This window comes from Winogradskyella wichelsiae (genome assembly GCF_013403925.1).
Lineage (GTDB): Bacteria > Bacteroidota > Bacteroidia > Flavobacteriales > Flavobacteriaceae > Winogradskyella > Winogradskyella wichelsiae.
Genome location: NZ_JABFDJ010000001.1, coordinates 1 through 57,671 on the forward strand (window position 1 = coordinate 1; position 57,671 = coordinate 57,671).

At 31.5% G+C, this 57,671-nt stretch carries 58 protein-coding genes (1 of these 58 running past the window's edge); 31 read left to right on the plus strand and 27 right to left on the minus strand.

Annotated elements, in window-relative coordinates; translation table 11 throughout:
- Positions 1–354 precede the first annotated feature (354 nt).
- Positions 355–816 carry a UPF0158 family protein gene (locus tag HM985_RS00005; protein ID WP_179374267.1) on the plus strand — a complete coding sequence of 154 codons (462 nt, stop codon included), beginning with the start codon at positions 355–357 and terminating at the stop codon, positions 814–816.
- A gap of 561 nt (positions 817–1,377) precedes the next feature.
- Here the strand turns inward: HM985_RS00005 and HM985_RS00010 are convergent.
- Complete coding sequence (locus HM985_RS00010; protein ID WP_115813118.1) at positions 1,378–1,599, minus strand: helix-turn-helix domain-containing protein; 222 nt, start codon at positions 1,597–1,599, stop codon at positions 1,378–1,380.
- Between the two features lie 154 nt (positions 1,600–1,753).
- Here HM985_RS00010 and HM985_RS00015 point away from each other — a divergent pair, with 154 nt between their 5' ends.
- The 7 genes from HM985_RS00015 (at position 1,754) to HM985_RS00045 (ending at position 7,008) form a co-directional block, all read left to right on the plus strand.
- The gene (locus HM985_RS00015; protein WP_179374268.1) at positions 1,754–2,452 is read left to right on the plus strand and encodes a HEPN domain-containing protein; all 699 of its coding nucleotides are present in this window, start codon (positions 1,754–1,756) and stop codon (positions 2,450–2,452) included.
- Entirely contained in the window at positions 2,418–2,921 is a 504-nt protein-coding gene (locus HM985_RS00020; RefSeq protein WP_179374269.1) for a hypothetical protein, read from the plus strand. Before HM985_RS00015 ends, HM985_RS00020 begins: the two co-directional genes overlap by 35 nt.
- Positions 2,918–3,262 carry a hypothetical protein gene (locus tag HM985_RS00025; protein ID WP_173589613.1) on the plus strand — a complete coding sequence of 115 codons (345 nt, stop codon included), beginning with the start codon at positions 2,918–2,920 and terminating at the stop codon, positions 3,260–3,262. Before HM985_RS00020 ends, HM985_RS00025 begins: the two co-directional genes overlap by 4 nt.
- A gap of 86 nt (positions 3,263–3,348) precedes the next feature.
- Positions 3,349–3,513, plus strand: coding sequence for a hypothetical protein (locus tag HM985_RS17180; protein WP_246284830.1), 165 nt, complete (start codon positions 3,349–3,351; stop codon positions 3,511–3,513).
- Positions 3,514–4,376: 863 nt separating this feature from the next.
- Positions 4,377–5,225: a universal stress protein gene (locus tag HM985_RS00035; RefSeq protein WP_179374270.1), complete on the plus strand. Its 849-nt coding sequence runs from the start codon at positions 4,377–4,379 to the stop codon at positions 5,223–5,225.
- A gap of 50 nt (positions 5,226–5,275) precedes the next feature.
- Positions 5,276–6,103 carry a universal stress protein gene (locus tag HM985_RS00040; protein WP_179374271.1) on the plus strand — a complete coding sequence of 276 codons (828 nt, stop codon included), beginning with the start codon at positions 5,276–5,278 and terminating at the stop codon, positions 6,101–6,103.
- A gap of 68 nt (positions 6,104–6,171) precedes the next feature.
- Positions 6,172–7,008: a universal stress protein gene (locus HM985_RS00045; protein ID WP_179374272.1), complete on the plus strand. Its 837-nt coding sequence runs from the start codon at positions 6,172–6,174 to the stop codon at positions 7,006–7,008.
- 74 nt (positions 7,009–7,082) lie between these two features.
- Here HM985_RS00045 and HM985_RS00050 read toward each other — a convergent pair whose 3' ends face one another.
- Complete coding sequence (locus HM985_RS00050; protein WP_179374273.1) at positions 7,083–7,511, minus strand: FKBP-type peptidyl-prolyl cis-trans isomerase; 429 nt, start codon at positions 7,509–7,511, stop codon at positions 7,083–7,085.
- 234 nt (positions 7,512–7,745) lie between these two features.
- On the opposite strand from HM985_RS00050, the gene msrB reads away from it, so the two are divergent.
- The 4 genes from msrB (at position 7,746) to HM985_RS00070 (ending at position 10,400) form a co-directional block, all read left to right on the plus strand.
- Positions 7,746–8,198, plus strand: a complete 453-nt coding sequence (gene msrB, locus HM985_RS00055; RefSeq protein WP_179374274.1) for a peptide-methionine (R)-S-oxide reductase MsrB — start codon at positions 7,746–7,748, stop codon at positions 8,196–8,198.
- Complete coding sequence (gene msrA, locus HM985_RS00060) at positions 8,198–8,737, plus strand: peptide-methionine (S)-S-oxide reductase MsrA (RefSeq protein WP_179374275.1); 540 nt, start codon at positions 8,198–8,200, stop codon at positions 8,735–8,737. Before msrB ends, msrA begins: the two co-directional genes overlap by 1 nt.
- Before the next feature lie 172 nt (positions 8,738–8,909).
- On the plus strand, positions 8,910–9,431 hold the full coding sequence (locus tag HM985_RS00065; RefSeq protein ID WP_179374276.1) for a peptide-methionine (S)-S-oxide reductase: 522 nt from the start codon (positions 8,910–8,912) through the stop codon (positions 9,429–9,431).
- A 12-nt stretch (positions 9,432–9,443) separates the two neighbouring features.
- Positions 9,444–10,400, plus strand: coding sequence for an aldo/keto reductase (locus HM985_RS00070; RefSeq protein WP_179374277.1), 957 nt, complete (start codon positions 9,444–9,446; stop codon positions 10,398–10,400).
- Between the two features lie 22 nt (positions 10,401–10,422).
- Here the strand turns inward: HM985_RS00070 and HM985_RS00075 are convergent, their stop codons facing one another.
- The 7 genes from HM985_RS00075 to HM985_RS00105 form a co-directional block, all read right to left on the minus strand.
- The gene (locus HM985_RS00075) at positions 10,423–11,406 is read right to left on the minus strand and encodes a DNA topoisomerase IB (RefSeq protein ID WP_179374278.1); all 984 of its coding nucleotides are present in this window, start codon (positions 11,404–11,406) and stop codon (positions 10,423–10,425) included.
- 119 nt (positions 11,407–11,525) lie between these two features.
- Entirely contained in the window at positions 11,526–12,914 is a 1,389-nt protein-coding gene (locus HM985_RS00080) for a TolC family protein (protein ID WP_246284839.1), read from the minus strand.
- A gap of 230 nt (positions 12,915–13,144) precedes the next feature.
- Positions 13,145–13,816: an ABC transporter ATP-binding protein gene (locus tag HM985_RS00085; protein ID WP_179374280.1), complete on the minus strand. Its 672-nt coding sequence runs from the start codon at positions 13,814–13,816 to the stop codon at positions 13,145–13,147.
- A gap of 18 nt (positions 13,817–13,834) precedes the next feature.
- Positions 13,835–16,186 (minus strand): ABC transporter permease, encoded by a 2,352-nt coding sequence (locus HM985_RS00090; RefSeq protein WP_179374281.1) that lies wholly within the window; start codon positions 16,184–16,186, stop codon positions 13,835–13,837.
- A gap of 198 nt (positions 16,187–16,384) precedes the next feature.
- Positions 16,385–18,802, minus strand: coding sequence for an FtsX-like permease family protein (locus HM985_RS00095; protein WP_179374282.1), 2,418 nt, complete (start codon positions 18,800–18,802; stop codon positions 16,385–16,387).
- A 161-nt stretch (positions 18,803–18,963) separates the two neighbouring features.
- Positions 18,964–19,641, minus strand: a complete 678-nt coding sequence (locus HM985_RS00100; protein ID WP_179374283.1) for an ABC transporter ATP-binding protein — start codon at positions 19,639–19,641, stop codon at positions 18,964–18,966.
- A gap of 92 nt (positions 19,642–19,733) precedes the next feature.
- Positions 19,734–20,984, minus strand: a complete 1,251-nt coding sequence (locus HM985_RS00105) for an efflux RND transporter periplasmic adaptor subunit (protein ID WP_179374284.1) — start codon at positions 20,982–20,984, stop codon at positions 19,734–19,736.
- A 207-nt stretch (positions 20,985–21,191) separates the two neighbouring features.
- On the opposite strand from HM985_RS00105, the gene HM985_RS00110 reads away from it, so the two are divergent.
- Both HM985_RS00110 and HM985_RS00115 read left to right on the plus strand, forming a co-directional pair.
- Entirely contained in the window at positions 21,192–22,544 is a 1,353-nt protein-coding gene (locus tag HM985_RS00110; RefSeq protein ID WP_179374285.1) for a sigma-54-dependent transcriptional regulator, read from the plus strand.
- Entirely contained in the window at positions 22,534–23,877 is a 1,344-nt protein-coding gene (locus HM985_RS00115; protein WP_179374286.1) for a sensor histidine kinase, read from the plus strand. Before HM985_RS00110 ends, HM985_RS00115 begins: the two co-directional genes overlap by 11 nt.
- On the opposite strand, the gene HM985_RS00120 is transcribed toward HM985_RS00115, so the two are convergent.
- The 3 genes from HM985_RS00120 to HM985_RS00130 all read right to left on the minus strand — a co-directional run bounded on the left by HM985_RS00120 (position 23,874) and on the right by HM985_RS00130 (position 27,157).
- Positions 23,874–26,273 carry a protein-disulfide reductase DsbD family protein gene (locus HM985_RS00120; protein ID WP_179374287.1) on the minus strand — a complete coding sequence of 800 codons (2,400 nt, stop codon included), beginning with the start codon at positions 26,271–26,273 and terminating at the stop codon, positions 23,874–23,876. The two genes, HM985_RS00115 and HM985_RS00120, sit on opposite strands and share 4 nt — an antisense overlap.
- A 148-nt stretch (positions 26,274–26,421) precedes the next feature.
- Positions 26,422–26,823: a rhodanese-like domain-containing protein gene (locus HM985_RS00125; protein ID WP_179374288.1), complete on the minus strand. Its 402-nt coding sequence runs from the start codon at positions 26,821–26,823 to the stop codon at positions 26,422–26,424.
- Between the two features lie 16 nt (positions 26,824–26,839).
- On the minus strand, positions 26,840–27,157 hold the full coding sequence (locus tag HM985_RS00130; RefSeq protein ID WP_179374289.1) for a rhodanese-like domain-containing protein: 318 nt from the start codon (positions 27,155–27,157) through the stop codon (positions 26,840–26,842).
- 318 nt (positions 27,158–27,475) lie between these two features.
- Here HM985_RS00130 and HM985_RS00135 point away from each other — a divergent pair, with 318 nt between their 5' ends.
- The 11 genes from HM985_RS00135 (at position 27,476) to HM985_RS00185 (ending at position 38,091) form a co-directional block, all read left to right on the plus strand.
- A complete protein-coding gene (locus HM985_RS00135) occupies positions 27,476–27,934 on the plus strand; it encodes a MarR family winged helix-turn-helix transcriptional regulator (protein ID WP_179374290.1) in 459 nt (152 codons plus the stop codon).
- 2 nt (positions 27,935–27,936) lie between these two features.
- Entirely contained in the window at positions 27,937–28,506 is a 570-nt protein-coding gene (locus tag HM985_RS00140) for a YceI family protein (protein WP_179374291.1), read from the plus strand.
- A 278-nt stretch (positions 28,507–28,784) separates the two neighbouring features.
- Positions 28,785–30,185: an anthranilate synthase component I family protein gene (locus tag HM985_RS00145; protein ID WP_179374292.1), complete on the plus strand. Its 1,401-nt coding sequence runs from the start codon at positions 28,785–28,787 to the stop codon at positions 30,183–30,185.
- A gap of 1 nt (position 30,186) precedes the next feature.
- Positions 30,187–30,753: an anthranilate synthase component II gene (locus tag HM985_RS00150; RefSeq protein WP_179374293.1), complete on the plus strand. Its 567-nt coding sequence runs from the start codon at positions 30,187–30,189 to the stop codon at positions 30,751–30,753.
- Positions 30,754–30,838: 85 nt separating this feature from the next.
- Positions 30,839–31,834, plus strand: a complete 996-nt coding sequence (gene trpD / locus HM985_RS00155) for an anthranilate phosphoribosyltransferase (RefSeq protein ID WP_179374294.1) — start codon at positions 30,839–30,841, stop codon at positions 31,832–31,834.
- 328 nt (positions 31,835–32,162) lie between these two features.
- The gene (trpC, locus tag HM985_RS00160; protein ID WP_179374295.1) at positions 32,163–32,948 is read left to right on the plus strand and encodes an indole-3-glycerol phosphate synthase TrpC; all 786 of its coding nucleotides are present in this window, start codon (positions 32,163–32,165) and stop codon (positions 32,946–32,948) included.
- A gap of 127 nt (positions 32,949–33,075) precedes the next feature.
- Complete coding sequence (locus HM985_RS00165; RefSeq protein WP_179374296.1) at positions 33,076–33,726, plus strand: phosphoribosylanthranilate isomerase; 651 nt, start codon at positions 33,076–33,078, stop codon at positions 33,724–33,726.
- Positions 33,727–34,115: 389 nt separating this feature from the next.
- A complete protein-coding gene (gene trpB, locus HM985_RS00170) occupies positions 34,116–35,297 on the plus strand; it encodes a tryptophan synthase subunit beta (RefSeq protein ID WP_179374297.1) in 1,182 nt (393 codons plus the stop codon).
- Between the two features lie 232 nt (positions 35,298–35,529).
- Positions 35,530–36,213, plus strand: coding sequence for a cell division ATP-binding protein FtsE (locus HM985_RS00175; RefSeq protein ID WP_179314624.1), 684 nt, complete (start codon positions 35,530–35,532; stop codon positions 36,211–36,213).
- Between the two features lie 61 nt (positions 36,214–36,274).
- On the plus strand, positions 36,275–37,156 hold the full coding sequence (locus HM985_RS00180) for a glycosyltransferase family 2 protein (protein WP_179374298.1): 882 nt from the start codon (positions 36,275–36,277) through the stop codon (positions 37,154–37,156).
- On the plus strand, positions 37,153–38,091 hold the full coding sequence (locus tag HM985_RS00185) for a glycosyltransferase family 2 protein (RefSeq protein WP_179374299.1): 939 nt from the start codon (positions 37,153–37,155) through the stop codon (positions 38,089–38,091). The genes HM985_RS00180 and HM985_RS00185 overlap by 4 nt, the downstream gene beginning before the upstream one ends.
- Here HM985_RS00185 and HM985_RS00190 read toward each other — a convergent pair.
- On the minus strand, positions 38,077–38,487 hold the full coding sequence (locus HM985_RS00190) for a sugar 3,4-ketoisomerase (RefSeq protein WP_173588909.1): 411 nt from the start codon (positions 38,485–38,487) through the stop codon (positions 38,077–38,079). The two genes, HM985_RS00185 and HM985_RS00190, sit on opposite strands and share 15 nt — an antisense overlap.
- Complete coding sequence (locus HM985_RS00195) at positions 38,480–39,574, minus strand: glycosyltransferase (protein WP_179374300.1); 1,095 nt, start codon at positions 39,572–39,574, stop codon at positions 38,480–38,482. The genes HM985_RS00190 and HM985_RS00195 overlap by 8 nt, the downstream gene beginning before the upstream one ends.
- 36 nt (positions 39,575–39,610) lie before the next feature.
- Between HM985_RS00195 and HM985_RS00200 the strand changes: the two genes are divergently transcribed.
- Positions 39,611–40,756, plus strand: a complete 1,146-nt coding sequence (locus tag HM985_RS00200) for a glycosyltransferase family protein (protein ID WP_179374301.1) — start codon at positions 39,611–39,613, stop codon at positions 40,754–40,756.
- A gap of 3 nt (positions 40,757–40,759) precedes the next feature.
- Here the strand turns inward: HM985_RS00200 and HM985_RS00205 are convergent, their stop codons facing one another.
- The 7 genes from HM985_RS00205 to typA all read right to left on the minus strand — a co-directional run bounded on the left by HM985_RS00205 (position 40,760) and on the right by typA (position 49,734).
- Positions 40,760–42,043 carry an O-antigen translocase gene (locus tag HM985_RS00205; RefSeq protein WP_179374302.1) on the minus strand — a complete coding sequence of 428 codons (1,284 nt, stop codon included), beginning with the start codon at positions 42,041–42,043 and terminating at the stop codon, positions 40,760–40,762.
- Positions 42,044–42,053: 10 nt separating this feature from the next.
- The gene (locus HM985_RS00210) at positions 42,054–43,364 is read right to left on the minus strand and encodes an O-antigen translocase (RefSeq protein WP_179374303.1); all 1,311 of its coding nucleotides are present in this window, start codon (positions 43,362–43,364) and stop codon (positions 42,054–42,056) included.
- Positions 43,365–44,465: a DegT/DnrJ/EryC1/StrS family aminotransferase gene (locus tag HM985_RS00215; RefSeq protein WP_179374304.1), complete on the minus strand. Its 1,101-nt coding sequence runs from the start codon at positions 44,463–44,465 to the stop codon at positions 43,365–43,367.
- A complete protein-coding gene (locus tag HM985_RS00220; RefSeq protein WP_179374305.1) occupies positions 44,462–45,439 on the minus strand; it encodes a GNAT family N-acetyltransferase in 978 nt (325 codons plus the stop codon). The genes HM985_RS00215 and HM985_RS00220 overlap by 4 nt, the downstream gene beginning before the upstream one ends.
- Before the next feature lie 15 nt (positions 45,440–45,454).
- Positions 45,455–46,363, minus strand: coding sequence for a hypothetical protein (locus tag HM985_RS00225; RefSeq protein ID WP_179374306.1), 909 nt, complete (start codon positions 46,361–46,363; stop codon positions 45,455–45,457).
- Positions 46,364–46,365: 2 nt separating this feature from the next.
- Positions 46,366–47,811 carry an MBOAT family O-acyltransferase gene (locus HM985_RS00230; RefSeq protein ID WP_179374307.1) on the minus strand — a complete coding sequence of 482 codons (1,446 nt, stop codon included), beginning with the start codon at positions 47,809–47,811 and terminating at the stop codon, positions 46,366–46,368.
- Positions 47,812–47,937: 126 nt separating this feature from the next.
- Positions 47,938–49,734: a translational GTPase TypA gene (typA, locus tag HM985_RS00235; protein WP_179374308.1), complete on the minus strand. Its 1,797-nt coding sequence runs from the start codon at positions 49,732–49,734 to the stop codon at positions 47,938–47,940.
- Between the two features lie 682 nt (positions 49,735–50,416).
- Here typA and kdsA point away from each other — a divergent pair.
- The 3 genes from kdsA to HM985_RS00250 all read left to right on the plus strand — a co-directional run bounded on the left by kdsA (position 50,417) and on the right by HM985_RS00250 (position 52,623).
- Positions 50,417–51,235 (plus strand): 3-deoxy-8-phosphooctulonate synthase, encoded by an 819-nt coding sequence (gene kdsA / locus HM985_RS00240; RefSeq protein ID WP_179374926.1) that lies wholly within the window; start codon positions 50,417–50,419, stop codon positions 51,233–51,235.
- A gap of 65 nt (positions 51,236–51,300) precedes the next feature.
- Positions 51,301–52,155 (plus strand): hypothetical protein, encoded by an 855-nt coding sequence (locus HM985_RS00245; RefSeq protein ID WP_179374309.1) that lies wholly within the window; start codon positions 51,301–51,303, stop codon positions 52,153–52,155.
- 3 nt (positions 52,156–52,158) lie between these two features.
- Positions 52,159–52,623, plus strand: coding sequence for a GNAT family N-acetyltransferase (locus HM985_RS00250; protein ID WP_179374310.1), 465 nt, complete (start codon positions 52,159–52,161; stop codon positions 52,621–52,623).
- 2 nt (positions 52,624–52,625) lie between these two features.
- On the opposite strand, the gene HM985_RS00255 is transcribed toward HM985_RS00250, so the two are convergent.
- Complete coding sequence (locus HM985_RS00255; protein ID WP_179374311.1) at positions 52,626–53,234, minus strand: DUF1684 domain-containing protein; 609 nt, start codon at positions 53,232–53,234, stop codon at positions 52,626–52,628.
- Positions 53,235–53,348: 114 nt separating this feature from the next.
- On the opposite strand from HM985_RS00255, the gene HM985_RS00260 reads away from it, so the two are divergent.
- Positions 53,349–54,323, plus strand: coding sequence for a YpdA family putative bacillithiol disulfide reductase (locus HM985_RS00260; RefSeq protein WP_179374312.1), 975 nt, complete (start codon positions 53,349–53,351; stop codon positions 54,321–54,323).
- A 2-nt stretch (positions 54,324–54,325) separates the two neighbouring features.
- Here HM985_RS00260 and HM985_RS00265 read toward each other — a convergent pair whose 3' ends face one another.
- A complete protein-coding gene (locus tag HM985_RS00265) occupies positions 54,326–54,772 on the minus strand; it encodes an Lrp/AsnC family transcriptional regulator (RefSeq protein WP_179374313.1) in 447 nt (148 codons plus the stop codon).
- A 117-nt stretch (positions 54,773–54,889) separates the two neighbouring features.
- Here HM985_RS00265 and HM985_RS00270 point away from each other — a divergent pair, with 117 nt between their 5' ends.
- The gene (locus HM985_RS00270) at positions 54,890–55,285 is read left to right on the plus strand and encodes a hypothetical protein (protein WP_179374314.1); all 396 of its coding nucleotides are present in this window, start codon (positions 54,890–54,892) and stop codon (positions 55,283–55,285) included.
- Between the two features lie 10 nt (positions 55,286–55,295).
- On the opposite strand, the gene HM985_RS00275 is transcribed toward HM985_RS00270, so the two are convergent.
- From HM985_RS00275 to HM985_RS00290, 4 genes are all read right to left on the minus strand, one after another.
- Positions 55,296–55,904 carry a DEAD/DEAH box helicase gene (locus HM985_RS00275; protein WP_179374315.1) on the minus strand — a complete coding sequence of 203 codons (609 nt, stop codon included), beginning with the start codon at positions 55,902–55,904 and terminating at the stop codon, positions 55,296–55,298.
- A gap of 60 nt (positions 55,905–55,964) precedes the next feature.
- Positions 55,965–56,504: a sigma-70 family RNA polymerase sigma factor gene (locus HM985_RS00280; protein WP_179374316.1), complete on the minus strand. Its 540-nt coding sequence runs from the start codon at positions 56,502–56,504 to the stop codon at positions 55,965–55,967.
- Between the two features lie 245 nt (positions 56,505–56,749).
- Positions 56,750–57,217 (minus strand): OsmC family protein, encoded by a 468-nt coding sequence (locus HM985_RS00285; protein ID WP_179314640.1) that lies wholly within the window; start codon positions 57,215–57,217, stop codon positions 56,750–56,752.
- An 86-nt stretch (positions 57,218–57,303) separates the two neighbouring features.
- Positions 57,304–57,671, minus strand: partial view of a methylmalonyl-CoA mutase family protein gene (locus HM985_RS00290; protein WP_179314641.1) — the 3' end only. 3,118 nt of this gene lie beyond the right edge of the window; 368 of the gene's 3,486 nt are visible here — the last part of the coding sequence; its start codon lies off the right edge, out of view; it ends in the stop codon at positions 57,304–57,306.

Consider the following 57,671-nt stretch of genomic DNA (forward strand, 5'->3'; position numbering starts at 1 on the left):
TTAACCTTATTCCTCTCTTTTGTTCTTTCTAATTATATAGCTTAAATTTAGTGTTTTTATTAAAATGCTAACTTAAGCCGTGTATAATTAATTGCTTTGTTCTTACCTACTTGCGAATATTCCTGCGGAATATTCACGGGTTCGTAAAAGTTTGCTAAATTAGTTGCTGAACCACGCAACTAACCATACACAAGACCGTTGTATGCAATAATGACCCGTCCTGAATAAAGGCTACATAATTTTAAACATTATGTACAAAAATAACAAAGTAATTAGACGGTATTCAGAACAGATTTCCGTATTTAACAACAGCGAATTAAAACTAATTGAAAAGTATCAGAGAAGAGCAATCTAATGAAAAAAAGACAGTCAGAAATAATAAAGGAAATAGCACAAGAATTGGATTGCGGATTTGACTGTTATTACAATTCTAAAACTTACGAAATTGTTGCAATTCCGAATTTTTCACAATTTTCGGACGAGGATGAATTTAAAGAGGCTTTTAGTGACAGTTTAGAAAAAGTGGAAAAACATAAAACGGATTTTATAAAATTTGAGACATTAGAAACCTTTGAGTCGTTTAAAATTATGGAACTTTTTGTTGAGCAGTTATCTGACCAAAATCTAAAATCACAATTGGAAAATATTTTAGAAAATAAAAAGCCATTTCAGAATTTTAAGCATAAAATTGACCATTCTGAATATAGACAAAGGTGGTTTGAATTTAAGAAAAGTGAGTTGGAAAAAATAGTAGAAAATCAATTAGAGAGCGGAAAAGCCTGCGCACAGCAAAGTGCTCAGCCAAAAAACAAATAAAACCTATTAATTTTCACTAGCGTACTTCTGCTGCATCAAATATTAATTCTGATTTTGCGATAGTAAAAGCCTGTTTTCAGTAATTTATTACACATTGCAATTAATGTTGATTTTTATTCTTTCCTTTGGCTTCGATTAGCTCATAAAGATGTCTCCAAGCTTTATTGAATTTTCAAGCATCAAAACAGCACTTAAATAATATATTTCTCAACTTAATTTAATTTTAATCTGTAGTCATATTTCAAGACAAGAAAGTTGTTACTAAACTTACCTGTGGTCGTTATAATGAGGTCTTATATGGAATATTCTTTTTAAATTTTATCAGACTAAAGAGGACTACTGCCAACATTTGTTTTATTGACTAAAGTAAGTTTAATAAAATATTACTCTCGTTTTTAACTTAGGTGTAAATATTACTCTCATTATGTTATGAACGAGTGAATAGAAGTAATTTGAGAAACTTATTAATCAAACTAGAAAAAAATAAAGTGCTTCACTTATATCATTAGCCAACCATATAATGAACATAGCAAATAGATTTAGCTCACAATGATCTTTTGATCAACATTCTTTAGGAAGTTTAAGGTCTTTATAAACCTCCTTCAATAATTCACCAGGATCCACATCAATAGCTAAAGCAATTAAATAAAGTTCTTCAGCTCGCAACTTAGTTGATTTATTAGAACTCAGTTGGGAAAGCCTAGCCTGACTTATACGAGTACGCCTTGAAACCAAGGCTCTATTAACTGATTTTTTTGTAAGATACAAACCTAAGGATGTCATAAATAATTTCGAATTTATATATATAAATATACTTTGAATATAGAAAAAGATAGAATTACTAAAGTTTAATTTTGAATTTAAATAGTTTTTATATGGATTTGTTTAGATATTCTAAAGATTAATTAATAAAGTTACTATTCAAAAGAAATAAGGTATGAATAATGAAATACATATTAAACACATCATAGACAAACTAAAATCTCTTTTAGAAATTAAGTATGTATACAAATCAAAAGACGAAGGAGGAAAATATCTCAAACATTTATTAATCATAATACTGCAAGGAAATTGTTCTTCCTTAACCAAAGAATTATCAGCGATGGTTGCTAAAATATTTCAAGAGGAAACAGAATTCTTATACCGAATATTTTCTTTTGAATATGCCCATCACCAGTTAAAAGAAGAAAACTTATTTTTTGTTCATGGCTCCTCATGGGAAAAACAAATCTTCTATAATCTAAATTCAGAATTAGATAGTTTTCATGAGTATTATGCAACAGGAAAAACGTTAGATCAGATACAATCGATTTACGAAAAAGAACGTTGTAAAATAGCTGCGTTTATGGATGGTGTTAAGTTTTTTGTCGAAAAAAGTAATCTTCCTCAAGCGGCTTTTATGCTCCACCAATATATAGAATTGTGGTTTCGCTATGCTGCCCTTATTTTAATGGGTAAAGAACGAAAAAGTCATAGTATCAAAGAGCTTCAAACATATCTAAAAATATTTTCAGCTGAACTTGGTAATCTTTTCAATACGGAAATAGAAGAAGAGAAACACCTTTTAAAATTATTGGATGATGCCTATATCACTACACGTTATGAAAACAATTACCATATTAACAATGAACAATGAACAAATTCATAGAATAATAGAGAAAGCTACTAAAATTGAATTAATAGCCACGTTGTTATTTAAAAATAAGTTGGACGATTGTGTAAAGCACGAATTAAATCCAAACGATGTTAGTATTCCGAAAAAAGAATCTTCTCAGCCAAATGATACAGAATTGTCTAAGTTTATTAATTCACTTTCTATAAATGACTTTTCAACCCTAAAACCCTACCCTCATAAAAAAGGGCTATATACTATCGATGTACTAACTGAAGGTTATTTGGACACATCCTTCATGATTTCAAATCTACTAAAGGTATGTATCACAGCTATGGATACAGACCACTGCTCTACACGATCCATTCCCAATCCAGAGCATAATATCAAAGAAGTTTTAGGATATATATTAGACATGATACCCCATAATGAAATGGAAGTTTTGGATGGCATTAAGGATATAGTTTTAAACCCGAAAAGGAACAGCTTATGAAAGAAAAAAAGAAATTAAAGGCAATAAAGAAGCACATTAAAAATTTCCCTGGAGTAAGTTTAGATCCACATGGCAATAGAACAAGAAAGACCATAAGTTTTGAGGTCTCTGACCATGAGGACATAACCAGCAGTATTTCTGCACTTTTAGAATTGTGCTATTATGCACTAGATGGCAATGGGGTTTTCGTATCTCCTAAACATAGCAATAAGACGCCAACAAATAGCGTAACCAAGGTACTAGAGATGGTTATTGATCTCTTGCCTCACGACCAAATGTTCTGTTTGGATAAGATCACTGAAATCCTTTCCGCACAGGAACTCAAAAAACCGAAACCTTAAATACGACGATATGAAACAAAAAAGAAAAGACCTTGAAAAGCTGATAAGATCAGCTAAATATAAATTAATAACATTAGAACCTTCTAATGTACAAACGGGTAAGTTTAAAGTCTCTCTTTTTACAGTTCGACGGCTATCTCGATTTATTTATTACCATTGAATCGTTAATTAATGTCTGTATAATGGCCAGTCATGTCAATAACTCTAATGGAACTGAAGATGATGGATTGGATATTCGTAAGACCTTATAATTAGCCAATAAATTACTCCCTTTTGATGAAGGTGAGTTTTTAGATAATGTGAATGTTTTGTTGAAAGATAACAGATCAAATGACTAATATATTTTCAAAGAATACTAAATATCAATTCATTGAACAACCTTCAATACATTATAATAAACATATTTTAAGTTTTCTAAATTATTACCTTTTAATGGCTTTAACATTACCAAACTTGATTAGGTTCCTATCGTTCAATTTTATTTATTTAATTCATTAAACTGTAAGGATATGTACATCGATATTCAAAAATCTTCGAGTATCTCTTCTACCCGTAATTATACTTTTTAATAATTATTTAAAGTATCTTATAATGCACGCTTTTATTTGATGTCATAGAAAATAATTATGTGGCTCTTATACCAAATAATAAAATTAGCTCCGAATTATTATAATTTATAATGCAGACATAAACTTAAGTGTTAAATTTTGTTAAATCGAGACCAATTCGGTGACCAATAAAATCAGATCCTTTTGAAAGCATTATAAACACTGAAAAGTACAATTTATGGTCGTTGTCTCCGACTCCACCATTAAAACCCTTTATATCTGAAAAGACATAAGGGGTTTATTTTTTTAGGTTAAAACCTGATTCTTCCACATCTACTTCTTTAGTTTCCTCCATATTATTTGCATTTCAAATTACAGTAAAATCATTTATATTTTTTTAAGTTTAAACTATGATTAGCTAACATTGTATCTGCTCTAAACGTTTAATAATTACTACTCCATTGAATAACAACACAAAGCGTTTCATTTATTTTTCTACTGACATATATCATAAATTAAAATAAATTTATTTTGTAAATTTAAATTCACAAATAAAAGCTAAGATCATGTTATCTATCCTTTTACCAACAGACTTCTCCAAAAACTCTATTAATGCTATTAAATATGCTTTAGAATTTTTTAAGTATCAAAAAGTAGAATTCTTTTTGATGCATGCTTATGGCAATGAGTTTTATGATCATGATGAGTTAGTATCTCGAGAGGTTTTTGAAGCTGTATTAAAAAAGGTAAACACAAAATCTCAAAATAATTTAGACAAGCTTTTAAATGAATTAAAGGTAATTGCACCAAACCCTAGATATATTTTCCAAACTATTTCTGCTAATAATACACTTGTTGAAGAAGCTAACACCATAGCTGATGATAAGAATATAGATCTGATTGTCATGGGTACGCAAGGAAAATCTAATACACGTAATATTATATTTGGAAGTCAGACTTTTCAGGTTTTAAAATATGTACAATGTCCGGTTTTAGCCATTCCTGCAAATTACACAAATACGCAACCTGAAAAAGTAATGTTTCCTACAAATTATCTTATTCCTTATAAACGACGTGAATTAAAATTGTTGTCTATTTTAGCGAAATCCTATAGAAGTAAAATAGATGTTGTTTATATTACAACGAGTTCTAAATTATCTATAAGACAAGAAGATAATAAAGCGTTTATAAAAGACACATTATCACCCAATAAAATAAACTTTAAAATTGAAAACAGCAATAAAATTGCAGATACTATTTCTGGCTATATTAAAGAAAATGAAATAGATATGATAACCATGATAAATACACAACATTCTTTTTTAGAAGATCTGTTATTTCCTTCTACAATAGATAAAGTAAGTCTTGGATTAGACATTCCACTTTTAGCGTTTCAAAATACAGCTAGAAAGTAATCAAACAATCATTCAACTTAATACATACACCTTCCTCTAAACACCTAATCATGCCAAAGAATATACTTTTACCAACCGATTTTTCAGATAATGCTTGGAGTGCTGCTTTATACGCCATAAAATTATATGCTAATGAACAATGTACTTTTCACTTTTTGCATTCTACAAAAATGAAAGCCTCTTCAATGTCTAATATTTCTAATAAACTGATAAGTGTATTGGTAGAAAACGCAGAAAAGGATTTAGGGCAATTGAAAGCAAAAGTAGAAAAAGAATATGCTAATGAAAATCATACATTTAAAGTCTTTTTAAGCACAAACCTTTTACACAATTCAATTGAAGTTCTTGTAGAGAAAGAAGCGATTGATATTATTGTTATTGGTACAAAAGGAGCAACTTTAGCAAAAGAAATTATGTTTGGTAGTAATACTGTAAACGTTATTAAACAGATAAAAAAATGTCCCGTTTTAGTAATTCCAAATGAGTACAAGTATATACAACCTGAAGAAATCGCTTTCCCCACCGATTATAATCGCCCTTATGGAGAAGAATTATCTGCATTAAAGGATTTAGCTGATCTTTATAACTCTAAAATTAGAATTGTACATATTAATACTGAAGAAGCTATTTCTAAAACTCAAAAACAAAATTTAGCATTGTTAAAAATAGGTTTAGACCATAATGACAGTATTTTTCATTGGATGCCAAACTGTGACAAAAAAGAAAAAGCTATCAATGATTTTATTAAGGAACTAAAAATAAATATACTAGTAATGATAAATTACAAGCATAGTTTTTTAGAAAATTTAGTAAAGGAGCCCGTCATAAAAAATATAGGATTTCACCCTACAATACCATTTTTGGTGATACCTCGCTAAACTGATAAAAATCATTTTAGATGTAAAAGCCATAAACTATTTTTGTAATAGAGGATAAAAAAAACATCATGAGACACCAAATATTATTACCAACAGATTTTTCAGATAATTCTTGGAGCGCTATACTTTACGCTTTAAAATTATATGCTAATGAACCTTGTACTTTTTACTTTTTGCATTCATGGTCATTTACAAACAAAACATCTAGAACTTATATTACATCAAGTTTTATAGAATTACAAAAGAAAGAAGCAAAGGCTCAATTGTTAGAATTAACAAATAAGGCAAAAGCAGAAAGTACTAATTCTGATCATAAATTTGAAACTATTCATAGCGTTGAACCTTTATTTAGTACTATTGAAAGTGCAATTCAAGATTTTAAAATAAGCTTAGTAATTATGGGGACTAAAGGTGCTACTGGAGCTAAAGAATTTTTCTTTGGGAGTAACACCGTAAATATTATTAATAAAATAAGATTGTGTCCTGTCTTGGTTATTCCTGATGGATATAACTTTATTAAACCAGAACAAGTTGCTTTCCCTACGGATTATAATAGATTTTATGGAGACGAATTACAACCTTTATTAGAACTCTCAAAATTGTATGATTCTAAAATAAGAATTGCTCACATCAATGTCTCTGATAATTTAAGTGATAAGCAAAGTTATAACCTATCGATGTTAAAGGCTTATATTGAAGATTGTCCAAGCTGTATAGATTGGATGCCTAATTTTGGTACTAAAGAACAATCTATTATTGATTTCATTAAAGATTATGACATCAATATTCTTGTAATGATTAATTATAAACATAGTTTTATTGAAAATGTAATGAATGAACCTGTAATTCAAAAAATTGGTTTTCATCCTATTATACCTTTTCTTGTCATACCAGAAATGAATTAAAAATCGATAAAAAAATAAAAAAAGACCTGTAAAAGTTAATTTACAGGTCTTTTTTTATTTAAAATAGTAGATGCTTATTTGATCTCAACCAATTCTAATTCAAAGACTAATTCTTGCCCTGCTAAAGGATGATTTCCATCAACAATTACGTGATCTTCATTTACCTCAGCAATTCTAAATTGGTGCTCATTACCTTGCTCATCTCTAGAAGCTAAACCTAAACCAACTTCTGGCTTAATTTCTTCTGGTAATTGTGCTTTTTCAACTTTATGAAATAATTCTTTCTTGACATCGCCATAAGCTTCATTTACAGGAATGTCAACAGTTTTCTTATCATTCACTTTCATGTCGATAACTGCATTTTCAAAACCAGGAATCAACATCCCTTGTCCTAATGTAAATTCTAAAGGCTCACGCTCTAAAGAACTATCAAAGACTTGTCCTGTTTTTAATTTCCCTGTATAATGTACTTTAACAGTATCGTTTTCTTTTACTTGACTCATAAATTTCTTGTTTTCATTATAATGAGCCGCAAAATTATTGTTTATAACAGAGAAAAAAGAATGATAAGCAGATTTTCTCTAGAATTAAGAAAAACTTAACGTCAATATGTCATTTAGGTTTGTATTTTACTTCTATAAATTAAACTAATCACCACGCACACAAAAATGGTAAGAAATTAATAAACATTTCGACTATCTTTATCTTCAATAATTTAAAAGAAAGAACTATTACTTATGTTAACTTGGAAAGACATCATTAACTTTTCTGTAAAAGGAAATCCAAATCCAGACAGGCGCGTTGAAAAAACAGAAGCTGAATGGGAGGCACAATTAACAGAAGAGCAATACAGAATTACCAGACAAAAAGGAACAGAGCGCGCACATAGTGGTGATCTTTGTACAGCTTATGACGAAGGAAAATATAACTGCATTTGTTGCAACACACCTTTATTCGATTCGACTATTAAATTTAGCTCAGGCACAGGTTGGCCAAGTTTTACACAACCTATAAAAGAAAATGCTATTAAGTACGAAAAAGATACTGCCTTCGGAATGGTGCGCGTAGAAGTTATGTGTAATACTTGCGACTCGCATTTAGGACATGTATTTCCAGATGGCCCAGAACCAAGTGGATTACGCTATTGCGTAAATTCAGAATCTATGATTTTAGATACGGAGACTGCCTAATGAGTACAAAAAAATTACAAATAGCTACTGTTGGTGGTGGCTGCTTTTGGTGTACAGAAGCCGTATTCGAAGAAGTAAAAGGTGTAGAGCAAGTACTTTCTGGTTATTCAGGCGGAACCGTTCCAGGACGACCTACGTATAGAGAAATTTGCTCTGGTTTAACTGGGCATGCAGAAGTTATACAGATTACATTTGATGCGAATATCATTAGCTATGAAGATATCCTAGTTGTTTTTATGACCACTCATGATCCAACAACACTTAATAGACAAGGTGCTGACCGAGGAACACAATACCGTTCTGTAATTTATTACCATGATGAAGCGCAACAGAAAATTGCAAAAATTGTAATAAAAGAGCTTGCGCAATACTACCAAGATCCAATTGTTACTGAATTATCAGCAGCTCCAACATTTTATGAAGCAGAACAAGAGCATCAAGATTTTTATAAAAATAATCCCGAATATGGTTATTGTGGTTTTGTTATTGATCCTAAATTGGCAAAACTTAGAAAATTACATTCCGATAAATTGAAATAAAGCAAATATTGAAAAGGAACTTTCTACTGAGAGTTTCTTTTCAATATTATCTAAGAAAGAAAGTTAGCTGTAAATGTCATCTCTTTTAAACATCAAATTTTAGGGCTCTGATCAATGTCTAAAACGCAACATTAGGTAATATACGAAACCCGTCGGATACTGAATTAATTAAATGGATAGGAAAACTAAAATAGCATTTGGAGGTGGATGTCACTGGTGCACTGAAGCTGTATTTCAATCTTTGAAAGGTGTGTCTAATGTTGAACAGGGTTTTATAGCATCTCATGATGAAAACAGCTCCTTTTCTGAAGCGGTTATCCTATATTATGACGCTGATATTATCTCCCTTCAAGTTTTAATTGAAATTCATTTACGCACACACAAAAGTACATCAACGCATTCTATGCGAGAAAAATACCGCTCTGCTATCTATTCATTTTCTGGAACTCAAAAAATTGAATCGGAAACTATACTGAAGAAATTTCAACCAATATTTAAAAATAAATTAATCACTAAAGTTTATCCTTTTTCAGCATTTAAAGCTTCTCGTAAAGCGATTCAGAATTACTATCAAAAAAATCCTAAAAAACCTTTTTGTGAACGCTTTATAAATCCTAAATTGAAATTATTATTAAATGATTTTTCAAATCATGTAAACACAGACTTTATTCCCAAAACTTTAAAAATCACATAAAAGCATTAACAGATGAGCAACACAAAAATAGGATTAGGTTTAGCGGCTTTAGGAAGACCAGATTATCTAAATATTAGACTAAATCCTAATATTGATAAATCTGTTAAAACTTTTAAAAACACTGCTTTTAAGGTTTTAGATGAAGCTTACCAACTTGGTATTAGAGATTTTGATGTTGCTCCTTCTTATGGTTTAGGTGAAGAATTTTTACAGAATTGGAATGACTCTCGAGGTTATAATGACGTCCGTTTATCCACAAAATTTGGCTATACGTATGTGGCTAACTGGGAAATTGGATTTTCGGGAAAGCATGAAATTAAAGAACATTCTATTGAAAAATTGAATGAGCAATGGGAAGTATCTAAAGCCCTACTACCTAACTTAAAGATCTATCAAATACATTCTGCAACACTAGATAGTGGTGTTTTAACAAATGTGACTGTACTGTCTAGATTAAATGAATTAAAGAAAAAGCATCAGCTTGAAATCGGGATTTCCTCAAGTGGAACGGAACAAGTAAAAATTATAGAAGAGGCTAGAAAAATTAAATTTAACGGTGAAGCCTTATTCGACAGCTATCAAGTAACTTTCAATATTTTTGAACAATCTACTTTTCAGATTTTAAAAGAATTAATTAATGAAGGTAAAACAGTAATCATTAAAGAAGGGCTAGCCAACGGTCGCATCTTTAAGAATGATAAATTTAAAATATATGATAAAGCTTATAATTATTTAGAAACAATTTCTAATAAATATAACGTCGGATATGATGCTATTGCTATTCGATTTATCATGGATTATTTAGAACCTAAAGTGGTATTAAGTGGTGCTTCAAATTCACTTCAATTAGAACAAAACTTAAAAGTTTCAAATTTGGTTCTAACTAAAGAGGAAATTACAACATTAAAGTCATTAGTAATATCTAAAGATCATTATTGGAATGAACGCAGTGACTTAGAATGGAATTAATTGACAATAAACACGCAATACTTTAAGTTATTTTCTTTCTCAACATACATAAAACCCCTATTTCCTCTCGTGATAAAGTTTCATTCACTTTCAAAAGTCGTATAATTTCCTTTTGAAAATAATTAATGGTTTTCCCATCAATATATTCATCAATAACACGTGGATCAATGTAAGAACTGCGTGCAACCGACGGCGTATTCCCTAACCTTTCGCTTACCCTAATAACTGCTTCACGAATATTACTATCAAGTGCTTTTTGGTCTTGTTCTTTAGAATAACCAATCTCATCTAAAGCCATAGCAGCAATTACAGTACCGGCCCAAGTTCTAAAATCCTTAGCCGAAAATTCCTCTCCCATAACCTCTCTGATATACTCATTGAGATGGTCGCTCTTCACGTCTTGTTTTACACCATCTTCATCAATGAATTTGAATATTTCATAACCAGGTAACTCATCGATTTCTTTTACTATTTTTGCCAATTTTGCATCAATAATATGTCGTTCTTGCTCTTTCCCAGATTTGCCTATATATTGAAATATGAGTTCATCATTTTCAATTTGCAAATGTTTACTTCTTATGGTAGTTAATCCATAACTGTGATTTTCCCTAGAATAACGGTCACTACCAGGACGAAAATAAGCCGCTTCCAAAAGTCGAACCATACAGGCAAGCACTTTTTCTTTGACTAATTTACGCTTGCGTAGATGCTGACCTGTAACGCGTCGCATACGTTCTAACTTCCCCGCAAACTTCAGGATACGGTTAAACTTTTCTTGATCTTGTTTTTCTCTATATATAGGGTTGTAGATGTATTGCTTTCTATTTTTATCGTCTCTACCAGTCACTAAAATCTTAGCTGACTTTTTAGGATTAATTTCCACCTCTGTCCAAGCCGGTGGAATAACCAATGATTTAAACCATTCTTTTAGATCTTTATCTTTAATCGTTTTATCAGCGCTATCGACATATCGAAAGCCTCTGCCATGCTTTTTTCTTTGGTACATGATGTCATTATTGTTAATGAACTATAAAGTAAATTCTTTAACGCCAAATGCATTAGCTCAAAAACCATGAAATGTATCTGCTTTACTCTGAAGATAAAAAGTTGAACGAATTCAACTAATCATAATAGATTAGTTCCTCTATAATAATCTAAAACTTTTACACGTAGTAAGTAATCGTATTTGGCATTGGAGAGATTCACTTTGGCGTTGTCCAGATTGTTTTTACTTGTAATATAATTTAAGAAATTAGAAACACCGTTTTTAAATCTAATATCATTAATGCGATACGACTCTTCGTAGGCTTCCACCTGTTTCTCTAAACTTTCATTACGCTTATAAGCCGCTTCCATATCAAAATATACCTGAGCAATCGCATTCTTAATGTCAACATGTGTACGTTCTAATTCAATGATAGATTCTTCAACTTTAATTTTTTCTAAAGCCACATTATTTTTAGCTCTAAAACCATTAAATAATGGAACAAAAACTTGAACACCAACAACCGTATTTAAATTATTATCTAATTGGTCTTTGTAATCAATACCGTTTGAATCAAAATTGGTCTGCTCTGTCATAATTAGTAAATCTTGACCATCGACCGTTACAAAATCTCCTGTTTGAACAATGCTTGTTCCTGTTGAAGAAAATAACTCAGCTGCGCTAGAGTAATTGGTATTGATACCTCCGAAAAGCGATATTTCTGGTGTGAATTGAGATTTTGCAACACTCACTCCTTTTTTAGCTGCTTCTATACGCAATTCCTTAGCTTTAAATGTGGCCAAATTTTGAATAGCTTCTTTAAAAACAGCATTGGCAGAAACTTCATATTTATTAAAATCGAGAAGTAAGCCATCGGTAACTAAATTGATATTCTCTTTTAAATTCATCAATTGCATTAGGCTTAATTTTGCATTATTTAAGCTGCTTTCAGATACCAAAACACTTGTTTCATCACTCGCCACTTGTCCCAAAATATCTGCATAATCAGCTGGATTACCTGATTCATTATCGTAAAAACCTTGTTGAATTTTAAGTTGTTGTTTAGTCGTTTCTAATCGTGCTTTTGTTAATTCTAAAACATCTCTAGCATTTAAAACTTGAAGATAGGCTAAGGTTACATTTAAAATTAAATCTTGTTGTGCTGCTTCAATTTCTAATTCTGAAGCTTTTTTATTCAATCGATTTTGTTTGGCAGAATTTAATAACCGAAAGCCATTAAAGATGGTCATATCTAAACTCAATCCTAAGTTAGAAAAGGTCAATTCCTGATTGATATAAGCGTTGGTAAATGGATCGATACTTCTACCATCATTAACCCCTAAATTAAAACTACCATTAAGACTTGGTAATACATCTGCTTTGGATTGTTGGTAATTTACTTTTGCTGAATTGGCTAGTAAATTGGTAGATTTTAAATCGAGATTATGCTCTAAAGCGATAGCAATACAGTCGTCTAAAGTATAACTTTTCTCAGTGTCATTTTGAGCAACACCAGTCCGGTTCATCATAAAAATGATGATTAGTATTATCAGTTTATGTATCATGATTTGTTACTTTTTTTTTGTTTAGTCAGCACTATTATTCCTTTAGAATCATTAATACTAACATTCGATTTTGAAGGATATGTATTGAGAAACGTATATCTATTAATGACTTCTCGATACAAAATTTTCTAAAATGCGAAAATTTCACTCGAAGTGACGGCATGTTATTGACATGTTATTTTTATTAGTGGTGATTAAACTATTTTTCCATCAAGCAGATTAATAATTCTTGATCCATAAGCGGCATTACTTTCGGAATGTGTGGCTTGAATTATGGTCACTCCTTCTTTATTTAATTGCGCAAAGAGCTCCATAATTTCTTCACTCTGCTTCGAGTTTAGATTCCCTGTTGGCTCGTCTGCTAAAATCAGCTTTGGTTGTCCTATTAAAGCTCTAGCAATACCAACTAATTGTTGCTGCCCTCCACTTAATTGAATAGGAAATAAATCTTTCTTTCCAACGATATTAAAACGGTCTAACATATCTGCCACCATAGCTTTGCGCTCAGAAGATTTTACATTTTTATAGAGCAACGGGGTTTCAATATTTTCATAAACGGTGAGTTCATCAATAAGATGATATGCCTGAAACACAAAACCAATATATTCTTTGTAGAGTTTAGAACGATTTTTTTCTTTCATTCTATGCACTGGTTGCCCAAGAAATGTATAACCTCCATCTGTAAAATTATCTAACATACCAATACAATTCAACAAAGTAGATTTCCCAGAACCAGAAGGTCCCATAAGTGAAATGAATTCACCTTCTTCAACATTTAAATTGATATTATCTAGTAATGTAATTTTATGGCGACCTGAATTGACTGTTCTTGTGGCTTCGTTTAAGCTAACTAATATAGTTTTCATTTTGATTGCTGATTTTATTTATTCTGTTTTTAAACTATCCACAGGATTTGCAATTGCCGCTCTAATCGCCTGAAAACTTACCGTCACCATCGCAATTATAATAGCTACAACTCCCGCAATTACAAAAATCCATCCATTGATTTCTATACGATAGGCATAATTTTGAAGCCAATTTTCCATAGCATACCAAGCCATAGGAATAGCGATTACAATTGAAATCCCAACGAGTTTTAAAAAGTCTTTAGATAATAATTTTACAATACCAGAAACACTTGCCCCTAACACTTTACGTACTCCAATTTCTTTACTACGCTGTTCTGCGGTGTATGCGGCTAATCCAAAAAGTCCCAAACATGAAATAAGAATGGCGAGCAATGCAAAAAGTTGAGATAATTTTTCGACAAGTTGTTCACTTTTAAATTTGGCATTAAAAGTTTCATCTAAAAAGCTATATTCAAATGGAAATGCCGGATTGTGTGTCTTCATAACCGCTTCAACCTTAGCCAACATGTCATTTGTAGGAATTTCAGAATTTGTTTTTAAATACATAAAACTGGCTTCATCATGATAGTTCAAAAACAATACAGGATCACTAGCACCATACATGTCACCATATAAAAAATCTTTTACAACGCCCACAACCGTATAAGTATCATCTAAGGTGACCTTTTTACCAATGGCACTGCCTTTCCCCATTAATTTTGCAAACGATTCTGTTATTAAAACACTAGCACTATCTTTGGCTCTGTTCTCACTAAAACCGTGGCCTTCTTTAAGCTCCATTCCTGTGGTTTCAAAAAATTCTGCATTAACAAGTCGGAAGGAAATAAGAATATCTTCCGTATCCACTCCTCCTGTCCATGTTAAATTAGAACCATTATTTCCACCATTTAAAATATTGGAATTGCTTAAACCAACATTAGAAATCGCTCCTGTGTTTTTCAAATCTTGTTTGATGACTGAAAACTTTTCAATCATAGCCCCAGTCACTTTCATTGAAATCAACTGGTCTTTACTATATCCTAAATCTCTATTTTTTACATGCTGAATTTGCTGATAGACCAAAATGGTACTGACAATAAAAACAATAGAAATCGTAAACTGACCAACAACTAATCCTTTTCTAATAAATGTTGCAGATCCTTGAGTGACTTTCAAGCCTTTTAAAACTTCTACAGGCTTAAATGACGATAAATAAAAGGCAGGATAAAGTCCGGCGAAAACTCCACAAATAATTGCTATTCCTAGTAAAAAGAGGATATGTGAAGGTTTTGAAAGCCCTAAAACTAAATCTTTCTCTATCAATAAATTGAATTGTGGCAATAGAACTAACAATAATATAACACTTACCAATGTAGCTATAAAAGCGAGAATCAAAGCTTCTGAAATAAATTGAATCATTAAACGTGCACGGCCAGAACCCATTGCTTTTCTTACACCAACTTCGTTAGCACGTTTTTCGCTTCGTGCTGTCGATAGATTCATAAAATTGATGCAAGCAATCAGCAAGATAATTAAAGCAATAACTGTAAATAACTTAACTGAATCTATACGACCACCAACTTGTTCTCCATTTTCAAAATCAGCTCTTAAATGCCAATCTTTAATACTATGTAAAAAGGCTTTCGAATCGGCATCTCCTGTTTGCTCTTGCAGTAAGTTTCGGACTTGCGCATCTACAGCTTCAAAATCAGCATCTGGTGATAACTCTGCAAAGGTATCCGCAAAAAAGCTGCCGTATTCTCTTGTAAATTCTTTATCACGACCATAACGTTCAAATGGTGCCAACCATGCAAACGGATAACTTACATTGTTAGGTAAATTCTCAATGACTCCAGAAATTAAATAATTATCTGTACTATTTACTTTAAGTATTTTTCCGACAACCTTTTCATGTTCTCCATATAACTGCTCTGCGGTAGCCTGAGTAATAACAATGGACTCAGGGTTTTTAAACGCTTCAGCACTATTTCCTTCAATAAAAGTCAGACTGAATATGTCTAAAAAATCGTTATCAACATAACGTCCAAATCTATTGACTACGTTATCACCAACTGAAAACAAAAGATCTAGCCCTCTTGTTTTAGATGCTCTAACCACTCCAGGAATTTCCGCTTTCATAGCTTCTGCTAAAGGTCCTGGTGTAGAACCAAAAGTACGCCATTCACCTTCATATTCTTGATGTGTCGATACAAAGTAAACCTGATCTTGCTTCGGAAAATTTGAATCGAAACTCAACTCATCCTCAACCCATAGAAAGATTAAACTGGCACAGGTAATTCCGATGGCTAATCCGAAAATATTCAGAAAGCTATACCCTTTATTTTTACGTAAAGTCCGGAAGGCTATTTTTATATAATTTAAAATCATATTCTTTTTTTGACTGAATTAATTATTACTACTTATTATATAGTAAAGATGATGCCAAAACTACAAAACATTAAAAACCAATTAATTACTTTTTATTTTAAAGTCCATAGTGTTCGTTTTTGATACACATCTTGTTCGTAAATGAACAGTTTAAATAGGAATTCATAATACCCTCAAAGAAATAATCTTATGCAAATTTTATTCCGTTCGTAATGCATCTACAGGATTAGAGGTTGCGGCTTTTATTGTTTTTACGGCTATGGTAAGCATGGCTATTACTACTGCAATTCCGCCTGCCAATAGAAACATCCAAATATTAAGATCTATATGATACGCATAATTCTGTAACCAATTATGCATTGCCCACCATGCTATTGGCGACGCGATTAAAAAAGCGATGACTACTAATTTTAAAAAGTCTTTAGTCAGTAATATTGTAATGGCCGAGACACTCGCACCAACAATTTTACGTACTCCTATTTCTTTTTTACGTTGTGCAACAATTAGTAATGACATTGCAAATAAACCAATACAACTTAACACAATAGCAAGTATAGAGCCACTACCTATCATTGTAATCATAGTACGTTCACTGCGTAATGTTCTTTCAATATTTTCATTTAAGAATGACCCTTGAAATTCGGCATTAGGCTCAATAGTATGCCAAGCTGCTTTTACATCGGTGTAAGCTTGTTCTAAATTTTGTGATGACACCTTAACGTATACGTTGCGTAAATTCCAGTTAGGAAGCGCAAATAAAGTCATTGGTGCAATATTCTGGTCAAGTTCTTGAAAATTGAAATCTTTAATAACTCCTACAACAGAATATACTGCATCATCTAAATCTATCTGTGAGGCTAAAATATCATCTTCATTAAGTTGCTTCGCCATGGCTTCATTGATAATAACCGAAAGACTATCACTCGCTAAGTTTTTTCGAAATGAACGACCTTCAATAATATTCAAATCTAAAGTTTCAACGTAATCGGCATCTACAACCACCATGTGTGTATCCACGCCTCTACCTTTGTGTTCAAAACCTAAAATACTAGTCGATCGCGAGCCATCTTTTCCTAAACCTAAAATATTATTAGATGCTGTAACACTTTCAATATTAGGTTTATCTTGAAGCGTATTTCGAAGTAATTCTATTGCTTGTTGATCGTTAAGTTCGCCATTCAGTGGAAAAGCAATCACCTGATCTTTGTTGAAACCTAAGTCTTTAGCCCTCATAAATCCCACCTGATCCCAAAGGACAAGCGTACCACTAATCAGTAAAATAGCAATACCGAATTGTAAGACCATTAAACTATTTCGCAAATGGTTTTTACCATTGACATCGAGCTTCCCTTTTAAACTTTGTAAGGTCCCAAGACGACTCATTAATAACGCTGGATAACCTCCTGCAATTAATGTAATCAGCAAAACACTTAAAATAAGCACCAATAACAATGTTGGGTTTAGTAAGGTTGCCAATGACGCTTGGGTTTTAAATAAGGTTTGAAAGTATGGTAGTAAAAACACGGCTAATAAAATTCCTAGCCCTATGGAAATCAAAAACACTAAAATGCTTTCACCCCAAAACTGAAAGAAGAGCTGTTTTTTATTGGCTCCAAGCGTTTTTCGCATGCCGATTTCACGTAAACGTTGTGAACTTTTAGCAATACTCATATTTATAAAATTCACACAAGCGATAAACAGAATTAAAAAAGAAATTCCCAAAACTAAATAAGGCATGGTACGATTGACACTAACGACTCCTTGATTAAAATTAGCAAAACGAACATCTGCCAACGGCAATACTTTTATTTGTCTGTAAAGGCCATCTGCATTAGGTTGAAGGCCATCTCGCTTGGCATTATCAATCTCATTTTTATAATGTAATTGGGTAAAATCTGCTGTGCTTTTCTCAAATTGCTCAGGTTTTAAACCTTCAGAAAGTTGCATATACACCTCATGATTCTCCATGTCCCAACGTCCTACAGTTCTGGCATAAGCATGCTCATTTTGACTTTTAAAATTGAGTACGATATCAAAACCTATAGAACTTGTATTGGGAAAATCTTCAATAATCGCGGTGACATTAAAAGGCACTTCTACTTCATCTCTTAAAATCGTAACGGTTTGCCCTATAGGATTCTCATCACCAAATATGCGTTTTGCAGCCTGCTCTGTCATTGCAACTGAAGACTCTGACGTTATTGGATTTGTCTTATCACCCTTTATAATTGAAAAGCTAAACATGTCGAAAAAATCGGGATCTACATAAGCAGTCCCCATACCAAGCTGCTTGTCTTGATACGTTAATAAGACTCCAGAACCATTATAACGTGTAATTTTCTCTACTCCTGTAACCTCATCTTTCAAAGCGGCAGCAAAAGGTTCGGATTTTGAGATGTTAGCTTCAATGCCATTTAACCCACTATCTTCTGTATACACTTGATAGATTTCATCTCCATGCTCATGAAAGCGATCAAAAGACAATTGAAAAACGGCATACATGCCTAATAATAGTGCTACTCCGAATGCCACTGTAAGACCTACGACATTGAGTGCCGTGAATGTTCTGTTTTTCCAGAGGTTTCTGATTGCTATTTTGATATAATTTTTAAACATGATGTATTAGAATTACTGTTCGTTTTTTGATTGATTTGGCTTTGGCACTTCAGTAGTATGTGATGAATTGTTTTATGATTTACTAAAGTGCTTTCCGCCTGATTGATTGATTGATTGATTGATTGATTGATTGATTGATTGATTGATTGATGAAAGTCGATTTATGCCAAGATATTCTCAGTTACTTTTTGTCCGTCTAACATTCTTATAATTCTGTGACTGTATTTTGCATCGTGTTCACTGTGTGTTACCATAATAATGGTTGTTCCTGCTTCATTAAGATCTATTAATAAATCCATTACCTCATTTCCATTAGTACTGTCCAAATTTCCTGTTGGCTCATCGGCAAGAATTAGTTTAGGTTTGTTTACAACCGCTCTTGCCACAGCTACACGTTGTTGCTGTCCACCAGAAAGTTGTTGTGGAAAGTGATTTCTTCGGTGCATAATTTGCATTTTCTCTAAAACTGCTTCCACTTGCTTTTTACGTTCTGCCGGTTTAACACCTGTGTAGATTAATGGTAATTCTACATTTTCAAAAACGGTAAGCTCATCGATTAAGTTAAAGCTCTGGAATACAAAACCGATATTGTGTTTACGCAATTCCGAACGCTTGCGTTCATTATAACCAGCGACTTCTGTGCCGTTAAACATAAAACTCCCACCATCCGGATCGTCTAGTAATCCCAAAATATTTAATAGTGTTGATTTCCCACATCCCGAAGGTCCCATGATCGCCACAAACTCACCTTCTTTAACATTAAATGATAATTTGTTTAAGGCTATGGTTTGTACTTCTTCGGTTTTATAGAATTTTTCTAAGTCTTTTATTTGTATCATCGTATAAGTTTTTATCTTGTAGCTTTGGCTATTAGCCCTTAGTTATTGGTTGTTAATTTTAGTCTTTTTTTCTATTCTTTATTATCTTGGTTCTATTTCAAAATCAACTCTTCCGTATCTCCAAAAGCATCATAACTCGAGGTGACCACTTTATCTCCAGGATTTAAACCATCAAGCACCTCATAATATTCTGTATTCTGGCTTCCTAATCTTATGTTGACTTTGTACGCAGTGTTTCCATCTTCACTGACTTTAAACATCCAGTTCCCCCCTGTTTTTTGAAAGAATCCACCTTTCGCAACTAACAACGCTTCTTTTTCTGCACTTAAAGCCACTCTAATTTGAAGATTTTGACCTCTTCTAATACCTTCAGGCACATCACCCTGAAATTTCATATCCACTTGAAAACGACCATTGGTAACTTGTGTAAATACCTTTTTAATTTCTAAAGTATAGGTTTTATTATTCAGCACGAAGGTTCCAGTTTGACCATTATAGATTCTCGAAATATAATGTTCATCAATATCCACTCTTACTTTATAACCAGTAATCACATCAACCTGACCTAATCGTGTACCTTTATTAATGGACTGACCAATTTCAGCATCTAGCGACGTTAACTGCCCATCGATTGGTGCTCTCACCACTAAATCGCCTACTTTTTTTCGCATAAGCTCTAATGCACTTTGCGTTCTGGCATATGAGTTTTTTGCTTGACTCACTTCTAATTTTGAAGAAATGGTATCTTCAGATAGTACTTGCTTAGATAGTTTCATACGTTCTTTCTGATAGTTGTAATTATTCTGAGACGATTCGTAATCCATTCTTCCTATCGCACCTTTTTCATATAACCGTTTGTTTAAATTATAAACACGTTCGGCTTCAATAAGATTATTTTCAACATCAGTAAATTGATTTTGTCTGTTGATAGTATTTTGGCGCGCTGCATTTTGGGAAATTTGCATCTGTGTTAATAAATTATACACCGACGTTTCCTGATTAATGAGACTCAATTCCAAATCGGTATTTGATAATCTTAAAATTGGCTCTCCTTTTTTCAACATAGCACCATCTTCAACAAACTTCTCTTCTACACGTCCACCTTCCAAAGCATCTAAATAAATTGTAGTGATTGGAAGCACAATACCGTTAACCGGAATGTTTTCTTGAAATACATTTTCACTTACTGTACTAATTGAAATTCGCTCTCTATCCACATTCAATTTAGAACCACCTGAGGTTTGAAAAATAACATATATGATTAAAGCTAATATTGCTATAATCCCTATAGCTAATCCTATTTTTTGAGTTGAAAATTTCTTCTTTTGAATTGGAACGTCCATTATATATCTATTATTTATACTTTTTATATAGTGAAGATGATGCCAAAAACACAAAATATTGACTTTCAACTAATTATTGTTTTTGTCAAAACTAAAAGTGTCCGATTTTGATACACGTTATGTTCGAAAATGCACACTTTTAAACACTACTGAAATTTTATTTTTTGAATTTTTATAAGCTGAATTTAATATCGTAATATTGTATGGATGGTATTAAAAAACGCTACAATATTAGTTATAGACGATGATGTTGATGTATTAACAGCATTACGCTTGCTTTTAAAACCACTGGTTAAAGAGGTGGTCACTGAAAAGAATCCGAGTAATATTCTATCTCAAATTGAGAAGACTGCTTACGACATAATTGTTCTAGACATGAATTTTAATGGTTTAGTGAATACTGGTAATGAAGGTATTTTTTGGCTAAATAAAATTCGACAACAAAAACCTGAAACCTCTGTTATTTTGATGACCGCTTATGCCGATATTGATTTAGCGATACGCGGATTAAAAGAAGGCGCTTCCGACTTTTTAATGAAACCTTGGAAGAATGAAAAAATCGTAGAAACCATGACTACGATACTAAGTCAGAAGACCTCTCAAAACACTAGAAAGAAGCAAATTAACACAAATTCTGTTGACATTATTGGTGATAGCGATGTTATGACGGATGTCTTTACCAAACTCAAAAAAGTAGCACCAACAGATGCTAATGTTTTAATCCTTGGTGAAAATGGTACGGGAAAAGATTTAATTGCTCGTGCGCTTCATGATAACTCTAATAGAAAACACCAACCGTTTGTAAAAGTAGATGTTGGTGCTTTAACAGAATCGCTATTTGAAAGTGAATTGTTCGGTTATAAAAAAGGGGCTTTCACCGATGCTAGAGAAGATCGAAAAGGCCGATTTGAAGCCGCCCATGCTGGCACACTTTTTTTAGATGAAATAGGAAATATCAGTTTGAGTCAGCAAGTCCGATTACTCACCGTCTTACAAAACAGACAAGTGACTCCGTTGGGCTCAAATGAACCTATTTCTATAGATATTCGGTTGATTTGCGCTACTAATATCAATCCTCAAATTTTAGCGGACGAAAAGAAATTTAGAAAAGATTTAATTTACAGAATAAATACCGTTGATATTATTGCTCCACCTCTTAGAGATCGTGGTACAGATATTACAGCATTAGCACATCATTTTATAGCTTTATATGCTGAAAAATATAATAAAAACCCCTTTTCTTTTGATTCCGGATTCATTTCAAAATTAAAAAATCACGACTTCCCAGGTAATGTAAGAGAACTTCAATATGTATTAGAACGAGCTGTGATTATGACAGATGGCTCGGTTTTAAAACCAGAAGATTTAGTATTTTCTTCTATAGAGCGTTCATCGACCTCTACAAATATGAAAACTCAGAGTTTAAACTTAGACGATTTAGAAAAGAACGCCATTTTAAATGTCCTTGAAAAGAATAAAGGTAATGTTTCAAAATCAGCTAAAGATCTAGGGATTACAAGAGCTGCTTTATACAGAAGACTAGAAAAGTATGAACTATAAAAGTTACATATTTTGGCTCTTTTTTAGAGTGCTTCTTTTAGTAGGTGCTATACTCGCATTAGTCTATTTCATTTACAACGATCAATCCACTTATATTGTTATTATTAGCATCGCGCTACTCTATTTACTCATAAACACCTATACCTTTGTAAAACGTCGTTTTGTTGCTATAGATGATTTTTTTGAAGCCGTTAAATATCGTGATTTCTCACGTTGGTTTCCAGAAGACAGAGGTCCAAAAGATATTCGGTTTTTATACACCGGTTTTAATGAGATTAATAGAACCATTAAAGACATCAATTCGCAAAACGAAGCACAATATGTGTATCTACAGAAGATTTTAGAAATGGTAGACATCGGAATTATTGCGTATAATCTCGAAACGGGAGACGTCCTTTGGAGTAACGAGCCTTTTGGCGACATTCTAGATGTCCCATCTTTTAAAAATATCCGCTTTGTTGAAAACAGAAAACCAGAATTGTATAATACCGTTTTTGAAACCTATCATCGCGAACCTGATTCCATTTCCATTGCACTTCAAAATGAAACCATAAAAATTTTAATTTCCGATACGGTATTTCAAGTAAAGGATGATGCATTTAAGTTGATTGTCATTCAAGACATTGATAATACGTTAAATAAAAATGAATCAGAATCTTGGAAGAAGCTTTTAAGCGTGATGACACACGAAATTATGAATTCTATAGCTCCAATTTCGTCCTTGGCAGATACACTTCAACAAAACTTGCAATTAGCTATAGAACATCCTGAAGAAACTCGCCTTGAATTAGAGGATTTAAATGCTGGTGTAAAAACTATTAAAAACCGCAGTGAAGGCCTTTTAAAATTTGCAAAAACCTATAGAAGTTTAAGTAAAGTGACACACCTCAACTTACAACGTGTTAAAATTGAAGACTTATTTAGTAACATTCAGCTTTTAATGGAACCATCCATAAAAGCCAAAGCTATTAACATTACATTCGAGGTTACCTCACCAAAATTAGAATTAGATATTGATGCACATCTTATAGAACAAGTACTTATCAATCTTATTTTAAATGCTGTTGACGCCTGTAAAAGTACAGACCATTCACAAATTAAAGTATTAGCATCTCAGAACCCTAATAGAGATATTGTTATAAAAGTCATTGATAATGGTTCTGGTATCCCAAAAGCTATTTTAGAGAACATATTTGTGCCTTTCTTTACCAGTAAAACTACAGGAAGTGGCATAGGATTAAGTCTTTGTAAGCAAATTATGTTGCTTCATAAAGGTAGAATCATTGTTAAAAGTGTGGAAGGCGAAGGGTCTGTTTTTAGTCTGGTGTTTTAATTCTTAAAATTCCCTATACCTTCTTTTAACCAAGCATCATATTCTTCAATGTCTGGTGTATAAGCAACAGGCTCAATAAGATTTTCTTCATTATGATCCATTAACACATAATAAGGCTGTGTATTCGTTTTGTATTTAACGGTTTGAAATTCGCTCCACATCTGACCTTTGTTTCTTAGTTTTTTTCCTGGTCTTAATTTTGAATCTGGCGCTTCACCTTCAGGAAAATCAATTTGCTCATCAACATATAAAGAAATAAGGACGATATCATTTTTAAGTTTAGATAATACTTGTGGATCAACCCAAACATTTTGTTCCATCTTACGGCAATTCACACAAGCCCAACCCGTAAAATCGAGCATCACAGGTTTCCCTACTTTTTTAGCATAGGCCAAACCGGTTTCATAATCGTTGAATGCCAAAATATCGTGTGGTGCTAATAAATGTGCTCCTTCAGGAATATCTGTTATACTTGCACCACCACCTTTAGAATTTCCAACTCCATAAGGAGATTCTGAATAGTCTAACGGTGGCGGAAAGGCACTAATAATTTTTAATGGTGCTCCCCAAAGTCCAGGAATCATATAAATTGTAAATGTTAAGGTCAGTAAACCAAATAATAAGCGTCCTACTGAAATATGCTTTAGTGGAGAATCGTGTGGTAATTGTATTTTTCCAAAAAGATATAAAGACAATGTTCCGAAAATAGCAATCCAAATGGCAATAAATACTTCGCGTTCTAAGAAGTGTAATTGTAATACTAAATCGGCTTGCGATAAGAATTTGAAAGCTAAAGCTAATTCTAAAAATCCTAAAACAACTTTTACCGTATTTAACCAACCTCCTGATTTTGGTAACGAATTTAACCAACCAGGAAACGCTGCAAATAAAGCGAATGGTAAGGCGATTGCAGATGAAAAACCTAACATACCTATTACAGGAGCGATACCACCTTTAGAAGCCGCTTCTACCAAAATAGTACCTACAATTGGTCCTGTACAAGAAAACGATACAATAGCTAAAGCTAAAGCCATAAAAAAGATACCAACTAGTCCGCCTCTATCGGCTTGTTTGTCTGCTTTATTTGCCCAAGAGTTCGGCAATACGATTTCAAAAGCTCCTAAAAATGAAATGGCAAAAACGACTAAGAGTATAAAGAATATTAAATTAAACCAAACATTGGTCGCTAATGCATTTAAAGCATCTGCTCCAAAAATGGCCGTAATTATAGTACCTAATAAAACATAAATCACGATTATTGATAAACCATAAACTATAGCATTTCGGATGCCTTTCGCTTTAGATTGACTTTGTTTAATAAAGAAACTTACCGTCATTGGTATCATAGGAAACACGCATGGTGTTAATAAGGCGACAAAACCTGAAAAGAAAGCAATAATAAAGATAGACCACAAACCTTCGTTTGATCCATCTTCTTCTGAATCTGATTTAAATTTGATATCTGAAGTTGCTGCAACAGTTTTAGTTAAATCATATTCTAAATCAACATACGTTGGTGCTGTACACTGTGTATCATCACAAGACATAAAGCCAACTTCTGATTCTATTGTAGTAATTGTAGTATCTGAAACTTTAATTTTTTGTCTAAACTCTGTTTTATTTTTAAAGTACTTAATCTTCATATCGAAGACCTTATCCATACTTTCTTCTCCTTTTTCTTCATTAGTAGAACCAACCAGAGCAACACCTTCTTTTAATTTATAATCAAAACTTGTTGGGATTGGTCCACCGTCTTCAATATTTTGAGCATACAATTTCCAACCCTTATCTATGGTTGCAGTAGAAACCAAAATCAATTCGGTACCATTTACTTCTTCAACAGCAGTACTCCATTTTACAGGTTCTAGAATTTTATTTTGTTCTTTTCCTCCAAAATTTAATGACATTGGTTTAGCCGCTGTCTTAATCCTTTTAGCTTCTTTCAAATTGAATTTAAGATCAGCATAAGTTGGTGGTAAACACTTTTCGTCGTCACAGACCATAAATTCAACCTCACCTTCAACTATAGATAATTCTTTATTTAAAACTTTAATACGTTGTGTAAATTCTGCTTTATCACCAAAGAATTTAATTCTCATTTGAAAAATAGAATCGTCAACTGTTTCTCCTTCTCCCTCTAAAGTATTTTTAACTAATTCAAAATTTTCATTGTCTGTATACGAAAAACTCGTAGGAATAGGTCCGCCTTCCGGTACATTCTGCGAGTATAAGTGCCAACCAGAATCAATTGTAGCTATAGAAATAAGATTGTATTCAGTCTCTGAAATCTTTTCAACTTTTGTTTCCCATTTTACAGGATCGAAAACTTGTGAAAATAAATTGAATGAAAATAAGAATGCCACTAGGCAAGGAAGAAGTACTTTTTTGATATTCATAAATGACAAGTTAATTTGCAAATGTAACAGTTGTGCTTCTGTTATCATTTAACTGCCGTCTAATTTATAAAAATCTTAAGAATTTGAGAAGAGAATTGGAAGTATAAAAAAACCGAACGCTAAGTTCGGTTTAATTGTGTTTATATTTTTATTGGATTAGTGTCTCTTCAGCAAATTTCCATTGAGAAATTCCACCTTTAAGATCGTATATTTTTTTAAATCCTGCGTCTTTCATCTTTTTAGCACATTTAGAACTTCTGCCTCCAGATTTACAATAAAGAATCACCGGTTTATCTTTATCTAATCTTGTTATGTCTTCATCAAAAGTAGGTGACATAAAATCAATATTTTGAGCATTAGAAATGTAACCGCCTTCGTATTCTTTAGGTGTTCTAACATCTATTAACTGAACATCTTCTAATTCGAGAATCGATTTCATTTCTTCAGCTGTTATCAGCTTTATCTCTTGATTATCTAAAGTACTATCCAAACAACTTGTGCTAATCCCAAGAGTTAGCAAAAAACAACATATTACAAATATTCTATTCATGTGTATTAATGTAAAATTATTGGTTGTGAGTAACCTCACCATCCCATTCAAGAAATCCTCCTGTAAGATTGTATGCGTTTTCAATATTTAATTGATTCATAATATTACAAGCTTGTCCGCTTCTATTACCTGATCTACAATATACATAATAGTTTTTTGTCTTATCTAACTGTTCTATTTCATCCACAAAGCCTTGACCTTTATAAATATCGATGTGTATTGCATTAGGAATCATTCCTTCATCAACTTCAGCTTGGGTTCTTACATCCAAAACAACTGCATTTTTGTCTGCTTCAAGTTGTTTTGTCCATTCTTCTTGTGATAAATTAGCCATATTTTAAATCTAAATTTTTAACGAAATTAACATTTCATTATGATATAGACGTAAAAATATTCAAAGTGTTACATTTCAAAATCATATTTTAACATATTTAACGATAAACGTAGGAATATTCTACAAATGAAACCCAATTTCACTTCCTACTTATTATTTACGATTACAATTTAATATAAATCCAAGAAAGATTGATAGCACTACTCTATTTTGTTTTTCCTAATAAAAACTCATTCAATCTAAACGCTTAGAGTTTTAACAAAAAATTAATTTTTAGTTTCAATTAAAGTAATACATTTGTATATACAATTATTGTACATGAAAGAGTTAAATGAAATTTTAAAAATAAAATCAAAAATACCTTTGTCTCAAGCGACTGTTATAAATATTTTTCAGACAACTTCTTGGATGAAAGATGATTTATTATTACAGCTTAAGCTTTACGATTTATCTATAGAACAATTTAATGTTCTTAGAATATTAAGAGGTCAAAATGGAAATGCTATAAACTTACAAGACATACAAGAACGCATGGTAAGCAAAATGAGCAATACCACAAGGTTAGTTGACAAATTGATAAAGAAAAACTTTGTAAAACGCACCATTTGCAAAGCGAATAGAAGAAAAGTAGAGATAATGATTACAGATTTAGGTCTAGATACTTTAATAACCATTGACCCAATTATTGACAAAACTGAAAAAAAAATCACAAATAACTTAACTCAAGATGAGTTAACAGAATTGAATACCCTTTTAATAAAATTAAAAAATAAATAATTATGAAAAACAGAAACTCAAAAATTGCTATGCTATTAATTTTAGCATTATCATTTATGTCTTACACAACATTAAAAGACAAAACCGTAAAAGTTAAAGAAAGTTCAGTCGTTTGGAAAGGCTACAAAGTAGGTGGAGAACATACTGGAACTATAGATTTAAAAAGTGGCTCTCTAACATTTAATGAAAAAACCTTAACAGGTGGTAACTTCACAATAGATATGACATCATTAGGAAGCACAGACCTAGAAGGTGAATATAAAGGAAAATTAGATGGTCATTTAAAATCTGATGATTTCTTTGGTGTAGAAGAATTTCCAACAGCATCTCTTGAAATCACTTCTGTATCTGGGAAAGATGGAAATTATAATGTTAAGGCTAACATTACAATTAAAGGAGAAACTGAAGCTATTTCTTTCCCTATGATCGTTAAAGGAGACACAGCTACTGCAAATTTAAAAATTGATAGAACAAAGCATAATATTACTTATAAGTCACCTTCAATTTTTGAATCATTAAAAGATAAAGCTATCTATGACGAATTTGACTTAAATGTTACTCTAAAATTTTAATAACTCTTATTTAAGTAAAACTTAAATTTTGGTTCCTGTTTTGGTAAAATTTACTAAAACAGGAATCTTTTTTTCTTAAAGTGTTTGAAATCTGAAAATTGATTTCTATCTTTGATGTTCAGATGAAAATAAATACAAATCATACTTGGTGGTGGAATTTCTCAAACTTACGTTCGTGAAATAATCCTTGTTATGTAAAAATTATATAAAAAAAAGGCTTGTCATTCACGACAAGCCTTTTTTATTTTAAACAAATACTGAAAATAAATTCAGCAAAAATGAAAACATTTAGTCTACACACCCATTATAAAAAAATCTTAGCAGATACCATTACACCTGTTAGCATCTATCTTAAAATTAGAGATAAATTCCCCAACAGCATTCTTTTAGAAAGTAGTGATTATCACGCCAGTGACAACAATTTCTCTTACATATGTTGTAATCCTATTGCATCTATAAAAGTTGAAGGTGATATTATTTCTCAAACCTATCCGGACGGAAGTACTAAAAGTAATCTCGTAGAAACCGTTGGTGTGGTTGAAGAAATTCACAAGTTTACACAACGTTTTAAGGTTGACTGTAAAGAAGAATTTAAGTTTATAAATAATGGAATCTTTGGTTACACCTCTTATGATGCTGTAAAGTATTTTGAAGATATAACAATTTCTAAGAAAGATAATTCTGTTTCTATTCCTGAAATATACTATGCTGTTTATCAAAACATCATTGCTATAGATCACAAAAAAAATGAGGCTTATATTTTTGCTAATTGTTTTCATAACGAAAATAATATTGACGATATTCTACAGCTAATTCAAACCAGACAATATGCTTCTTACAATTTTAAACCTAAAGGAGGTATTCAATCAAATTTAACTGATGAAGAATATAAAAAGAATGTAGAGCTTGCAAAAAAACACTGTGGCAGAGGTGATGTTTTTCAATTGGTACTCTCTAAACGATTTTCTCAAGAATTTATTGGAGATGAGTTCAATGTTTACAGAGCATTACGAAGTATTAACCCATCCCCTTATCTATTTTATTTCGATTACGGAAATTTCAAAATATTTGGAAGTTCACCAGAAGCACAACTAGTTGTCAGCAAAGGAAAAGCAGAGATTCACCCCATTGCAGGAACTTTTAAACGAAGTGGAAATGATCTTAAAGATGCGCAACTTGCTGAAGAGTTAATAAAAGACGATAAAGAAAACAGTGAACACGTTATGTTGGTTGACTTAGCCAGAAATGACCTAAGTAGAAACGGTAGCAATGTAACTGTAGAAAACTATAGAGAAGTACAATTTTTCTCGCATGTTATACACTTAGTAAGTAAAGTTACAGGAACAATTCATAAAAACACAGATACCATGCAAGTGGTTGCAGACACGTTTCCTGCAGGAACTTTAAGTGGAGCACCAAAGCACAAAGCCATGCAACTGATAGAAAAATATGAAAAAACCAGTAGAGGTTATTACGGCGGTGCCATAGGTTTTATGGATTTTAACGGCAATTTTAATCACGCCATTATGATTAGAACATTTTTAAGTCAAGACCATAAATTATTTTGGCAAGCAGGAGCAGGAATAGTTGCCAAATCTGAAGCCGAAAGTGAATTGCAAGAAGTATATAATAAGCTTGGTGCTTTAACAAAAGCGATAGAACAGGCAGAAGAAATTTAAGATGAAAAAAATATTAGTCATAGACAATTACGACAGTTTTACTTATAATCTCGTTCATTATTTAGAAGATTTAGACTGTGAAGTCACCGTTAAACGAAACGATAAATTAACCATCGAAGAAGTCGATGCTTTTGATAAAATTGTATTATCACCAGGACCAGGTATCCCAGATGAAGCAGGCTTATTAAAGCAAATTATAGAAACGTATGCACCTACTAAAAGTATTTTAGGTGTGTGCTTAGGACAACAAGCCATAGCTGAAGTTTTTGGAGGTTCATTAGAAAACTTAGAAAATGTTTATCATGGTGTCGCTACCAACATTACACTTTCTGTTGATGATGAAACTCTATTTAATGACTTAAACAAAACCTTCGAAGTTGGCAGATATCACTCATGGGTTGTTAATAGTAATTTACCTGACGTTTTAGAAGCGACTTCTTTTGACGAAAACGGACAAATAATGTCGCTAAGACATAAAGTTTATGATGTAAAAGGCGTACAATATCATCCTGAATCAGTATTAACACCAGACGGAAAAAAGATTCTTGAGAATTGGGTGAACCAATAAACTTGAAGTAAAAATAATAAAGGAATAAGACAATATAAACAGATAACAGTTTAATTAAAGAACATCTGTTTTAGCAGGAATTAGAATGAAACAAATATTAAATAGACTCATCAACCAAGAAAACATCTCTAGTAAAGAAGCAAAAAACGTCTTGGTTAACATATCAGAAGGAAAATATAACCAAAGTCAAATTGCATCGTTCTTAACCGTTTATATGATGCGAAGTATTACCACCGATGAACTTCGTGGTTTTAGAGACGCTCTTCTAGAATTATGTATTCCTGTAAATTTAGATAATTACGAAACTATTGATTTATGTGGAACTGGAGGTGATGGAAAAGACACTTTTAATATTTCAACCTTATCTTCTTTTGTAACTGCAGGAGCAGGAGTCCACGTTTCAAAACATGGAAATTACGGCGTATCATCAGCATGTGGTTCTTCAAATGTTATGGAATATTTAGGGATTAAATTCAGCAGTGATTCCGACTTTCTAAAACGAAGTATTGATGAAGCAGGAATCTGTGTTTTACACGCCCCATTATTTCACCCTGCCATGAAAAATGTAGCACCAATTAGAAAAGAATTAGGTGTAAAAACATTTTTTAATATGTTAGGTCCAATGGTCAATCCTGCTTTTCCAAAAAATCAAATGGTTGGCGTTTTTAATCTCGAATTATTAAGATTATACAGTTATTTATATCAAGAAACAGATAAAAACTATGCTATTGTCCATGCTTTAGATGGCTATGATGAAATTTCATTAACAGGAAAAACAAAAGTGATTTCTAATACATCTGAAGTTTTATTTGAACCTTCTTATCTAGGCCTTTCACAAATTCAACAATCGGAAATATTTGGAGGAAATAGCGTAAAAATGGCTGCTGAGATTTTTAAAAGCGTCATCAATAACGAAGGAACAGAAGCACAACACAAAGTCGTTTGTGCTAACGCAGGTTTAGCCATTGCAACAGCAAAACAAATTTCTCATAAAGAAGGTTTTGAACTTGCAAAAGAATCTCTTGCTAGTGGAAAAGCAAAACAGAGTTTAGATAAATTAATTGAATTGAGTAAGCAGTAAGCAGTAAGCAGTAAGCAGTAAGCAGTAAGCAGTAAGCAGTAAGCAGTAAGCAGTAAGCAGTAAGCAAAATTTAAAATATAACTTGGGAAGAAAACAAAATTAAGTTAAAATTAATGTCCCAAATTTCGACGCAGTCGGAAAACATCAAAATTCAGAAATAATGAACGAAAGAACGTAGATGCGAGGCGAAGCCTCAAGCACGAAGTTCTGAAAGTGAGTGATGCTTTAGCTATTTCCTAATTTTGATTGTGATTTTTTGGTTCGTTTTGTATCAAGACAAAATGAACAGAATAAAAAATAAAAAGTTAACCTCATAGAGGAAAAGAACATGAACATTCTAGATAAAATTGTATTCGACAAACGTAAAGAAGTTAATTTACGTAAATCATTGATTCCTATTAAACAATTAGAACAGTCTATATTGTTTTCACGAGCAACGTTTTCTTTAGCTGCTAATTTAAGAAACAGCACATCAGGAATTATAGCAGAACATAAAAGGCGTTCACCTTCAAAATCTGTTATTAATCAAAACTTAAATGTACAAGATGTAGCATCTGGTTATGAAAATGCTGGTGTTTGTGGAATGTCTGTTTTAACAGATGCAAAATATTTTGGCGGCTCTTTAGACGATTTATTATTAGCAAGAGCAAGTTCTAATTTACCGCTTTTAAGAAAAGAATTTATTATTGATGAATACCAAATTCTTGAAGCTAAAGCTTACGGTGCCGATGTCATTTTGCTAATTGCAGCAATCTTAACAAGAGCTGAAATTAAACAGTTTTCAGAATTTGCAAAACACTTAAACCTTGATGTTTTATTAGAAGTTCATAACGAAGAAGAATTACACAAGTCTGTAATGCCATCGTTAGATATGCTTGGCGTAAACAATAGAAACCTTAAAACTTTTGAAGTTAGTTTAGACACTTCAAAACAATTAAGTCAATTAATCCCTAATGATTTTGTAAAGGTTTCTGAATCTGGAATTAGCACTATAGAAGCCATTGAAGAATTACAACCTTTTGGTTATAAAGGGTTTTTAATAGGAGAGAATTTTATGAAAACAGATAACCCAGGAAAAAGTGCTACAACATTTATTGAAACATTAAATAAGTAATAATCGTCACTTCGAGTGATTTTAGAAGTACGAAAAAATGATATCAAGAAGAAATAAATAGATTACTGCTTGGGCAAGAACAACAAAAATATAAGGTGTGGTAAAATTCCCGCTTTTGCTAGAATATATGAAACTAAAAATTTGCGGAATGAAATATAAAGACAACCTAGAAGCTGTTGCTAATTTGCAACCCGATTATCTAGGCTTTATATTTTACGAAAAATCAGAACGTAACTTTAATAGTATTATCCCAAAATTATCAAAATCTATAAAAAAGACTGGTGTTTTTGTCAATGAATCATTAGATATTGTTATTAAAAAAATAAAAGAATTCGATTTACAAGCCGTACAATTACATGGTGAAGAATCCCCTGAATATTGTTCTAAATTGAAAGAAAACTGTCAGACTGAACATGGTCTAAGTGACATTGAAATCATCAAAGTTTTCAGTATTAAAGACGAATTCAACTTTAAAGATTTAGCACCTTATGAAACAGTCTGTGATTATTTTCTGTTTGACACTAAAGGAAAATTACCAGGCGGAAATGGTTACACCTTTAACTGGGATGTGCTTAAAAACTATCCTTCAACCAAACCTTATTTTTTAAGCGGTGGTATTGGATTAAATGAAGTTGAAAACGTTTTGTCATTCCTACAAAGCCAGGAATCTAAGCTTTGTTATGCCATCGATGTTAACAGTAAATTTGAACTAGAACCAGGATTGAAGAATATTGAAGGTTTGAAATTATTTAAAGAGAAGTTAGAAGTTAGAAGTTAGAAGTTAGAAGTTAGAAGTTAGAAGTTAGAAGTTAGAAGTTAGAAGTTAGAAGTTAGAAAAATATAAATTGGGAAGAAAACAAAATTTAGTAAAAAGTAATGTCCCAAATTCCGACAGTGTCGGAAACATCAAAATTCAGAAATAATGAGCGAAAGAATGCAGGTGCGAGGCACAGCCTCAAGCACGAAGTTCTGAAAGCGAATGATGCTTTAGCAAATGCTTTGCATTCACGAATTCCTTATTGAAACAATATAAATCAATGAGTAATTCCTAATTTTGATTGTGATTTTTGGTTCGTTTGCATCAAGGCAAATGAACAAGAAAAAAAAAGAAACAGATTGCCACATCACGTAAAAAACGTGATTCGCAATGACGATAATAAAACAATCATGAGTTACAAAATCAACGAAAAAGGATACTACGGAGAATTCGGTGGCGCATACATCCCTGAAATGCTTTATCCGAACGTAGAAGAATTACGTCAGAATTATTTAAAAATCATGGCTGAACCTTCTTTCAAAGAAGAGTTTAATCAACTTTTAAAAGATTATGTGGGGCGTCCTTCCCCCCTCTATTTTGCAAAACGACTTTCCGAAAAATATAATACAAAAGTCTATTTAAAACGAGAAGACCTCAACCATACTGGAGCGCACAAAATCAATAATACTATTGGGCAAATCCTTATGGCAAAACGTCTGGGTAAAAACAGAATTATTGCCGAAACCGGCGCTGGTCAACATGGTGTTGCAACAGCAACCGTTTGTGCTTTAACAGGTATTGAGTGTGTAGTTTATATGGGAGAAATCGACATTGCACGCCAAGCACCAAATGTTGCGAGAATGAAAATGTTAGGCGCTAAAGTGGTACCTGCTTTATCAGGAAGTCGAACTTTAAAAGATGCCACCAATGAAGCTATTAGAGATTGGATTAATAATCCGATAGACACACATTATATTATTGGTTCAGCTATTGGCCCGCACCCTTACCCGGATATGGTAACGCAATTTCAGTCTATAATTTCCGAAGAAATAAAGTGGCAATTAAAAGAAAAAGAAGGTAAAGAAAACCCTGATTACGTTGTGGCATGTATCGGTGGCGGAAGTAATGCTGCAGGAACGTATCATCACTTTTTAGATAATGAAGATGTCGGTATCATTGCTGTAGAAGCTGCAGGAAAAGGAATTCATTCTGGTGAAAGCGCTGCAACTTCTGTATTAGGAAAAGAAGGGATTATTCACGGTTGTAAAACGTTATTAATGCAAACCAATGACGGACAAATTACTGAGCCCTACTCTATTTCCGCAGGATTAGATTACCCAGGTGTTGGTCCTTTACATTCGCATTTATATAAAACAGGTCGTGGTGAATTTTATTCAGCAACAGATGATGAAGCCATGAATTCTGGCTTAGAATTAACCCAATTGGAAGGTATTATTCCGGCTATTGAAAGCTCTCATGCCCTAGCGATTTTTAAACATAAAACTTTTAAACCTAACGATGTTGTAGTAATTAGCTTGTCTGGTCGTGGTGATAAAGATTTACAGAATTATATTGATTATTTTAAGCTTTAAAATATTTTGGGCGTTCCATTTTACCATCTTACAAGCTAAAACTTGAAGAATGGTAAAATGTCAGGCTTTCCACTATATCTTTTTCTTTTTTTTCATTTCTATTGCATTAAATAAAAAACAAAAAGGATGCCGCTTCAATCCTTAACGCAAATTAAGGAATTAAGAATTTAAGTTTTGCATTTGAAATTTTAAGCAATACATTTACAGTGACCAATTTATTTATATCTATAATATGTCCGAAACGGTTTTAGAACTTAAAGATGCTACTATTTATCAAGGTGACAGTATGGTACTGTCTAAGGTAAACTTTGAAATGAAAAAAGGAGATTTCGTGTACCTTATTGGTAAAACAGGAAGCGGAAAAAGTAGTTTTATGAAAACACTTTATGGTGATTTAGAATTAACAGAAGGCGAAGGTTCTATTGTTGATTTTGACTTAAGAACCATGAAAGAGAAAGACATTCCGTTTTTAAGAAGACGATTAGGTGTTGTTTTTCAAGATTTTAAATTATTACCAGACCGTACGATTAACGGAAATTTAGAATTTGTTTTAAAAGCAACAGGTTGGAAAGAAAAAGATAAAATTAAAGACCGTGTAGCAACCGTATTAGACAAGGTTGCTATGAAAACAAAAGGCTTTAAATACCCACATGAGCTTTCTGGTGGAGAACAGCAGCGTATTGCTATTGCTCGTGCTTTATTAAATGATCCTGAGCTAATTTTAGCTGATGAGCCTACCGGAAACTTAGATCCGCAAACCAGCATTGAGGTAATGGAGGTGCTACAAGAAATTAATAAAAATGGAAACACTATCTTAATGGCAACCCACGATTATGCTTTGCTTTTAAAATACCCAAGTAAAACCTTAAAATGTGATGAAAACAAGGTTTTTGAAGTAGTGCAACGTAAAAATTAAGTACAACTATATCAAGGCTTAAAAGTCTAAACTGTTATTGTTGCAATAAAGAGAGGCTGACATGTTATCTATACTTATACCCGTTTACAATTACGATGTACAACCATTGGTTGAAGAAATTCATCAACAGGCAACATCTTGTAAAATTGTATTTGAAATTATAATTATAGATGACTTTTCTACTCAAATGTTATTTGGTGCTAATCAAATTAAGCAGTTATCAAATATTAAATTAATCTTTAATAAGCAAAATATAGGACGAAGTGCTATTCGTAATTTATTAGCAACAGAAGCAACCTACGAAAACTTATTGTTTATTGACGCGGGTACTTTTCCTAAGTCAGAAAAATTCATTTCAAACTATTTAAATACCTTAGAACACAACATAACTGTTGGAGGTATGACTCAAGAAGCATCAGCACCAAAGAAGCCTTATAAATTAAGGTGGCTCTATACCAAAAAGAGAGAAGCTTGTTCTTTTGATGATGAAAATCACAATCCAACATTTACTTCAGCTAACTTTTTAATTAAGAAACCTATTCTTCAATCTCATCCTTTTGATGAAAGTATAAAAAGATATGGGTTTGAAGATTTTATATTTTTCAATAATTTGAAAATTAATGGATATCATCTAAACTTTATCAATAATCCAGTAATCCATGATGCTAAAGAAGATGCTGATACGTATCTATTAAAAACCGAATATGGTCTTAAAAATTTAGTATTACTATCAAATAAAAACAAAGATTTAGTTAGTGAAATAAAAATAGTAGATGCACATACTAAAATAAAGACACTCGGTTTAATTCCTTTAGTTATCCTCATTTATAATATAATTAACCCCATATTGATAAAGAATTTTAACTCATCACATCCTTCGCTATTATTATTCGATTTTTATAAATTGGGCTATTATTGCACATTAATCTCTCATAAAAAATGACACCATTTTTTTCTGTTATAATCCCTTTATATAATAAGGCTAAATTTATAGAAGAAACACTTCAAAGTGTCATTAACCAAGACTTCTTAGATTTTGAAATTATTATTGTTGATGATGGTTCTACAGATCAAAGTATTGAAATCGTCAAACAATTTAAGGATGAAAGAATTGTTTTAATTCAACAAGAAAACAAAGGCGTTTCTGAAGCTAGAAATAATGGAATATCTATTGCTAAAGGACAATTTATCGCTTTAATAGACGCAGATGATTATTGGTATAAGAATCATCTTAATGTATTAAAACAGCAAATAACTCAATTTCCAAATGCGGGATTGTATTGTAATAATTACGAAATTTATCTCGATAAAAACACCAAACGAGATGCTAATTTCAACTTTAATTATGGTACGGACAGCCTAATTGCTAAAGACTTTTTTAGAGGAAATATTATTAACTCAATTGCATGGACATCAGCTGTAGCATTTTCTAAAGATAAATTTGATGCAGTTGGAGGATTCAATATTAATTTAGATACTTCTGAAGATTTAGATTTATGGATAAAGTTTGCTTTAAAATATGAAGTGGCTTTTAATCCGACTATAACAATGGCTTATAAATATTATATCCCTGATAGTTTAACAAAGAAAGAAACCAATTTAATCCGTCTAAATTTCATTAATAGTTATAGCAAAGAAGAAGCGAATAACGCTGCATTAAAGCACTATCTAGATATTAACAGGTATGCCTTAGCAATTAGATGTAAAGTCTTAAAAGAATTTAGTATTTATAAAACTGCGAAGCGCCAGATTTTACTTTCAAACTTAAATTTTAAACAAAAGCTACTTCTCTATTCACCGAGAATTATGCTTGTAGTCCTCAAAAAAATTCAAACGGTATTAATCAAAAACAACATTTACATTTCAGCTTTTAAATAACTTAAAATCGTTGTAATCTCTAATATAATCTTGCTCTTCAAATTCTGTAGAAGCAATTACAAAGCAAACTGAACCTGAAGAAAAATTTTCAATTTCACGCCATATTCCTGTTGGTATATACAATGCTTGGTTTGGTTTATTTAAAGTAATGCGTTTTCTATTTTTACCATCATCAAAAACAACTTCAAAACTACCGCTAAGCGCTATTATTACAGATTCTTGTTTTTTATGTGCGTGTCCTCCTCTATAACTATCGCTAGGTACATCGTATAAATAATAAATACGCTTCATAGAAAATGGAATTATAGTTTTCTCTATAACACCAAGACTTCCACGTTCATCATGAACCTTGGGAATCTTTAATAATTGACAATCTTCTACAGTTTTTCTACTCATTTTCTAATAATTTCAGCCATCCTTTAGCAATGACACTAACGTCTAAATGCTTAACACTAGAGATTGTGTTTTCTTTACACTTATTATATAAATCTTCATCACTCAAAAAAGAATTAAAAGCTTTAGATACGGCTTCTGGTGTATTATTCTCTATTAAAACCCCGTTTATATTATTCTGAATAACCTCACTTGGACCAGAGGGACAATTTACAGAAACAACAGGTGTACCACAAGCCATAGACTCTATAATACTCATAGGAAAACCTTCATAATTACTCGTTAAAACAGTAAATAAAGCATCTTTCACAAAAGGAAAAGGCTCGGGTTGGTAATCCATAAAAATCACATCATCCTCTAAAGAATATTGAGAAACTAAATGTTGAATAATAGCTTTATCATCACCTTTCCCCATTAAAACAAGCTTAATATCCTGAGCTCTTAAACTTGATAACTTATAACTTTCTATCAATAAAGTTAGATTTTTGGCAACTTCTTCAAATCGACCAAAATAAAGAATATACTTATAATCTAATGTTTTTATATTGCTATTAGATTTGGCTGTAATCTCATTTATACTAATCGGATTATGCATGTAATCAACATTTTTAAACCCGTACGTTTCCTTTACGTTCTCCTTTATTTTTTTACTAACACCAATAAATGTGGTGGTCTCTGGATATATGATTTTTGATATATATTTATTTACAGGAAAATAATTTTCTACTTTATAGTTATGCACCATTCCTATAATTTTAGAGTCTTTATAAAATGACCTGTATATAATTAACTCTTTGAGAAATTGTGTTCTCAATCTGTTATCTATAATTATATCAAAATTTTGTTGTTTGAAGTAACGAGATAAGGCCGCTAATTTACTTATTGAACTATGACTTTTTTTAGCTTCTTTTTCTAAATTAAAAAGAGTTCCTGAAAAATCATATTCTACAGCATCATGTGTAATAACAATATGAATATCATAACCTAAACTTGTAAGAATATTAGAAAGAGATGCACCAAAACGCTCTGTACCACCATTACTTAACGAAGATAAAACAATACAAATTTTTAAAGTGTTGAGATTAGCCATTAATTAATACCTTTGAAACAAATGTAATTATTAATAATGAAAATCTTACTCATTGGGGAGTATAATAGAGCCCACAGAAACATTAAAAAAGGTTTAGAATCTTTGGGGCACGAGGCTATTGTAATAAGTACTACTGATGGTTTTAAAAAAGTAGATGTTGATATAGAAATTAAAGAATATTTTAATTCTCCAATACTCAATAAGGTTCGTATTTTAATTTTTAAACTCACAAAAATCAATCTCTTATCCGAATTAATATTACAGCAAATAAAATCGAGAAAAAAGGAACTTTCGGGCTACGACATCATTCAATTAATAAATGAATCTCCCTTTAATATTGAGGCAAAGAGTCATATAAAAATTTTAAATTGGCTGCAACCACGAAACAATGCTAAGTTCTTTTTATTATCATGCGGGTTAGATTACCCTAGTGTATCTTATGCTCACGACAAACGTTTTAGATATTCTATTTTAACTCCTTATTTTGAAGGCAAAGTCCCTAAAAAAGATCACTCTTTAGGCCTAAGGTATATGAGTCCGAGCTTCAAAATGCTAAATCGTTATATCTATCAAAAAATTGAAGGTGTAATCTCTAACGATATGGATTATTACATTCCTTTAGAAAATCATCCAAAACATTTAGGAATGATTCCTCATGCCATTGACTTAAGTGAGTTAACTTACAAAACACCTATTATTGAAGATAAAATAATTATTTTTCATGGTATTAACAGCGCTAATTATTACAAAAAAGGAAATGATCTCTTTGAAGCCGCTTTAGCTATTATAGCGCATAAATATGAAGATAAAGTAGAAATTATCATTGCACAAGACCTACCGTACAAAGACTACATTATAAGTTTTGATAAAGCACATATTTTATTAGATCAAGTTTATGCCTACGACCAAGGTTATAATGCTTTAGAAGCTATGGCTAAAGGAAAAGTGGTCCTTACTGGTGCAGAACAAGAATGGTTAGACTATTTTAATATAAAAGAAGATACTGTGGCTATAAATGCTTTACCTTATGCTAAAAAAATAGCACAAAAGCTAGAATGGCTAATCTTGAATCCTGAAAAAATAATTGAAATATCAGCACAAGGACGAAAATTTGTAGAAGAACATCACGATCATATATCTTGCGCCAAACAATATTTGAAAATATGGAACTTTAACTCTTAAATATTATTCACTTTTATTAGAACTATAATAACCTCTAATAACAAAAGCGACCATTATAAAGTAAATGATGTAACGTACAAAATGTGCAATTACAACCCCTTCTGTTCCATAATATTGAATAAATATTTTTGATAGCACAAAGAACAGCCCTAAAGAAACTATTTCTGTTATTACGAAACTCTTAACCAAACGCTTAGCCAAGAATTGATGAGATAAAACTAACGCTCCCAATCTAATAAAATCTCCTAATAATTGCCATTTAAATAAAGGCTCCATTCCTGAAAAATCAGGATATATAATTTGAATTATAAAGTTTCTTAGGAAATAAACAAGAATCATTCCTAATCCAAAAATGGGTAAAATGGTCTTATAAATATTAAACACTTCAATTTTAAAATCATGCTTATTGTGAATACTAGCAAACTTAGGTAGCACGTATAAAGTAAATAAACCTGTTGCAAATACCATATAATTTTTAGAAATAAAAGTAACAGCTGTCCAATAGCCCGCTTCATTGATATTAATTTCCTCGGATACTAATGTTCTAATATTAAGCTCGATATAATTCAACAAAAAGGTTGATATAAAAGACATTAATGTGAATGCCAACAATTTATTTTTATAAATTAAATCGAGTTTTAACGACTTGAATTTAACATACGTATTTAAGGTTTTTCCAAATACAAAAACCAAAACTATCAATTGAATAACAGGTGCTACAATTATAGCTATTAGTACGCCATTTAATTCTGAAGTATAAACACCAATAACAAGAGCAATAGTTGCTAAGATGTAACTAATTAATTCAACTTTAGCATAACGTTTATAATCAGATAGTCCACTAATTACAGCATTTACAATACGACCAATAGCTACAAAAGGAATAATTACAGCCAAAAGTTGAAAAACAAAAATGTAATCTTGGGAATCGTATAAGTAATCAGATAAAAATGATGCTCCAAAAAATAATACCGCTGAAGAAATTAAAGAACCTATAATTCCAAAAACAGTAACGGTAGAAAATAGTTTTGAAAGCTCTGACTGATCATTTTTAAATTCAGCGATATATTTTACAAGTCCATTAAACGTTCCAAGTGTAGAAGTACTCGTTATCATCGCAATTACATTACGCAACTGACCTATACTTGCAATACCGACTTCACCAACAGTAACTGCAAGTAAACGTTGTATGAAAGCGGATACAATTAATCGAATGGTTATGACTACAGCGTTTAATGATGTAATCTTAAGAACGGTATTAGAACTAATAAATTTTGGTAGTTTCACTTATCTATTTTTAATAACCATCTATTTCCTCTTCTGGAATTACACCAAACAAAGAACTACTAAAGAGTAATACTATTATTCCGAAGTACATAAAATAACTTAAACAATGTCCCATTACAGCACCTTTGAGTCCAAATTCATCGATAAGATAAATGCTAGAAAAATACATAATTACAAATAGAAAAACTTCTAAAATTAAAAAATGAGTAAACATCTTTTTAGCTAAAAACTGATAAGCTATCACCATAGAAAGTACGCGTGCAATATCTCCTAATATTTGATACCCAAATAAATCTTCAACGGGTCTAAAATCTTCTGTAAACAATATATTTATGAGTAAAGACCTACTGAAATAAATAATAAGGACTAGAACTAAAAATGCTGGCATCATCGTTTTATAAAAACTAAAGACTTCTTTTCTAAATTCTAATCTTGAATTAATTTCTGAGAATCTTGGCAAAATATAAAGTGCCATCATCGAATTAAAAAACATTAAATAATAATCTGAAATACGTGTCATAGCAGTCCAATAACCTGCAGACTTCAGACCTATTTCTTCTATCAGATAATTTCTAATTATAATCGTTACTATTGGCAGAGCAATTGCACCGACCAAAGCCATTATCATATAAGGACTTAGTTTGTTTAAAACTGATAGACTAATTTTTGTGATTTTAACAGATGCCATTAAATTTCTTCTAAAGGCAATACCAACAAGAGTAATTGATAAATTAAGAGCTGGTGTAATCACCATGGCCAATAATGCACCATTAATATTTTCTTGATGTATTAAAAGTAATGTGACCAAAAGCCCCATTATTTGACCTAAAATATTAATTAATAATAAATATTTATGCTTAGAAAAACCATTCATGATGGAAAATGTAAACATATTTAAAGCATAAAAAGGCAACACTATAGCTAACGTTTCAATAATATATACATAGTTGTAATTTTCAGTGAAAATTATATCATTGATTAATTCTGCATTATAATAGCATAAAAAGGCCAAAAGCATTGATGAGAAAAAACCTAAGTAAAATACCGTTGATAAGGTTTTGGATAACTCAACACTATCATCCTTAACTTGACTTACAAATTTAACTACCCCCTTGTAAAGTCCGGATATGGATAAAGATTGCAGCGCCCTTAAAAAATTACGTAAATTTCCTAATAGCGCCATTCCTTGTGGACCTATATAAACAGCTATGAATTTAGAAATTAAAATTCCAGCTATAATTTTAATACTAATATTAGCCATATTTAAATTGGCTGCTTTTACTAAAACTTCACTGTTTATATAATTAAAAAACTTTTTCAATTAGTAGTTATTTATAACGTCTATAACTGTCTGAACCTCTTTATCATTCAACACAGGACTTATAGGCAAACTTAAAATTCTTTTATGAATCTTTTCCGTTAATCTAAGATTAAAATGAGAGAAAGACCTTAGCGCCTCTTGTTTATGAGGTGGTATAGGATAGTGAATTAACCACTCTATTTTATGCTGTGTAAGGTAGTTTGAAAAATCTGTTCTATTCTCTACTTCAATAACAAAAGCATAAAATATATGATTTTCGGAACCATCATAAAAGGGTAATTTTATTTTTGAATTTTTAATACCTTCTAAATAACTCTTTGCAATTATTCTGCGACGTTGATTATCTTTATCTAAAGTCTTTAGCTTAATACTTAGAAAAGCCGCTTGTATATCATCTAAACGACTATTGTAACCTATAATTTTGTTAGTGTATTTTTTTTCACTTCCGTAGTTACGCAATAATTTAATGATCGCTACTAATTCAGAATCATTAGTGGTTACAGCTCCTCCATCACCAAGTGCACCTAGATTTTTACTGGGATAAAAGCTAAATGCTGCTGCGTCTGAAAGATTTCCGGCTTTACAAGCATTAAAACTAGAAATAGCTCCATGTGCTTGGGCTGCATCTTCTATTAAAAGTAAATTAAAATCTTTTGCTACCTGTTGTAAGCCTTCTACATCTGCTAATTGTCCATAAAGATGCACCATAATAATCGCTTTAGCATCTATATATATAGATTTGTCTTCAGCTATAGATATATTATAAGTATTTGTATTAGGTTCTACTAAAACAGGAACTAGCTCTGCATGTAGAACGGACAAAATAGTCGCTATAAATGTATTTGCAGGCACAATTACTTTATCTCCTTTCTTTAATTTACCAAGCTCTATATAGCCTTTTAATATTAAAGTTAATGCATCTAAGCCGTTAGCAGTACCAATACAAAACTTAGTGCCACAATACGCACTAAATTCATTTTCAAAGTTAGTTACGTTTTTACCCAGAACAAAATAGGCATCATCTAGAGATTTAGAAAATGAAGTATGAAATTCATCTCGAAAACGATTGTTGATTTTATGTATATCTAAAAACTTAATCATACCAATATATCCTCTAATAATTTAAAGTTTTCAGTTGCTACGTTATAAAACCCTTGCGAAATAGAGCGCGCACCAAAACCTTCTTTCCAAAATAATAAGCCTTGGTTTATTTGCTGTCCTTGATTAATGTTAGACGTTCCAAAATCATAATATAACTTATCCTTAAATACATTTTCTATAAGATGATGATGTAAAAAATCTAAACTCCCTAACTCATTTTTATCTGCATTGCCCGAAATATATTGGCAATGTGCTACATTTTTGGTTTCAAAAATAGTAGTTCCTGCAACTATTTTATCATTAAGGTATACGTTAAACTGTCTAATATTATTTGGAAATCGCGATTTTAAAAGTGTTATTTCTTCTAAATTGTGAACGGGCTTTACTCCGTGTTTATGCTCTAAATTTGGAATTAGAATCTCATTCCAAAACAAATCACATGTTAGAGACTCTTCAACTTTTAATTCAAACTTATTCGCTCTTTTAACGCCTTCTTTCCTACTATTAGAATACTTTTTATATTTTAAATCTACAACCGAATGTAAATCTGTTCTAATCAATTCAGCCTTAGTTTTAAATAACACATACGCTATAGGATGATTAGTTATGTTGTGTAAATATATAACAGGAAGCTCCTTAAAAGTGATATTAGTAATTTCATTTTGATGTAAAAACTCTAAGGCAACCCTAAATAACTCTATATATTCTGTGGTTTTAATTGTGTTTAGACATATAAAGCCACCATAACTCAACCCTTGATGAGAATATAAAGAATGCTCCACTCTATTTGCTGGTAATAAAGCAACGAGCTTATTTTTTTTATAAATTATTAGAGAAAAATCTTGAAACCGATCACTATGGTAATCCATAAAATCTCTTTGAAACAAAAAGGTATCTTGGTTACTTTTTAGCGAAAAATTATTCCAGATTTCTTTATCTGAAGAGTTATATATTTTGACTTTATAATCTGACATCAATCAAAAATAATTCTAATTTTGAATTAAGCGATCAATGAGTGAAGAAAATTTCTTAGATCCTTTTTTATTGAGGTGATCTGCATCGTAAAAATCCTCTGCGGTAAACGCTTCATCATCCATAAAATTATAATAAGTACAGTTTTTATACTTATTATTCATTTTTTTACCTGTGTTAATAATCGTTTCTAATTGAGAATCATTTAAATTATCCCTATAACTTTTATACGCAGGTAAGGTAACGAGAACGACTTTGACACCTTTATCGTCACATAATTGAACTAGCTTATCTAAAAAAAGTATATTCTCATTGACTAAAGCATCAGATGCTATTGTATGTTTTTTTGCCGCATATAATCCTAAATCATCTATTGTTCCGTTTGCATGTTCATTTTCAAAAAAGGCCCAACCCGACTTTTTTACGGTTATCATTTTCTCATCATTTAAATAATATGCTTTAAGTTGAGATAAGTTATTTTTAAGCTTTACACTTAAAACTTCACTTTTATATTTTAATTTATTAGAGACATTTAAATCATAATACAGATTGTAGTCTTTTAATCGCCATGCTTCTGCTCCCACACCTAATTGTTCGTATAAAGTCGTATATGATAATCTTAGCACTACAGTTTCTAACTCTGGTAATATTTTAATATACTTTTTAAGCATTAGATAATCGAGATCTATGGTTTCTGAAACATGACCCAAATTATAAGCGCTTTGCGTGAAATATTCAGGATTCATACCATACATACTGTGTGAACTTCCTAAGATTAAGGTTTTAACATCATCCTTTTGCAATTCTATTTCAGAATTTTTAAAGCTATAATCATTGGGAATATGTCTTAAAGTTATTTCTAATATTACAATAAGAATTAAAATAGGAATTAAGAACGCTAAAAACTGTTTTATAAATTTTTTCATACCTAGAATTGAAAGTAGATAAACTGTTGTTCTTCTCCATTAAAGTAAAATATTAAAAATACAATTGTATAATAAAACATTACTCTATAAGATCGTTTCGATTTATTAAATATGTTTTCAAGCGCATGCTCTTTATCTCTCCCAAACCATTCTACAACAAATGACAACAGGATTAGCATAAACAATACTAAAGCTTGACTATTGCTTGAAAACTGAGGCAATTGAAACAAGGTTACAGAAAATAAATTCTTCAAATAATCTACCGCAATAGTTAACGAGTCTGCTCTAAAAAATATACGAGCAAAAATTAAAAACAAAAAGGTATGAAACATCCCAAAAAGTTCTTTCTTATTAGGAAACAAACGATTCTCTGCAACAATTGAAGTGTATTTTGTGTTCTTTCCTCTAATAATATAGGGTACAAAATGTAAGGCATTTATTAATCCGTAAACAACAAATTTCCAATGTGCGCCATGCCATAAACCAATAACCATAAAAATGGCAAAGGTATTTCTTAATTGCATCCATTTACTTCCTCTACTTCCTCCTATCGGAATGTAAAAATAATCTTTAAACCAAGTGGTTAACGATATATGCCAATGCCTCCAAAATTCGGCTATGTTTCTTGCAAAATAAGGATATGCAAAATTCTTCTTCAAATTAAAACCAAACAATCTTGAGACACCAATTGCAATATCTGAATATCCTGAAAAATCACAATAGATCTGAATAGAAAAGAGAAAAGCAGCAAAAAACAATGTACTTCCCGAGTAATCGCCATAATTCTCAAAAACATCATTTACAAAAAATGCACAATTATCTGCAATAACCATTTTCTTAAAAAGTCCCCAAAGAATCTGTTTTAGTCCATCGGTTGCCTTTTCATAATTAAAAATTCTTCGTTTCTGTATTTGAGGTAAAAAGTTTGATGCTCTCTCAATAGGACCAGCCACTAATTGTGGAAAGAAGCAGATAAAAGAGGCAAATGCAATAATATCTTTAGTTGGCTTTATTTTATCTCGATAAATATCTATAGAATAGCTCATGGTCTGAAACGTATAGAAACTAATCCCAATGGGTAAAATAATATTAAGGTAATTAAGATCTATATCTCTTCCAAAAAGCATAAATGCTTCATTAAAATTTTCAATAAAAAAATTATAATATTTAAAGAAGCCAAGGATCCCTAAATTGAGTAAAACACTCAACGTAACCAGGTATTTTTTATGACGCTTTATTAAAGTTTTCTCTATTGCTAAACCAAAACAAAAATCAATACATGTACTTAGAATTATTAAGCCTAAAAAGCGCCAATCCCACCATGCGTAGAACACATAACTAGCAACTAATAATAATACATTCTGACTTTTTAAAGCTTTAAAAACAAACCAATAGAGTACAAATACAATAGGAAGGAAAATTGCAAAATCTATGGAATTGAATAGCATTAATTTGTTTTAATAGAAATAAATCGGTGTAAGATAAAATAGATTGCGTTATAATACTAATAAATAAAAAAAGAGAGATACTTTACAGCATCTCTCTTTTCAATAATATTTATAAAAAACGTTGATCTAAAACTTGTTACGCTTACGATCTGCTTCTTTTAAGTAAATTTTACGTAATCTTAAGTGATTAGGTGTAACTTCTACATACTCATCTTTCTGAATATATTCTAAAGCTTCTTCTAAAGAGAATTTAATAGCTGGTACAATCTTAGCTTTATCATCTGCTCCAGAACTACGTACATTACTCTGCTTTTTAGCTTTTGTAATGTTTACAGACATATCATCTTGACGAGAGTTCTCTCCAATTACTTGACCTTCATAGATGTTTTCACCTGGCTCAACAAAGAACTTACCTCTATCTTGTAATTTATCAATTGAATAAGGAATCGCTGTTCCGTTCTCCATAGAGATTAATGATCCAGAAATACGTCCAGGAATATCACCTTTATAAGGTTGGTATTCTTTAAAACGGTGTGCCATAATTGCTTCTCCTGCAGTAGCTGTTAATAATTGGTTACGTAAACCAATAATACCACGAGAAGGAATCATAAACTCACAAATCATACGCTCTCCTTTAGTAACCATACTTAATAACTCACCTTTACGCTTTGTTACAAATTCTACAGCTTTACCAGAAACCGTTTCAGGAAGATCAATTGTTAATTCTTCAATTGGTTCACATTTAACACCATCAATTTCTTTAAGGATTACTTGTGGTTGTCCAATTTGTAATTCATATCCTTCACGACGCATCGTTTCGATTAATACCGATAAGTGTAATACACCACGACCAAAAACCATAAACTTATCTGCCGTTTCAGTTTCACCTAAACGTAGCGCTAAGTTTTTCTCTAATTCTCTTTCTAAACGATCCTTAATATGACGAGATGTTACAAACTTACCGTCTTTACCAAAGAAAGGTGAATCGTTAATTGTAAATAACATACTCATTGTAGGCTCATCTATAGCAATAGATTTTAAACCTTCAGGATTATCTATATCTGAAATTGTATCTCCAATCTCAAAACCTTCAATACCTACAAGTGCACAGATATCTCCAGTCTCAACGCTTTGAACTCTCTTACGGCCTAATCCTTCAAAAATAAAGACTTCTTTAACTCTACTTTTTGTAACAGTACCATCTCTTTTTACAAGGGCTATTTGTTGTCCTTCTACAAGGGTTCCTCTTTGTAATCTACCAATCGCAATACGACCTGTAAAAGAAGAGAAATCTAAAGATGTAATTAACATTTGAGTTGTTCCTTCATCAAAAACAGGTGTTGGAACATGCTCAATAACCATATCTAATAATGGTTCAACATTTGTAGTTTCGTTTCTCCAATCATCACTCATCCAGTTGTTCTTTGCAGAACCATAAACTGTTGGAAAATCTAACTGCCACTCTTCAGCACCAAGTTCAAACATTAGATCGAAAACTTTTTCATGTACTTCATCAGGAGTACAGTTTTCTTTATCCACTTTATTAACAACTACACAAGGCTTTAAACCTAAGTCAATTGCCTTTTGCAATACAAAACGTGTTTGTGGCATAGGACCTTCAAAAGCATCTACTAACAACACAACACCATCTGCCATATTTAAAACACGCTCTACTTCACCACCGAAATCGGCGTGACCAGGTGTATCAATAATATTAATCTTAGTGTCTTTATAAATAACAGAAACGTTCTTAGAAGTAATAGTAATTCCTCTTTCACGTTCTAAATCATTATTATCAAGGATTAAATCTCCTGTGTTTTCGTTATCACGAAATAATTGACAATGGTACATGATCTTATCAACCAAAGTCGTTTTTCCGTGGTCAACGTGTGCAATAATTGCGATATTTTTAATCTTAGTCATAACTAGTGCTGATTTTAAGCGTGCAAATGTACATCATAATTTACTTTTTCCATTAATAATGTGTTATAATTTTGCTTATACAGCGACTAAGGCCATATATTAAGGTAATTAATTGATTTTCAAATTCAATTATAAACCTATAAATGCCCTGATTTTTTAAAAAAAATACTTTTATTAGAATACATTATTAATGTAAAAACGTCAATTTTCACCTTTAAAAACAAAACAGATGACATCTTTAAATAAATACATTAAACTTATTCCATATCTCTATTTTTTATCACTGATATTTTATTGGTTCATTGATTTTAATAAAAGTAATAATCTAACAGCTTATCCAATCTTATTATTTGGTATTCCATTTGTGTGGCAGCTTATTAGACCTAGTAGAAAGTTAAATTTTTCATTAGGTATTATTTTTGTATGTCTTTCATCTTATTTAATACTGGCTTATTTTTTCAATTTACTTAATATTATCGATTGGACAGAGTCTTCGCAAAAACTATTATTATATGGTGGTTTTTTTGTTTTAAGCAACTTTATTATGTCACTTTGGATAATTCGAAACAGTATGAGAAAGACATTTTAAACAATTACAAAAATCTAAAAACTAAATTATAGGATTCACAATTAAATTCAACAATCATAATTGTATCTTTGCAGCCTAATAATTTTTAAGTCTATAGCTTTGATCACAATTCCAAAATTAAAACATACCGATTCTAATAATTTTTTTCTACTATGTGGACCTTGTGCCATAGAAGGTGAAGACATGGCTTTACGCATCGCTGAAAAAGTCATAAAAATTACTGATAAACTTGAAATTCCTTACATATTTAAAGGGAGCTTTAAAAAAGCAAATAGAAGTAGAATTGATAGTTTTACAGGTATTGGTGATGAAAAAGCTTTAAAAATTCTTAGAAAAGTTTCTGAAACATTTGGTGTTCCTACTGTTACAGATATTCATGAAGTTTCTGATGCTGCTATGGCTGCTGAATATGTAGATGTATTACAAATTCCTGCTTTCTTAGTAAGGCAAACTGACTTAGTCGTTGCTGCTGCAAAAACAGGAAAAGTGGTCAACTTGAAAAAAGGACAATTTATGAGTCCTGAAGCCATGAAGCATGCGGTACAAAAAGTGAAAGATGCAGGTAATGAACAAGCTTGGATTACAGATCGCGGAACGATGTTTGGCTACCAAGATATGATCGTAGACTTTAGAGGCATCCCAACGATGCGCGCATTTGCACCAACAGTTTTAGACGTTACCCACTCATTACAACAACCTAATCAAAGTATTGGTGTTACAGGCGGCAGACCAGATATGATTGAAACTATTGCTAGAGCTGGAATTGTAAATAATGTAGATGGTTTATTTATCGAAACACATTTTGATCCTGCAAATGCAAAAAGTGATGGTGCCAACATGTTACATCTAGATAATTTAGAAGGGCTTCTAACTAATCTTGTAGCGATTAGAAAAACCATTAATTCATTATAAATTTATAAATTATTGTAAGTACGCCGGAAGACTGACGTCTACTAGTTCCTTTACGGATATTTCTTATGAACTACTTTAACAGAATCCTAAGTATCGGATTCACGCTTTTTTGCACCATTGTATATAGCCAGACAGAACAAACACTGAAATACACAACATCAAATAAAGGTAAATTCTTTGTGAGTTGGGGAGGAAATAGAGGTGCATATTCTAAATCAGATATTCGTTTTAAGGGTGATAATTATGATTTCACTATAAGCGAAGCTACGGCCAAAGACAAACCAAAAGGTTGGCATATCGATTACGTTAATCCTACGAGGATGACAATTCCTCAAACCAATGCTAAATTGGGTTATTTTATTTCTGATCATTACACCGTTTCTTTGGGATTAGACCACATGAAATATGTAATGAATAGAAACAGAGACAGAACTGTAAATGGTTATATTGACTTGCCTGACAGCGAACTTGGAAGTATCTATAATGGTGATTTTAATAATGAAAGCGTATTTATTTCGGAAGATTTCTTAAAATTCGAACATACGGATGGTCTAAACTACATCTATACCGAAATTGCGAGATACGATGATATTTCGTCTCTATTTGGTATAAATAACACGGATATATTTCAAGTTAATTTAACTGAAGGTATTGGTGGTGGTGTCTTATTTCCTAAAACAAATGCCACATTATTACAAAAAGATAGATATGACGAGTTTCATCTTGCAGGTTATGGTTTATCTGCAAACCTTGGAGTGAACCTAACCTTCCTCAAATACTTTTTTGTGCAATTAAATGCCAAAGGAGGTTATATAAATATGAATGATATTAGAACTACAGGTGACACAGCTGACCATGCAGAACAAAGTTTTTACTTTTTTCAGCGCGTAGTTTCTTTTGGTAGCATCTTTAGATTATAAAATATGATACAAATAAGACCTGCAGTAGTAGAAGATATTCCTGAAATCACTTCTATTTTTAGAAATACAATTACTCACATTAATTCTAAACATTATTCTGAGAAACAAATTACAGTTTGGGCGTCTGGAGCAGATAACGTTGACGAATGGGAAAAACGAATAAATAAATTCTATTTTATAATTGCAGAAATTGACAATAATATTGTTGGCTTTGCCTATTTAAAAAATGGAAACTATATAGAGGGCTTATTTGTTCATAAAGATTTTCAGCGTCAAGGAATTGGTTCTAAATTACTACGAATAATAGAATCTCAAGTTATGATGAATGATTTTGAAATTATAAAATCAGACGTAAGCAAAACAGCATTGCCTTTTTTTGACAACAAATATTTTAACGTTATCAAAAAACTAAAGAAAAACTTAAAAGGCGTTATGTTAGAAAATTACCTTGTAGAAAAACAAATGTAATTCTATTCTTCTTTTACAAATACCTTTACACCTGCTTTAATTTCTAAATCAATATAATTGGCACTTGGTACAATTGGACAGGAAAACTTATCATCGTAAGCACAATACGGATTGTAAGCAGAGTTAAAATCTATTTCAATTATATTCTCTTTTGGTATATCTAAATCAATATAACGTCCACCTCCATAGCTTAAAAAACCATTAGTATTATCCATAAATGGCAAAAACAAATAGTTTTCAAAACCTTCTGTTTGCATTAATTCTTCACCTTGATAAAGGTTTAACTGAAACGATTTCCCTTTTATTTCAAAAGTTACAATACCAAAAACACGCTCTTTAGATAAGCGATCTGTAGTTGTTTTCATTTGAAACCATTCTGTATTTGGCGTTCGCTTTAATTCTGCTTGCACTAAAAACGTAGAATCGTAAGGAAAGAAATCTAGACCTTCAAACGTTTTAATATCTTTCTTTTTTAAAGGTGATTTTGAAGCGTCTTTAAAATCTTCATTCATCTTTTTTTGAAATGGAGTTAGATCTGTTGCAACCCTTTTTTTATTTTGAACACAGCTTGCAAGTAAGATAATTGTCAATAAAACGACTAAAATTCGCATAAGGCTTATTTTTAAAATTCAAAAATACGACATATAAAATGTCCTTAATATTTTAAGAGATATTTAATAGCATACATTTTATAAACTTATGCAATAATTGTAATTTTAAGCACCATGAAAAAACCTGACTTAGACGTATTAATTATTGGTGCTGGACCCATAGGGATTGCTTGTGCACTGGAATGTAAAAAACGAAATCTGAATTATTTAGTGTTAGAAAAAGGAGCATTAACCAATTCTCTTTTTAACTACCCATTGAACATGACCTTCTTTTCAACTTCTGATAAATTAGAAATTGATGATATTCCTTTTATAAGCAACAACCCTAAGCCAACAAGAAACGAAGCTTTAGAATACTATAGACGTGTCACGACTTCAAAAGCTTTGAATATTAATCTGTATGAAAAGGTAGAAGCCTTAAAAAAAACAGAGCATGGTTTTAATATCCAATCTAACAAAGATAATTATAAGGTACGAAAGGTAATTATTGCAACAGGTTTTTATGACATTCCTAATCTATTAAATATTCCTGGAGAAGATTTACCTAAGGTATTTCATTATTATAAAGAAGCACATCCTTTTACATTACAGAATGTGGTTGTCGTTGGTGCAAGTAACTCCTCTGTAGATGCTGCATTAGAAATCTATAGAAAAGGCGGAAATGTCACCATGGTCATTAGAGGTGAATCCATTGGAGAACGAGTAAAATATTGGGTAAAACCAGATATTTTAAATCGAATTAAAGAAGGGAGTATTAAAGCTTATTTTAACTCTAAAATTAAAGAAATTACACCTACAGAGGTTATAATAAATACACCTAATAGTAAACAAACTTTAGATAACGATTATGTTATTGCCTTAACAGGTTATCATCCTAATTTTGAATTATTAGATACTGCCGGAATTGAGTTTTCTAAAGACGGAAAACGCATTCCGAGTTATAATTCTGAAACCATGGAAACAAATGTAAAAGGGCTTTATTTAGCTGGTGTGATTTGTGGTGGTATGGAAACCCATAAATGGTTTATAGAAAATTCTAGAATACATGCCAAAATGATTGTTGATGATATTGAAACCAAACCTTTATAGATTTATTTTGTCGGTGGTTTTACTTCACTATATTTTACAACATGAGATAGAATAATCTGAGTTTTAGTTTCTCCATAACTTATTAATTGATCGATAAAGATTTCTAAGTGTTTCTGATTTTTTAAAACGACCTCCATTACAATATTTTCATTTCCTGTAATTCGGTAACAATTAACAACCTCATCGTAAGTTTTTACCTTTTCTAAAAAAGGTTTAAGCATCCCCATAAATGCTCTTAACGTAATTAGGGCCTTAAGCTGATAGCCAACCTCTAATGGAGATATAAAGGTGGTGTAACCTTGAATAACTTCAGCATCTTCTAATTTTTTTATACGCTCTGAAACAGCTGGAGATGTCATACCAACTCTTCTGCCTATTTCGGCATTAGACATACGTGCGTTTTGTTGAAGACACTTTAAAATTTTCCAATTAAAATCATCTATAGTCATCTAAAGTAAATATTAAGAAATAACACCATTTCTAAAGTAAATATACAACTTAGCTTTAAAAGCTAAAGTTAAATTTAGATTATAGTCCTTAAATTCGTAACAATTGCTACACAAATCATGAGCTACAATTTACCATCTCATTTATTTCATTTGCCTATTTACCAAAAGGCCATGGATATTATTGTGCTTTCGCGAAGTATCTCTACCTATCTTAATCAAGATTTAGCATATCTAAATGCAGATGGTACTGAGGATAATGACATCTATTTCTCAGGAGATATCGTTCAACAATCCACAAGTCTTGCACCTGAAATCATTAATGCGGAACTTGAAAAATGTTCCCATAAAAAGAATAGGCATCTAGAAAGTCTAGATCGTTTAACCACGCGATTATATACCAATTGTAGACGATTAGAAAAATCAAATAGTAATGGTAAAGATTACTTACCTATTCTACGTGGTGAATTAAGAAAATTTAGAAAACTACAACGTCACTGGATGATGACGTTATAAATTATAACTACTATTTTAAAAGATGCGCATTACTCATAAATGCATTCTGGTAATTTTTAATTCTAGAATTCATTTCGTCAGCCATAATTATAAACTGACATTTATTAAGACTTTCAGATAAACGTAAAATATGATTATAACCATTATGCCTGCCTAAATAGTCAGCATCTTCAATAGCCAATAACTGTACTTCACCTAAATGAATTCCATTTAAAAAATAAAGTTTACTTAATCTAGCAGGAGTTGCAATTACAATATCTTGTCCGTAATATACCTCTGTTTTTTGCTTTTCAATATCGTATTCATCATACAAAGCATACACTCTTAAATCTGTTGTATTAGTAAATCTTTCAAACTCTTCTTTTAAACGTAAAGCTTCCTTCTTATTTTCAACAACAATAATAGCTCTTGGCGAATCTTCAAAAGCTTCTGCCTTTAGTTTATGAATCGTTGCTATAATAAGCGCTGTAGTTTTACCACTTCCTTTTGGCGCAATAATATAAGCATCCGCACCACCTTTTAAAGTTGGTAATACTTTTTTCTGAAATGGATTTGAAGTTTCAAATCCTTCATTTTCCAAGGATTCTTTTAATAAAGGGTGTAGTTTTTTGAAAGACATCTGAGTAAGTAATAAAAATAGCTTGATTAGTTATTTTGCTATTAATCTTCAAAGGTACGATTATTGACAAACTTTACAGTCTGCTTTGTCTTGTATTTCTCCAACCAAATGACCATCTTCATTCATCTTAAAACCACAACAGTCCATAAAACCTTGTGCAATCTGCTTTCTTGCACGTTGAATTTGCGATTTCACTGTTGGTAAAGATAAATTTAATTGGTTAGCAACCTCTTGTTGCTTAAGACCTTTAATATCTGATAGAAACAAAGGATCTCTATATTTTTTTGGTAAATTCACTAAAATTCCCCTTAAGCAATCTTGTTCTGTATGTCCTTTTGGTAGAGGCTCTGATTCAATTTCTAAATCTTCAACAGTAATAGCTAGCTTGTTAGTTCTAAAATAATCTAGAATCGTATATCTAGCAATTGAAAACAACCAAGGTTTTAGCTTTGTTTCATCCTTAAGAGTATGTAGTTTAGTATGAACTTTAATAAATGTCTCTTGCAAAATATCATCAGTAACCACAACGTCTTTTACTTTACTTAAAATAAAACGTCGAATATCACCAGAATAACTTTCCCAAACACTTTTTGTAGTCATACTTTAAATTTAACTAAAATCAGTTCGGGTACAAAATTTAGAACCCGAACTGATTATAATTTAACAATTGCAATTTGTACATGTACAGTTTTCACAAGTACAATTTTGACACCCTCCTTTTGCGCAACCTTCACAGTTGCAAGTACATTCTTTATCTTTCATAATATTATGTTTTAATGTTCACTTAATAGACGAAGAACTTTTAAAAAAGATGCAAAAAGATGTGATTATTTTTTCAAATTAAATTACTTCACCAATATTATTGCCTCATGAGAGATTGGAAAATTACACGAGTTAGCGATAAAACAAAGTTCATTTGCTTTTTTATGTAATTGTAACGCTAATTCTTTTTGGTTTGCATTGTTGATAGTAACAACAGGTTTTAGCCTTACAACTTTAAAACTTCCGCTTCCCGAAGATTCTACTTCTAAATCTCCTTCAGACCTATCTAAATAACTTAATACTTCAATTTGATGCTGTGCACAGGCATACAAATAAGACATCATGTGGCAAGATGTTAATGCAGACAATAATAAATCTTCAGGATTATATAATGAATCATCACCTCTAAATATTTTTGCAGCAGAGACTTGTAATGGTGAAACTTTATTTACAATTGAAACATCATGATTCCTGCTAAATGTTCTCGGACTCATTGTGCTTTCTCCATCACTAAGTGACCAATTTACTGAAGCTTTAAAAGTATGTTTCATAACTATTTTTAATTTTGAATGTAAAAAAAAGCGTTTCATAAAGAAACGCTTTTTAGTTTACACAAAAAAATGATTTATTTCTCTGCTTACATATTACGACGATACTGACCACCAACTTCAAATAACGACGACGTGATTTGACCTAAGGAACATACTTTACAAACCTCCATTAAAGCTTCAAAAATATTTTCATTATTTATGGCTTTTCGTTGCAACTCACTTAATAATTCTTCTGTATTATGTGCCTCATGCAAACTCTCTAAAGTTTTAATCTGAAATTGTTTTTCTTCTTCTGTTGCTCTAATCACTTCCGCAGGAACAACCGTTGGTGATCCTTTAGAACTTAAAAAGGTGTTTACACCTATAATTGGAAACTTTCCGTTATGCTTTAATGTTTCGTAATACAAGCTTTCTTCTTGAATTTTACTTCGTTGGTACATCGTTTCCATAGCGC

What these genes read in the sequence shown, in the direction of transcription:
- HM985_RS00010 (WP_115813118.1), bottom strand. Translation starts at nt 1,599, where the DNA reads ATGACATCCTTAGGTTTGTATCTTACAAAAAAATCAGTTAATAGAGCC.
- HM985_RS00095 (WP_179374282.1), bottom strand. Translation starts at nt 18,802, where the DNA reads ATGTTTAAAAATTATATCAAAATAGCAATCAGAAACCTCTGGAAAAAC.
- HM985_RS00150 (WP_179374293.1), top strand. Translation starts at nt 30,187, where the DNA reads ATGAAAAAAATATTAGTCATAGACAATTACGACAGTTTTACTTATAAT.
- HM985_RS00230 (WP_179374307.1), bottom strand. Translation starts at nt 47,811, where the DNA reads ATGCTATTCAATTCCATAGATTTTGCAATTTTCCTTCCTATTGTATTT.
- HM985_RS00110 (WP_179374285.1), top strand. Translation starts at nt 21,192, where the DNA reads ATGGTATTAAAAAACGCTACAATATTAGTTATAGACGATGATGTTGAT.
- HM985_RS00035 (WP_179374270.1), top strand. Translation starts at nt 4,377, where the DNA reads ATGTTATCTATCCTTTTACCAACAGACTTCTCCAAAAACTCTATTAAT.
- msrA (WP_179374275.1), top strand. Translation starts at nt 8,198, where the DNA reads ATGAGTACAAAAAAATTACAAATAGCTACTGTTGGTGGTGGCTGCTTT.
- HM985_RS00255 (WP_179374311.1), bottom strand. Translation starts at nt 53,234, where the DNA reads ATGCGAATTTTAGTCGTTTTATTGACAATTATCTTACTTGCAAGCTGT.
- HM985_RS00105 (WP_179374284.1), bottom strand. Translation starts at nt 20,984, where the DNA reads ATGGACGTTCCAATTCAAAAGAAGAAATTTTCAACTCAAAAAATAGGA.
- HM985_RS00260 (WP_179374312.1), top strand. Translation starts at nt 53,349, where the DNA reads ATGAAAAAACCTGACTTAGACGTATTAATTATTGGTGCTGGACCCATA.
- msrB (WP_179374274.1), top strand. Translation starts at nt 7,746, where the DNA reads ATGTTAACTTGGAAAGACATCATTAACTTTTCTGTAAAAGGAAATCCA.
- HM985_RS00040 (WP_179374271.1), top strand. Translation starts at nt 5,276, where the DNA reads ATGCCAAAGAATATACTTTTACCAACCGATTTTTCAGATAATGCTTGG.
- HM985_RS00180 (WP_179374298.1), top strand. Translation starts at nt 36,275, where the DNA reads ATGTTATCTATACTTATACCCGTTTACAATTACGATGTACAACCATTG.
- typA (WP_179374308.1), bottom strand. Translation starts at nt 49,734, where the DNA reads ATGACTAAGATTAAAAATATCGCAATTATTGCACACGTTGACCACGGA.
- HM985_RS00270 (WP_179374314.1), top strand. Translation starts at nt 54,890, where the DNA reads ATGAGCTACAATTTACCATCTCATTTATTTCATTTGCCTATTTACCAA.
- HM985_RS00080 (WP_246284839.1), bottom strand. Translation starts at nt 12,914, where the DNA reads ATGATGAACCGGACTGGTGTTGCTCAAAATGACACTGAGAAAAGTTAT.
- HM985_RS00025 (WP_173589613.1), top strand. Translation starts at nt 2,918, where the DNA reads ATGAAAGAAAAAAAGAAATTAAAGGCAATAAAGAAGCACATTAAAAAT.
- trpC (WP_179374295.1), top strand. Translation starts at nt 32,163, where the DNA reads ATGAACATTCTAGATAAAATTGTATTCGACAAACGTAAAGAAGTTAAT.
- HM985_RS00100 (WP_179374283.1), bottom strand. Translation starts at nt 19,641, where the DNA reads ATGATACAAATAAAAGACTTAGAAAAATTCTATAAAACCGAAGAAGTA.
- trpB (WP_179374297.1), top strand. Translation starts at nt 34,116, where the DNA reads ATGAGTTACAAAATCAACGAAAAAGGATACTACGGAGAATTCGGTGGC.
- HM985_RS00115 (WP_179374286.1), top strand. Translation starts at nt 22,534, where the DNA reads ATGAACTATAAAAGTTACATATTTTGGCTCTTTTTTAGAGTGCTTCTT.
- HM985_RS00250 (WP_179374310.1), top strand. Translation starts at nt 52,159, where the DNA reads ATGATACAAATAAGACCTGCAGTAGTAGAAGATATTCCTGAAATCACT.
- HM985_RS00145 (WP_179374292.1), top strand. Translation starts at nt 28,785, where the DNA reads ATGAAAACATTTAGTCTACACACCCATTATAAAAAAATCTTAGCAGAT.
- HM985_RS00120 (WP_179374287.1), bottom strand. Translation starts at nt 26,273, where the DNA reads ATGAATATCAAAAAAGTACTTCTTCCTTGCCTAGTGGCATTCTTATTT.
- HM985_RS00140 (WP_179374291.1), top strand. Translation starts at nt 27,937, where the DNA reads ATGAAAAACAGAAACTCAAAAATTGCTATGCTATTAATTTTAGCATTA.
- HM985_RS00245 (WP_179374309.1), top strand. Translation starts at nt 51,301, where the DNA reads ATGAACTACTTTAACAGAATCCTAAGTATCGGATTCACGCTTTTTTGC.
- HM985_RS17180 (WP_246284830.1), top strand. Translation starts at nt 3,349, where the DNA reads ATGTACAAACGGGTAAGTTTAAAGTCTCTCTTTTTACAGTTCGACGGC.
- HM985_RS00285 (WP_179314640.1), bottom strand. Translation starts at nt 57,217, where the DNA reads ATGAAACATACTTTTAAAGCTTCAGTAAATTGGTCACTTAGTGATGGA.
- HM985_RS00275 (WP_179374315.1), bottom strand. Translation starts at nt 55,904, where the DNA reads ATGTCTTTCAAAAAACTACACCCTTTATTAAAAGAATCCTTGGAAAAT.
- HM985_RS00050 (WP_179374273.1), bottom strand. Translation starts at nt 7,511, where the DNA reads ATGAGTCAAGTAAAAGAAAACGATACTGTTAAAGTACATTATACAGGG.
- HM985_RS00175 (WP_179314624.1), top strand. Translation starts at nt 35,530, where the DNA reads ATGTCCGAAACGGTTTTAGAACTTAAAGATGCTACTATTTATCAAGGT.
- HM985_RS00090 (WP_179374281.1), bottom strand. Translation starts at nt 16,186, where the DNA reads ATGATTTTAAATTATATAAAAATAGCCTTCCGGACTTTACGTAAAAAT.
- HM985_RS00265 (WP_179374313.1), bottom strand. Translation starts at nt 54,772, where the DNA reads ATGACTATAGATGATTTTAATTGGAAAATTTTAAAGTGTCTTCAACAA.
- HM985_RS00070 (WP_179374277.1), top strand. Translation starts at nt 9,444, where the DNA reads ATGAGCAACACAAAAATAGGATTAGGTTTAGCGGCTTTAGGAAGACCA.
- HM985_RS00225 (WP_179374306.1), bottom strand. Translation starts at nt 46,363, where the DNA reads ATGAAAAAATTTATAAAACAGTTTTTAGCGTTCTTAATTCCTATTTTA.
- HM985_RS00085 (WP_179374280.1), bottom strand. Translation starts at nt 13,816, where the DNA reads ATGAAAACTATATTAGTTAGCTTAAACGAAGCCACAAGAACAGTCAAT.
- HM985_RS00165 (WP_179374296.1), top strand. Translation starts at nt 33,076, where the DNA reads ATGAAACTAAAAATTTGCGGAATGAAATATAAAGACAACCTAGAAGCT.
- HM985_RS00185 (WP_179374299.1), top strand. Translation starts at nt 37,153, where the DNA reads ATGACACCATTTTTTTCTGTTATAATCCCTTTATATAATAAGGCTAAA.
- HM985_RS00280 (WP_179374316.1), bottom strand. Translation starts at nt 56,504, where the DNA reads ATGACTACAAAAAGTGTTTGGGAAAGTTATTCTGGTGATATTCGACGT.
- HM985_RS00195 (WP_179374300.1), bottom strand. Translation starts at nt 39,574, where the DNA reads ATGGCTAATCTCAACACTTTAAAAATTTGTATTGTTTTATCTTCGTTA.
- HM985_RS00190 (WP_173588909.1), bottom strand. Translation starts at nt 38,487, where the DNA reads ATGAGTAGAAAAACTGTAGAAGATTGTCAATTATTAAAGATTCCCAAG.
- HM985_RS00045 (WP_179374272.1), top strand. Translation starts at nt 6,172, where the DNA reads ATGAGACACCAAATATTATTACCAACAGATTTTTCAGATAATTCTTGG.
- HM985_RS00020 (WP_179374269.1), top strand. Translation starts at nt 2,418, where the DNA reads ATGAAAACAATTACCATATTAACAATGAACAATGAACAAATTCATAGA.
- HM985_RS00015 (WP_179374268.1), top strand. Translation starts at nt 1,754, where the DNA reads ATGAATAATGAAATACATATTAAACACATCATAGACAAACTAAAATCT.
- HM985_RS00220 (WP_179374305.1), bottom strand. Translation starts at nt 45,439, where the DNA reads ATGTCAGATTATAAAGTCAAAATATATAACTCTTCAGATAAAGAAATC.
- HM985_RS00215 (WP_179374304.1), bottom strand. Translation starts at nt 44,465, where the DNA reads ATGATTAAGTTTTTAGATATACATAAAATCAACAATCGTTTTCGAGAT.
- trpD (WP_179374294.1), top strand. Translation starts at nt 30,839, where the DNA reads ATGAAACAAATATTAAATAGACTCATCAACCAAGAAAACATCTCTAGT.
- HM985_RS00065 (WP_179374276.1), top strand. Translation starts at nt 8,910, where the DNA reads ATGGATAGGAAAACTAAAATAGCATTTGGAGGTGGATGTCACTGGTGC.
- HM985_RS00125 (WP_179374288.1), bottom strand. Translation starts at nt 26,823, where the DNA reads ATGAATAGAATATTTGTAATATGTTGTTTTTTGCTAACTCTTGGGATT.
- HM985_RS00200 (WP_179374301.1), top strand. Translation starts at nt 39,611, where the DNA reads ATGAAAATCTTACTCATTGGGGAGTATAATAGAGCCCACAGAAACATT.
- HM985_RS00075 (WP_179374278.1), bottom strand. Translation starts at nt 11,406, where the DNA reads ATGTACCAAAGAAAAAAGCATGGCAGAGGCTTTCGATATGTCGATAGC.
- HM985_RS00005 (WP_179374267.1), top strand. Translation starts at nt 355, where the DNA reads ATGAAAAAAAGACAGTCAGAAATAATAAAGGAAATAGCACAAGAATTG.
- HM985_RS00130 (WP_179374289.1), bottom strand. Translation starts at nt 27,157, where the DNA reads ATGGCTAATTTATCACAAGAAGAATGGACAAAACAACTTGAAGCAGAC.
- HM985_RS00135 (WP_179374290.1), top strand. Translation starts at nt 27,476, where the DNA reads ATGAAAGAGTTAAATGAAATTTTAAAAATAAAATCAAAAATACCTTTG.